Origin of the sequence: Lentibacillus sp. L22, assembly GCF_040812445.1 — a bacterium.
In the GTDB taxonomy this organism is placed as follows: Bacteria; Bacillota; Bacilli; order Bacillales; family Amphibacillaceae; genus Lentibacillus_C; species Lentibacillus_C daqui.
Map to the genome: position 1 here is coordinate 1 of NZ_JBFNXI010000019.1, position 57,671 is coordinate 57,671.

The following is a 57,671-nucleotide window of genomic DNA, read 5'->3' on the forward strand; positions in this document are numbered from 1 at the left end:
AAAAAAATAAAGCCATCACAGGCTTTAAAGGCAATTTCTGATTATGTAGGTGTCAAACTCCCGTGTTATCCTAATTTTATATATAAATAGAAATAAAATCAATATACAGATTTATAATGCAGGAAAAGATGAATGACGATGAAGTGATTCGAATACACAAAGACGTAAACTCCAGACTAAAAAAGAGTACCGACATTGGCCAACCTAATCTCCTTTATATTCCAGCTCCTTTAACTTGAATTAGTATTAAATGTAATTGTATAATGGTAAACAATAACATAGATAAAATGTTTTCTAGGGTTCCGCAACTATAATGTTGGTCAGGTCCGAGAGAAAACTCACAACTCGATTGTGCCACGGAGGGATAAAAGCCCGGGAGAAAACTGTTTAACAGTTTCTCCCGGGCTTTTTATTTTTTGGCAAATAATAAAATTGGAGGAGTCATTTAGATGAATAAGAACTGGATCAAAGTATTTATTGCAGCCTTTTTAGAGGTGTTTTGGGTAATTGGGTTGACTCACGCCTATGATTTTTGGACATGGACCGGGACAGTTATCTTCATTATAGCCAGTAATTATTTAATGATAACAGCTGCACAAGTACTACCTGCGGGAACGGTCTATGCCATTTTTGTGGGATTAGGGACAGCAGGTACTGTCATTGCAGACATTCTTTTCTTTGGAGAACCATTCAAATGGGGAAAAATTCTTTTAATAATGATACTATTAGCTGGCGTCATTGGTTTGAAATTAGTCACAAGTGAAAAGGTTGAGAAAGGGGCTGAATCTTGATGCCTTGGTTTACTTTAATTTTAGCAGGCTTATTGGAGACATTTGGTGTTGCTATGATCAATCGATTATCTGTGAAAAGAAATTGGCAAACAGCCATTTTATTGATTTTGGGGTTTGGCTTAAGTCTTGCATTACTCAGCTATTCATTACGATTTATTCCTATGGGAACAGGTTATGCAATTTGGACAGGAATTGGTGTTGTTGGAGGCGCCTTGGTTGGAATGCTATTTTTTGGGGAGTCAAAGGATTGGAAAAGAATAGTCTTTATAGCTATGGTACTATGTTCAGCAATCGGATTGAAACTTATTTCATAACGTGAAACTTCAATCAATGGGGGTTTTCTTTATCCCCCATTGATTGTTAGTCCCGTTCTACCGTGCTAATCTTGAGCCTTCGCGTAGATAAAGCGACACTACGAACCCGATTGGATCCTGCGAACAGCCTTTATTTACAACGTATGCCGCCATGCTTTGAGCGCCTGGTATTGGTCGTTGTCGATTGTTTGGTTATCCATAAGTAATTGCAACAACTCATCGTAGTTTGTAAGGGTCTCATAAGGCAAATCCGCTTCTTTAAATTGCGTGACCAACTTCTCCAGCCCGTAAGAAAAAATAGCCAGGACTCCTAATACAATTGCCCCGTTGTTTTCGAGTGCCTTTGCTGCTTGTAATGATGAGCCCCCGGTAGATAATAAATCTTCTATGACAATTACTCTTGCCCCTTTTTCAAATGTCCCTTCTATTTGATTTCCCTTGCCATGTGCTTTTGGCTTGGATCGAACATAAACCATCGGCAAATCAAGCTTTTCGGCAACCCAGGCAGCATGTGGAATCCCTGCAGTTGCACAGCCGGCAATCACATCCGGTTTCTCGGGCATTTGTTCGATCAATTGTACAAAGCCCTTAGCAATTCTATTTCTGACTGCCGGGTGGGACATGGTCAGACGATTATCACAATAGATCGGTGCCTTGATGCCTGAAGTCCAGGTGAAATAATGTTCTGGACGAATTTGTACTGCTTTTATTGCCAATAAATCCTGGGCTATTTCATGACTTAACTTCATTGTTCCACTCCTTTAATACGTTGATATAAGCTTGTTTTGGTTGCTGGGCATTGGTTATTGCCCGGCCAACTACAAGTATATCTGCACCATGTTCACGGGCAAATGAAGGTGTGGCGACCCGCTTCTGGTCGTTCGTGTTTGATTCTTGCAAACGGATACCAGGGGTTACGGTAAGAAAATCCAATCCACACACTGTTTTCAGCTGGCTTGCCTCATGAACCGAACAAACCACACCATCCGCTCCATTTTGTTTAGCGATAGCAGCCAAATGTACGACGTTGTCTTGCATGCTTCCGGAAATCCTTAATTCTTCATTCATCACTGTTTCTTCCATGGAAGTCAACATCGTCACCGCTAGCAATTTGGTATGATTATTGGAACTTGCCAACAGCCCTTCTTTTGCGGCTTGAATCATCGCCCCGCCACCAAGGGCATGAACGTTTACCAAATCCACATCCAACTTCGTCAAATTTTGCATCGCTTTTTTCACTGTTGTCGGAATATCATGCAACTTTAAATCAAGAAAGATGGCATGATTGTCCTTTTTCAGTTGTTCAATAATATAGGGTCCTTCCCGATAAAATAACTCCATGCCAACTTTCACCGGTACCCCATTAAGATTATGTCGATCGATGAAAGCTTTTGCCTCCATCCATGTGGGAAAATCCAGTGCCAGATAAATATTATTATTCACGCGCCATGCCCCTTTCCGATCGCATCCGTTACCTTTGTAAATCCATATGTTGTTAATATATCTGGCAGCGCATCAATGATTTCCGCACAAATATATGGATTTTGAAAATTAGCTGTACCAATCGCCACTGCACTGGCACCAGCCAATAAAAATTCCAATACATCCTTAGCATTGCCAATCCCACCCATACCAATAATCGGAATGGAGACATGTTGTTTCACTTCATAAATCATTCGAATCGCAATTGGTTTGATAGCCGGACCAGAAAGCCCGCCTGTTTGGTTGGCTAGTAGTGGTTGCTTGTTTCCCAAATCGATGGTCATCCCTGTTAGTGTATTGATCATGGACAAACCGTCTGCCCCTGCTTGTTCTACCGCTTTAGCCATGGCAACAATATCTGAAACATTAGGGGAAAGCTTTACATATACAGGATGATTGCTAACCTTTTTCACCGCTTTTGTAACCATTGCCGCCAGTTCCGGATCAGTACCAAATTGGATCCCTCCAGCTTTGACATTGGGACAGGAAATATTTAATTCCAGCGCCTGTATCGCAGTTGTTTTGTTAAAGGCTTTGGCGACAGTTACATACTCTTCCAATGAGCTGCCGGCTATATTCGCGATAACAGGAATGTCATAAGAAGCCAGGTTTGGAACCTCGGAGGCAATAATTTGTTCCACACCCGGATTTTGCAGACCAATGGCATTGAGCATACCAGCAGTTGTTTCGGCTACACGTGGTGTTGGATTGCCAAAACGAGCCTCCTGCGTTGCTGCCTTCATGATCACCGCTCCGAGTTGACTTAAATCATAAAATGCACCGTATTCCCGGCCAAAACCAAAACAGCCTGAAGCTGGCATAATCGGGTTTTTCAATGTCAACCCTGGCAAATGAACCGTTAAATTTGTCATAAGATCACCTCACTTGCTGCAAATACGGGACCATCCTGACAAATTTTCTTGTAACCAGATTCCGTTTTTGCTGGAATCACACAGGCGAAGCAGGCACCGACACCACAACCCATTCGTTCTTCCAGCGAAATATATCCGCGCTTTTCACTTAATTCCACTGTTACGGCTTGCAGCATGGGCAATGGTCCACAAGAAAAATAATCGTCAAACGATCCGATCTGATCCAACACATCAGTTACCATTCCCTTATAACCATAGCTGCCATCATTTGTCACAATCCATGCTTCACCAATTTCCCGAAACTTGTCTTCATAAAACACTTGGTCATGTGATTGGAAACCGAGGACCGCTTTGACATCAATACCTTGCTTATTTAGTTCTTTCCCGAGATTGTATAGTGGAGGGATACCTATTCCTCCACCCACCAGTAATGCGGTTCCCATATCCGAATCATAGCTAAATCCGTTACCATTAGGGCCTAATGCATCGATGATTGTCTCTGGTTTGCAGGTAGCCAGTTGCTGTGTACCTGCACCAAGTTTTTTGAATAAAATGGTGACGGTTCCTTGATTAGGATCTGTCGCGGCGATCGAGATTGGCCGACGTAATGTATGTCCGTCAACCAGGATGTGTAAAAACTGTCCCGGTTTCGCTGTTGACGCCGCTAATTGATGTTTTAATACCATTTCAACTATATCCAAGGCAATTTCCTTTACAGATACTACCATCATTTGTAGCCGTTTCATCCCGACACCACCTGTTTTTCCACCAATGGCTGCGCTGAAAATGTGGTTGCATCAATCACATTTACTATGGCGGTTGCTGTATCCAGGCTTGTTAAGCAGGCAATGCCGTGTTCTACCGCTTTCCGGCGAATCCAAAAACCATCTGAACGTGGTTTTGTTCCGGATGTTAACGTATTGACAACCAATTGCACCGTACCTTGTTCGATTATCGATAGAACGTTTGGTTCATCGGTAGCAACTTTTCCTACCTCAACTACTGGAATGTTTCGTTGTCTGATGAAATTAGCGGTTCCGGTTGTTGCATATAGTTGAAAGCCCAACTGATGGAAACGGGTGGCAATCTCAAGTGCCTCTTGTTTATCCTTATCGGCAACAGTTAACAATACAGCACCTTCTTGTGGAACCGTTAAACCGGAAGCGACAAGTCCTTTGTATAAAGCCTTTTCCAATGTTTGATCATGACCAATGGCTTCCCCGGTAGATTTCATCTCAGGTCCAAGCGTCGTATCAACACTACGCAATTTTGCAAAAGAGAAAACCGGTACTTTCACGGATGCCATATCAGATTCCGGTAACAATCCTGTATGGTAACCCATGCCTGCAAGTGTTTCTCCCAATATACATCTGGTTGCCAGATTTGCCATGGTAACGCCGGTGATTTTGCTCAGGAAAGGAATCGTTCTGCTTGCCCTTGGGTTAACCTCAAGGACGTACACATCTTCATTTTGAATAATGAATTGGATATTGATCAGTCCTTTTACCTTTAAAGCACGAGCAATTTTTATCGTCTGTTCCATACATTTCTTTTTCACCACTTGACTTAGTCGTTGTGGCGGATATACGGCGATAGAGTCTCCGGAGTGGACACCGGCGCGTTCGATATGTTCCATCATCCCCGGAACAATAACAGTTTCGCCGTCACATATTGCATCGACTTCCACTTCGATACCCGTAATATATTGATCAATTAAAATTGGGTGCTCATTTGACTTATTCGCTACTTTACCCAGATACGCTCGCAATTCTTCTTCATTATGGACGATTTCCATCCGGCTGCCACCAATCACATAGGACGGTCGTACCAGGACAGGATAGCCAATGGTTTGGGCAGCGATCAATGCTTGTTCTGGTTTTAGTACCGATTTTCCATTCGGCCTTTGGATATGCAGTTCCTCTAGTAATTGTTCAAATTTATCCCGATCTTCCGCCTGGTCAATGGCGTGCCTGCTTGTTCCCAGAATGGTTACCCCTCGCCGTTGTAATCCCGCTGTCAGATTAATTGCTGTCTGGCCACCGAATTGAACGATAACCCCTTCAGGCTGTTCCAATTCGATGACATGCATAACGTCTTCCAATGTCAGTGGTTCGAAATATAGCTTATCAGAAATACTGAAATCGGTTGATACCGTTTCAGGATTATTGTTCATAATAATTGCTTCATAGCCCATTTCCTTGATCGCCAGCACGGAATGAACAGTCGCATAATCAAACTCAATTCCTTGCCCAATGCGAATGGGACCTGATCCAAGGACGAGTATTTTTTTCCGTCCAGATGCTACCGATTCATTCTCGTCATCATAGGTGCTGTAAAAGTATGGTGTTGCAGATGCGAATTCGGCTGCACACGTATCAACCATTTTGTAGGCGGGACGAATTGTGTGCTGCATGCGAAATTGATACACCTCGTCAACCGATGTACCCCATAATCTGGCAATATGCATATCAGAAAATCCTGCCTGCTTTGCTTTCGTTAAGATCATTTGCGAAAACGGCTGTTGTTTTAAATCATCTTCCATATGAATCAAGTTCTTCAGTTTCATTAGGAAATACTTATCAATAGTTGTTAAGCTGAAAATCTCGTCAACCGTCATACCCCGGCGAAATGCTTCGGCAATAACGAACAAGCGCTCATCGTCTGGCTTGGCAAGTTTTTGTTGAAGCTCTTGTGTTGATAAATCTGCCAGGCTCCCCAGCCAAAATTCTTCCGTTCCGATATCCAGTGAGCGGATCCCTTTTAACAAAGATTCGGTAAAACTTCGCCCAATCGACATCACCTCACCTGTTGCCTTCATTTGCGTCCCAAGGAGTCTGTCACCATCGACAAATTTATCAAATGGTAACCTTGGTATCTTGGTAACAACATAATCAAGTGCAGGTTCAAAACAAGCATAGGTGTTACCCGTGATTGGGTTGATGATTTCATCCAATGTTAATCCGACAGCAATTTTTGCAGCTATTTTGGCAATTGGATAACCGGTTGCCTTTGATGCCAAAGCTGACGAACGACTGACACGCGGATTCACTTCAATGATGTAATATTGAAAGCTATCTGGATCAAGGGCAAGCTGGACATTACATCCGCCTTCGATACCGAGTGCGCGGATAATTTTTAACGATGCATTCCGCATGAGCTGACAATCCCGATCACTTAATGTTTGTGACGGAGCAACAACGATTGAGTCTCCCGTATGAATACCAACTGGATCAACGTTTTCCATGTTGCATACCACAATCGCCTGATCTTGTTTGTCCCGCACGACTTCATATTCTATCTCTTTAAACCCGGCGATATTTTTTTCAATCAAACATTGATTAACCGGAGAAAGTGCCAGACCATTTTGGGTAATCTCTTTCAATTCGTCCAAGGTTTTGCATATGCCCCCGCCAGTGCCCCCTAATGTATAGGCTGGGCGTACAATAACCGGAAAGCCAATTTCTTCGCTAAAGCTGCAAGCCTGTTCCACCGTATGCACAATTTGGCTATCTGGAACCGGTTCATTCAGCTCTTGCATCAACGTCCGGAATTTTTCCCGATCCTCAGCCTGTTGAATAGCCTCCAATGACGTACCAAGCAATTGCACATGAAATTCGTCCAGAATCCCGGTCGCCTCCAGCCCAACAGCCAAATTCAAACCAGTTTGCCCGCCCAACGTTGGCAATATTGCATCAGGTCGTTCTTTCCGGATAATTTTACTCAAAAATTCGATGGTTAATGGTTCCATGTACACTTTATCCGCTACGGTGTGATCCGTCATAATGGTTGCTGGATTCGAGTTGGCTAAAATGACTGTGTAGCCTTCCTCTTTTAATGCCTGGCAGCCTTGCGTTCCGGAATAATCAAATTCAGCGGCCTGTCCAATCACAATGGGGCCAGACCCAATGACGAGTATTTTTTCGATTGCTGTATTTTTAGGCATATGTTTGTTCCCCTTTCCCGGCTTCCTTCGTATCGTCGATCATTTGCAAAAATGCATCAAACAACGGATTGGCATCATTCGGACCTGGAGCACCTTCAGGATAATATTGAACAGAAAATGCTGGATACACTGTATGTTTGATTCCTTCCACACTATGATCATTTAGGGCTATTTGCGTTAAAGCAAGATTGGTCCTGCCCAATGACTCATGGGTAACATCATAGCTATGGTGCTGACCGGTCATATACGTCCTCCCTGTTTCCAGATCTTTTACCGGGTGATTGGTGCCATGATGACCAAATTTCATTTTTTCTGTATTGGCGCCACATGCCAGGGCAAATAGTTGATGGCCCAGGCCAATACCAAATAAAGGCAGCTGACCCAACACATCTTGCACCATTTCCATGACTTCCGGAATAGCCTTTGGATCTCCAGGACCGTTTGACAACAGAATGCCATCCGGTTTTAGTTGTAAAATATCCTTTGCCCGATAGTTATACGGCACCACGGTTACATGATTATCCCGCTTGGTAAGTTCCCGTAAAACACCATGTTTCATACCAAAATCTACTAACACAATGCGCCTTCCCCTGCCAGGGACAACATATGGTTTTACTATAGATATTTGACTAACCAGATTTGTTGGCATGGGCGTTTGCCTTAATTGGCTTACCAGTGTTTCAACAGGCTCAGAAACAGGGGCAATGCAACCTTTCACTGTACCATGCTGGCGAATCGTTTTGGTTAACTTTCTTGTATCAATCCCCGCGATTCCCGGAATATTGTATCGTTTTAAAAAATCATTTAAGGTTTCTTCACTGCGAAAATTGGACGGATATTCCTCATATGCTTTTGTGATAACCCCGTGAACACTTGGGGCAGTTGACTCCATATCGTCCCGATTCATACCGTAATTTCCAATGGATGGGTTCGTCATGACAACGATCTGACCAGAAGCAGAAGGATCAGAAATAACTTCCTGATATCCAGTCATTCCGGTATGAAAAACAATCTCACCCATTGTCATCGTTTCACTGCCAAATCCTTCACCGATAAATACCGAACTATCTTCCAGTACCAGTTGACGTTTCAACATGATCATCCTCCTTGTAAGCAATCTTTCCTGCTGCTATCGTCATTACTGGCAGACCTGTAACATGCCAACCATGAAACGGCGTATTTTTTCCTTGTGAATAAAAGTGATTCCTATTAATCTGTCGTTCTGCATCCAAATCTACTAATGTCAGGTCAGCAATTCTGCCTGCTTCCAGTCGTCCATAAGGCAGTCCAAATGTTTGGGCAGGTTTGAAAGTTAGCCAGTCGACTAATTGAGATAAGGTGCATTTTTGCGTCTTCACAAGTTTGGAATATAACAATGAAAAAGCTGTTTCCAGACCAACAATTCCAAACGGTGCTTGCAAAAATCCGTTAGCCTTCTCATCGGCAGCATGCGGCGCGTGGTCTGTGGCGATTAAATCAATTGTGCCATCCAGTAAACCATCGATTAATGCCTGCTGATCCTCCTTTGACCTTAATGGTGGATTCATTTTAAAATTAGCATCATTTGCTGGTATATCTGTTTCATTTAAAAGCAAGTGATGTGGTGTTACTTCCGCTGTAACAGGAATGCTTGCCTTTTTTGCATCCCGGATCACACGCACTGATTCTTTCGTACTGACGTGACAAACATGATAATGACAACCAGTAGTCTCTGCCAATAATACATCGCGGGCAATTTGTACGGACTCACTTAATGATGGGATGCCAGGTAACTGCAGGCGTTCACTGACCTCACCATCGTGAACAACGCCCTGATAGACGAGTGAGTTATCTTCACAATGAGCTACAATCGGCTTTCCACAGGCAGCAGCTTCCCGCATGGCCCGAAGCATTTGATCAGCCGTTTGAATACCAACCCCATCGTCGGTGAAAGCAAAAGTACCCAGTTCGGCTAACTCATTGATCGGTGTTAATATGTCACCCTTTAACCCCTTCGTAATCGCGGCATATGGCAATACGCGGATGACGGCATCTTGTTCGATTTTTTCCTGAAGCTGGTTGAATGTTTCCAGATTATCAGGTACTGGTTTCGTATTCGGCATGGCACAGACCGTTGTAAAACCACCCCTGGCAGCTGCCATTGTTCCGGTTTCGATCGTTTCTTTATGCTCCCCGCCTGGTTCGCGCAAATGGACGTGGACATCGATAAATCCCGGAAGAAGCAAACGCCCCTTACAATCGATGATTTGCTCCGGTTCACTGGTGATTTCCTGTTTAATTTCGGCGATTTTTCCATAATCAATCAGCACTTCGCAATCAACCAATTCATTAGTAGGCAGCAGCCTTTTTGCATGTTTTAGTAAAATCATGAATAAGCCCCCGTTCTGCTGAAATATTTTTAATTATTGCCATGCGGACATACATGCCATTTTCCATTTGTTGAAAGATGCGAGATCGCTGACACTCTACTAAACTTGTATCAATCTCCACCCCTCGATTAACCGGAGCTGGATGCATCACAATGGCATGCTTTTTCATTTGCTGTTCCCGTTCAACTGTCAAGCCATACTTGTCAAGATATATATCTTTATCTTCTGTATACACCGACTGATGTCGTTCATGTTGAATGCGCAGTAGCATCATGACATCACATATATCTACTGCTTCATCCATCGGGATATATGGAATGTCACGTATTATATCCACAAACTCCGGTGCACCGGAAAAATAGACGTTGGCGCCTAAACGTTTCAGTGCCCGAGCATTGGAGTGGGCAACTCGGCTATGTTTAATATCACCGGCAATCACGACATCCAGACCGGTAAACGTGCCATATTCCTGATAGATTGTCATTAGGTCCAGCATACATTGGGTTGGATGTTCGCCTTGTCCTGCCCCGGCATTTACAATGGGAATCTTGATATTTTGCAGGAGGTCATCATACCATGTGTCATCCTGATGTCGAATAAACAGCATATCTGCCCCGATTGCCTCGTAAGTTTTTGCTGTATCATACAATGTTTCCCCTTTACGAACGCTTGCCATATCACTGTGAAAATCCAACACATCCATTCCCAATTTTTTCTGGGCAATGATAAAGCTCATTTTTGTTCTCGTACTTGGTTCAAAAAATAAATTTGCCGCAAACAGTTGGCGATGCAAATGTTGGGATGCTCCCTGCCGTAAATCTTCAGCCATTTCAATAATGGAAAATATCTCCTCCGTCGATAATTGGTTTACCGAAATAAAATGTTGCAATTTGGATCTCCTCCTTTGTTTTGATCATCATTTGAATTGATCGCGCGCCTGGCAACAATTCCCCGCTTTTTGAATATAAAAAAACACCTCTTTGCGTAAGATCGCAAAGAGGTGCGGTAGTAGTGGGCAAGTGGTCAGGAGTTAGAGGTTGGATCTGTCATTTGAAGGACACTCCTTTCTCTAATACCCCTGTAACCTGTCACATACACGTTTCTTTTCGACCTTACAAATCTCTCTGGATTCACTTAAAGGTCCTGCTATTTATTTTTCAAAAATCGATACTTGTTCGATATCATCAGTTTCGCCGAGTTCGACAACAATGATTTCCTTGTCTGATGTTGGGATGTTTTTACCGACGTAATCAGCACGGATTGGCAGTTCTCTGTGACCGCGGTCAACGAGGACAGCCAATTGAATATTGGATGGTCTACCCAAGTCCATCACTGCATCCATTGCAGCTCTTACTGTTCGACCGGTAAACAACACGTCATCAATCAAGATCACATGTTTGCCGGTCAGATCAACTTCAATATTCGTGTTTTTTAGTTCTGGTTCATCATTTTTCACTGCTTTCTCCAAATCATCCCGGTAAAGCGTGATATCCAATTCACCGATTGGAACGGTAATCGATTCGATTTGTTTAATCTTTTCCTGCAACCGGTTGGCCAGAGGGGCTCCTCTCGTTTTAATACCAACCAGTACCAGATTTTCCCCACCTTTATTTTTCTCAAGGATTTCATGGGCTATCCGGGTTAATGCCCGATTGATTGCTGGCTGATCAAGCACCTCGGTTTTTTTCTTCATAACGACTCTCCTAATAAACATATCTGGCTCAAGCGTTACGTAAACTTTCGCCTTTGCTTTTCTTCAAAATTAAATCCCTATTCTCCAAGAGGAAAAAAGGGATTCGTGATGAATGGTTACATCATGACCGCTTCCTTTTTAGCCTCACAGGACTACTTTTTAAAGGTCATATTCAACTATATTTATTATTCCAAACCTGAGCATTTATGTCAACACATTTTTTCAATTTGCTTTAACAGATTTTGAAATACAGCCGGTGCTTCCACCTCAAACCGCAGCCATTCTTTTGTCTTTGGGTGGGTAAAACCCAACACGCGGGCATGAAGAGCCTGACCACCGATATCCAGTGTCTTGCGCGGACCATATTTGGGATCCCCAACAAGCGGGAAACCAATATAACGCATATGTACACGAATTTGATGGGTTCTCCCTGTTTCGAGCTGACATTCCACATGGGTAAAACGGTCGTACCTTCTTAATACCTTAAAATGGGTGACAGCAGGTTTGCCTTGTTCGACAATCCCCATTTTTTGCCGGTCTTTTGGATCACGAGCAATCGGTGCATCAATGACACCATGTTCATGGGCAATTACCCCATGTACGACTGCTTCATATTTTCGTTCCACATCTTTTGCCTGCAACTGCTCAACCAAGGAAGCGTGCGCCTGATCATTTTTGGCCACCACCAATAAACCACTGGTATCTTTATCAATCCGATGGACAATTCCTGGTCGCTCAACTCCATTAATACCGGATAAATCCTGACAATGATACAACAACGCATTAACCAATGTGCCAGTTGTATGTCCTGCCGCCGGGTGAACTACCATTCCTTTTGGCTTATTGACAACCACCACATCACGATCTTCATAGACAATGTCCAATGGTATATCTTCTGGCGTAACTGCTAATGGTTTTGTCTCCGGGATTGACCACATAACAAGATCACCAGTTTGGCATTTATAATTGGCCTTGACAATACGGTCGTTAACGGTAACCAAACCCTGATTAATCCAGGTTTGTACCTGCGACCGAGATTGTTCCGGATTTAATTCCGCTAACAACTTATCAATCCGTGTTTTATTTTGTTCGATCTGTACTTCATACTGTTGTGCGGTCATTTGGCTGTTGTCCCCTTCTTTTTCTCATCTATAAATGTAGCAATCAAAACAAGGATGACTCCAATACAAAGACAGGAGTCGGCTACATTAAAGATCGGAAAGTCATAACGAAAAATGGTAAAATCAAGAAAATCAACCACCTCTTGACGGAAAATCCGGTCAATGAAGTTACCGATTGCCCCGCCAAGAATCAGACTCAGCGACACCGCCAACAGCGGGCTATCTTTGCCAAACTTATGCAGATAGAAAATTACTCCAACAACTACTACCACAGTAATAATATAAAAGAAAATCATTTGGTCTTGTAGAATACCCCAGGCTGCACCTCTATTACGATGCGAGGTTATGTAGAAAAAATCGTTAATAATTGGAATCTGCTCGTACAATTCCATGTTTTTTACAATCAACCACTTTGTCAGCTGATCAACACCAATGACAACCAGTGCAATAAGATAATACCAATACATATCTGTTATCCTCCGCTTCGATTGTTACAAACACTTCTCCTGCATTTTACCATAAAAGATTACGCTTTGCCTGTTGGGGCTTGATTTTTTACAGGGGTTGGACTGTATTTTTCGTGATTCGGACTGTATTTCCGACTCCCGACAGTATCTCTGATTCGTACAGCATTTCCGTTGGCTTTTCGAAAACATCCGCTTAAAATGTGAAAGGCTGTCACAAAACGATAGCTTTTGTGACAGCCTCATCCAAAGCAAATTAGTTTATCTCTGCATAATGTGTCTTCACAACGTCTGCACAACGGGAACATAAATCAGGATGATCGTGGTCTTCACCAACTGTTTCCGATGCAACCCAGCAACGAGCACATTTTTCGCCAGGATGTTTTTCCACTTTTACATCCACATAACGATAATCCTTGCCACCATCCATACTTTCGGCCACATCCGCTTCAGAGACGATTAGTAGCTGATGAAGATATGGAATGTGCTCCAAGACATCTTTTGTTTTCTCGTCCTTGGCCACAATCGTTATTTTTGCTTCCAGCGATTTACCGATAACTTTTTCATTACGTGCCTCTTCCAGTGCCTTTAATACATCATCGCGCACTTTCATGAAATGATCCCATTTTTCCAAATCGGTTTCATTGGCAAATACCGTTTTTGCCTCTGGGATGTCGGTCAATTGGACATAGTCTGCCTCAGTTCCATGGATATACTCCCACACTTCCTCTGTTGTATGCGGGATTAACGGTGTCAACATTTTAACCAGGCTGGTCAAGATGTCGTAATACACCGTTTGGATGCTCCGGCGGCGAGGATGATCCGCTGCTTCGATATATAAAATATCTTTGGCAAAATCAAGATAGAATGAACTTAAGTCGACTGCACAGAAGTTATGAATGTCATGATAAATTGGCGAAAATTCAAATTTATCATAGCTTCTCCGAACACGCTTAATCAAATTCTGCAGGCGGTGCAGCATATAGCGATCGACTTCTTCCAGATCATTCTCCGCTACCCGGTCTTTAGCCGGATCAAAGTCAGCGATATTGGCCAGCATGAAACGGAATGTATTACGGATTTTTCGGTATGTTTCCGATACCTGCTTCAAGATATCATCAGAAATCCGGAAATCTGCCTGGTAGTCAACCGAGGCAACCCATAACCGCAAAATGTCGGCACCAAGCTGTTTTAATACTTTGGATGGAGCAATAGTGTTGCCAAGGGACTTACTCATCTTTCGGCCTTGCCCATCAAGGGTAAATCCATGACTGATAATATTTTCGTACGGTGCCTTGCCTGTTACTGCAACAGCTGTTGACAGTGATGAGTTGAACCAGCCGCGATACTGGTCACTGCCTTCCAAGTAGACATCTGCTGGACGACGGTGATCTTCCCGACCAAGCAAGACCGCCTCATGCGAGGAACCGGAGTCAAACCAAACGTCCATAATGTCCATCTCTTTGGTGAACGTACCATTTGGGCTATGTTCCGAAGTAAATCCTTCGGGTAATAATTCTTTGGCATCCCACTCAAACCAGATATTTGATCCATGTTCAGCAAATAGTTTCGATACATGTTCGATCGTTTCATCAGTAATAATTGGTTCCTTATCTTCACCATAAAATACCGGGATTGGCACACCCCATGTCCGTTGCCGGGAAATACACCAGTCTTCCCGATCCCGAACCATATTGTAAAGACGCGTTTCACCCCATTGCGGATACCAATTAATCCGCTTGATTTCGTCCAAAATATCCTGGCGAAAATCTTTAATCGATGCAAACCACTGTGACGTAGCCCGAAAAATGGTTGGCTTTTTCGTCCGCCAGTCATGTGGATAGGAGTGGGTAATGAAGTTTAACTTCAGTAGTGCACCAACCTCATCCAATTTCTCTGTGATTGGTTTATTGGCGGTATCATAGAACATCCCTTCGTAACCGGGGGCTTCATCTGTAAAGACACCCTTTTCATCGACTGGACATAATGCATCAATGCCATATCGTTTGGATACGTAGAAGTCGTCTTCCCCATGTCCCGGGGCGGTGTGGACGCAACCAGTACCGGCATCAACAGTCACATGATCGCCAAGCATAACGAGCGAGTCGCGATCATAAAATGGATGTTTCGTCACTATTTTATCTGCTTCTTTACCACGGAATGTTTTAACAACTTCCGGATTTCCCCAACCCAGTTCTTCTGCAACAGTAGGTAACAACTCCTCGGCAACGATAAATTTATCATCATCAACTTGTGCCACCACATAGGTGAGGTCCGGATGCAAGCTGATTCCCAGGTTGGCCGGGATGGTCCATGGCGTTGTTGTCCAGATAACGAATTTCTCGCCACCTTCCAGAAGATCCTTTCCATCCGTTACCTCAAATGCAACATAAATGGATGGGGAACGTTTATCATGATATTCGATTTCAGCTTCCGCAAGTGCTGATTCTGATGACGGAGACCAGTAAACAGGCTTCATTCCTTTATAGATATAGCCTTTTTTTGCCATTTCCCCGAACACCCGGATTTGGGCTGCTTCATAGTCCTTTGTTAATGTGATATATGGATGCTCCCAATCGCCACGAACACCTAGTTCTTTAAACTGGGAACGTTGATTATCAATTTGTTTCATCGCGTATTCGGCACATTTTTGACGAAACTCAGCGACGCTCATCTTTTTACGATTGACTTTTTTCTTTTTCGCCAGTGCTGTTTCGATTGGCAGGCCGTGTGTGTCCCATCCCGGAACATATGGGGCTTGGAACCCGGCCATTGATTTGTAGCGCGTAATAAAGTCTTTTAAAATTTTGTTCAAGGCATGACCAATGTGTAAATCACCATTGGCATATGGCGGGCCATCATGCAGTACAAATAATGGTCTTCCTTCTGTACGCTCCAAACTCTTTTCATATAGGTTGTTTTCATCCCATTCTTTCCGACGCAGCGGCTCTTTATTCGGCAAGTTCCCCCGCATCGGGAATTTGGTTTTCGGCATTAATAATGTTTCTTTGTAATCCATATCCTTTCCTCCTACAAATTAATTATATGGCTCCACATTAGGCGGTTTTTTCAAATCCAAATAAAAAAGCCTTCACATCCCAAAAAAGGGACGAGAAGACTCGCGGTACCACCCTTATAAATTTAATTCATTACAATTAAATTCACTCAGAGATTCGTAACGTGAATGAACCGTCCATATCTACTAGGCAACCGTTCGTATGGATACTCCAGAGTGATGTTCTAAAAGGATACTGTATCAGGCTTCCACCATACCCTGACTCGCTTTAACAGCTGACGATCTTTTATACTGTCTCTGTCATCGTATTAGATATATTATATGTGTACAAATTATATGCATAAATTCCTGAAACGTCAAGGATTATGAATTATTTTCTGCTAATTCGGGTTCTTCATCCATTTCCGTATCAAGCAGCCTATCCCAATCATTGGTATCAATCATGTCCAATTGCGCTTCTACCAACATTCTAAATCGTGTCCGGAAAACTTTCGCCTGTTTTTTTAATTGTTCCACATCCGCTGAAATCCGTCGTGACTTTTCCAGCGCTTCATTAATAATTCGATCGGCATTTTTTTCCGCTTCTTTAATAATCAATTTTGCTTCTTTGGATGCACTGCCTTTCACTTCTTCGGCTGTCTCCTGGGCAACGAGGATCGACTTATTCAATGTTGTTTCAATATCTGTGAAATGTCCAAGCTTTCCCTCTAGTTGTTCCACTTTTTCTTGCAAATTCTTCTTTTCCCGGATGGTCATTTCATAGTCTTTAATGACCTGATCGAGAAATTCATTGACTTCATCCTCATTATAGCCTTTCCAGCTTCTGGAGAATTCTTTATTGTGAATATCTAGTGGTGATAATGGCACAAGGCCACCTCCTAACAAAAAATATCGAACACTCATACTGCTATATTTCTACATAAATAGCGTTTTTCCTGCATGTACAGGAAATTATTTTAAAATGGCCGTTGTAATCCGCCGTTTTTCCTTTTTGGTCTGACCGTTAATAGTGACCAGTTTACTTCTTCCTTTTCCCCGCAATGATAACAGGTCCCCTTCCTGTAAAAGCAGGGCTGGATTTTCCACTGTTTTATGATTTACCTTTACCAAGCCTTTTTCAACGTAATTTGCGGCATCTTTGCGGGAAAGCTTGTATATTTCTTTTACAACCGTATCCAGTCGCAATGAAGAAACTGTACATTCTGTTTCCTTCCAATGTTTTTCTTCTCCTAAAAAAGCAGATAACGGCTGTGTTTCGAATTTCAATTTTGCTTGTCTGATACTCGTTAAATTGATTTGAACATATGATGCGATTTCCTTGGCTATCAGGATTTGTACAACGCCGTCTTTTGCATGGATATCACCCAGCTTTTTTCGTTTAACACCCAAGGATAGGAATGCCCCCATAACATCGCGATGTGTTAAAGTAATAAACTTTTTCGAGTAGGTTGTCTGCAGTAATACCAACTCAAAATCAGCCTCATCAATTGGCTCGTACATCGGAGCAATGATCATTCGTTTACGTTCGGTATATGGACCACCGCCATGTTTATGTAATCTAAGTATCTCATGCTTACCGATGAGCGTCTCCATAATATGTTGTTGCCTGGGATCCAGAAAATCAGTTAATTTTGGAATGTAGGAGTTTTCAACCTGTTCCTTCCATGCCAATACCTGGTCAATAAATTCTTGTTCATCTCTGCGAAAGTGCTGAGATATGTCCATTGTCGTTTCACCTTAAAGCAGAAGCATTCTGAACAGCTCAAATAAGCCGCTTCTTGCTAAATATAGTACAAAAATAGCAACGATTGGTGAGAAATCAATCATTCCCAGTGGCGGTATAATTTTACGGAATATTTCCAGATATGGTTCACAAATCTTGGCCATCAACACCCCAAACGATGATTCGCGTGCACCTGGAAACCAGGACATAAAAATATAAATAATTAATGCATAAGAATATATCTCAACGGCTAAATTAATAATATTTAATAATTGATACATGCTTTGCTACCATCCCTTTTCATCAACTTCATTCATAAATGCTTCGGAAATTTTTCCGGAAACATCTACATTATCTGGTGTGCAAAGAAATGTCTCTGCACCGAGCTTTTGCATGTCGCCATTGACAGCGTAAACTGTTCCGCTGAGAAAGTCAACAATGCGTTTGGCCTGATGATGATCAATCCGTTGTAAATTTATCACAACAGCCCGGCGATTGATAAGGTTATCAGCAATTTCCTGTGCCTCATTATAGGATCCGGGCTCGCATAGAACAACCTTGGAAGAAGGCTGCTGCAAGCTTTTTAGATTGACAACATTTCGTCCTTGCTCTTTTGACATACTTTCAGGCACTTCCGGTTCCTCCTGTTCCTCAACGTATTCGTATTCATCATCCATCGTGAAAAATGTTTTTATTTTATTTTTTATGCTCATATTTTCACCTCATTTATGTTATGAACCGACCAATTTGGAACCAATCCGGATATGTGTAGCTCCCTCTTCAATCGCAATTTGATAATCATTGCTCATTCCCATTGACAAGTAATGACATGGAGCATGGGGAAATTTTTGTTGTTCAATGATATCCCGTAATGCTGCCAACTGTCGGAATGTTTCTCTTAATAAATGCTCGTCATCAGTATGCGGCGCCATGGTCATCAAACCGACAATACGTATCTGATCAAAATCTTGCAGTGATCGAATAAATGACTCCACCCGATCTTTGGTTAGTCCATGTTTTGATTCTTCCTCACTGACATTCACCTGTACAAAACAATCAACCGTTTGTTTGGCGCGTTTATGAATTTCCTTTGCCAAAGAGAGCCTGTCAAGTGAATGAATGGCATCCACTTTATCAATAACGTCTTTCACTTTTCTTGATTGTAATGTACCGATAAAGTGCCAGGTTGCCTGATCTTTAAAATAATTATATTTTTCCAAAAAGCCTTCTGAACGATTTTCACCAAGATGCTTAATTCCAGCTTCAATTGTTTCCTTTGTTCGTTCTATTGTAACATATTTCGTTACGCCGATGATGTTTATGTCATCCGGATTGCGATTACTTTTCGCACAAGCTTGTCTGATATTTGCTTGAATCACTCGTAAATTTTCTGCTACGTCCATGATTGTTCTCTCCTCTCTTTGCACACCGGTTAAGGAATATAGCCAATAAACCCTAACATTCTGCCTGTCTTACCATGATCTCGCCGGTGTGAAAAAAATAATGACTCATCACGAAAAGTGCAATAATTTGTTATACCTATATTATGACGGAAAACCCCACATTGTAAAAGGATTTCTTTGTTTAATTGTTTTAGATCCAGCAAATAGCGATGATTAGCAAGTTTTTTAACCGTATGCTTCTGCAATTGTGTTGGTATCGACTGAATCACACGTTGATCGACCTCATAATTTGCTTGTGATATACAAGGTCCAATGATGACATTTAGATGACGTACATCGCTGCCAGTATGTTGCAGTTGTTTAACCATTTTTTCCGCCATTCGATTAACGGTGCCCTTCCAACCAGCATGAGCAATCCCAATGTAACCTGTTGTTTGATCAAAGAAAAATAATGGCACACAATCAGCGAAGAAGGCGGTACACAATATACCAGGTTTATTTGTAATTATACCATCAACCCCAGCCAAAGAATCCTCAAGGGAAACGGAACCTTTTCCTTTGTCATCGTCTGTGACAGTAATGATTTCGGTTGCGTGAACCTGCTCTGCTCCTACCCAATCCTGAAGCGGAAAACCAAGCATTTGTGCCAGTCGTTTTCGATTGTTTAGCACATCCTGTTTATCGTCTTGCACATGTAATCCATGATTAAATGACGAAAAAGGCTGCTTGCTGACACCACCGTTTCTTGTGGTGAATCCAGCGCACAGCTTCGGATTGATTTGTTTCCATGTATCGATAAGTAGAATAGAATCTGTATGCTGATTAAACGGTTCTGCCATAAAAATCCCCTCCAGTTTATACCTATTCTATTCTACCATAGTTTTAGCGCTTTTCCATGTCATCCCGATCCGGATATAAGGATGGTGACTCTACATTCTTCACCAGAATTACATCCGCTCCGATTGTTGCTATTTGGCTCCAATAAATAATCAACTCATCTGCTTTTCCAAAAAATCCACTCTGCTTTTCTTTTATAGGCACAATTAATGCGGTAATTTTACCAGTCGCGCCATCGATCTCCAAATCCGTGAAATGACCCAACTTCGCCCCGTCACTAATACTAATAATTTCCTTTAACTGTAACTGCGATAATGTTACCATATTCCTCACCCACCTTACTACATCTATATGCAGGGATATGTAACTTTCATGTACAAAAATAAGCCGTATCACATTTGTGATACGGCTTATTTACGGGTAACTTTTACCACTACTATTCAAACATCTCTTTATTCATTTGATCAATTGCGGCTTTTTCCAGGCGCGAGACTTGTGCCTGGGAAATCCCAATTTCATCTGCAACTTCCATTTGTGTCTTCCCTTGAAAAAATCGTTTGTTCAAAATCATTTTCTCTCGTGCATTTAATTGAACCATACCCTCTTTCAAGCTTAATTTGTCCACCCATGTATCATCTTTATCCTTGTCATCACTAATCTGATCCATGACAAAAATCGGATCGCCGCCATCATTGTAAATCGGCTCAAATAATGATACTGGATCCTGAATCGCATCCATGGCAAAAACGATATCGGAATGGGGAACTCCCATTTCCTCGGCAATTTCCATTGGTGTTGGTTCTTTAGAGGTCTTATTTATTAGTTTTTCTCTTACTTGCAAGGCTTTATATGCGATATCACGCAATGATCTTGATACGCGAATGGGATTATTGTCCCTTAAATATCGTCTGATTTCACCGATAATCATTGGTACTGCATACGTAGAAAACTTAACATTATGTCCTAAATCAAAATTATCAATTGATTTCATGAGTCCAATACAGCCCACTTGAAATAAGTCATCCACGTACTCACCACGATTATTAAATCGCTGAATCACACTTAAGACCAACCGTAAATTTCCATTGACCAATTCTTCTCTGGCAGAAATGTCTCCTTCTTGCATTTTGATGAATAATTTCTTCATTTCCTCGTTCTTTAATACAGGTAATTTTGATGTATCAACACCACATATCTCTACTTTATGTCTGGCCATGATGGTCCTACCCTCCCGTTGGAGATGCTGTTCATGGACAGTATCTCCGCGGGGAAAGTTTTTTATGCAGTCTGATTCGGGTTACAATCGGATGAAAATCGGTGCTTCCCTACTAAAAATAAGGGCTAAACCATTTTATTAAATTCTTTTTTTAGGCGTCTGATTATTTTCTTCTCCAACCTGGAAATATATGATTGAGATATACCGAGCATATCTGCAACATCTTTTTGCGTTTTTTCTTCTTCGCCAACAAGCCCAAAACGAAGCTCCATAATCTGTTTTTCCCGATCATTTAATTGGGAAAGGGCATTTTTTAATAAATGTTTATCTACATTAGATTCCAGGTTTCTGGTAATAATATCATCATCCGTTCCCAATACATCGGATAACAATAATTCATTTCCATCCCAATCAATGTTTAACGGCTCATCAAATGAAATTTCTGATTTCAATTTATTATTTCTGCGTAAATACATCAAAATTTCGTTTTCAATACAACGCGAGGCATAGGTTGCCAGCTTTATTTTCTTTTCCGGATTAAATGTATTGACTGCTTTAATCAGTCCAATGGTGCCAATACTAATCAAATCCTCAATATTAATACCTGTATTTTCAAATTTACGGGCTATGTACACAACCAGCCGCAAATTTCGCTCAATTAACATGGCACGGGCTGCTTTATCTCCTTTTGGCAAGCGCTGGAGTAATTCCTGTTCTTCCGTTTTGGATAATGGCGGCGGTAAAGCTTCACTCCCCCCAATATAATAAATTTCGTCTGATTTTATTCCCAATTTCATGAGCGTATTGTACCACCACAAACGCATCCTCAATTTCCATTTACGCAAAACAATCTCCCCTTTTTGATGTCTTTATGAAATTTATGGCTATAGAAATCCTCTAACTGGAATGGCCATGTCCGGCTCCAGGTCAAAGTGCCAGTCAACCACCATCACCTCCAAATACTACTGACCAGGTGCTTTACGCCTTTGTTTTTAAGCCGGATGTACTGCAGCCAATTTGATGATTTGTGGATGGAGTAAACAATGATAACTGTCATCATCCGTTAACGAGGCAAATTGAATGCCTATTAATGCTTTGCTTGTGATAATTTTCCCTTTATCATAATAAACTGTAATATTATCAGGCTTAATGGTTAACATGAATAGCCTTTTTCCGTCGACACCCTGGAATGGGACCAATTGAATTCGGTTCTGCCATTGATCCGGTATACAATCAAAATCCAGCTCTTCTTGGGCACTTTTTAGCAGTTCCCATTCATCTTCGGAAAACCAGTTCATTAAAAATTGCTTATCACAGATAATTACCGGTTTTTTTGTCAGTGGATCAACCAATTGGTTCCCGCTGTCAATATACCCCGTTGTCGAATGACTCACTTGATTAAGCTCGATAGTAACAGAATATAGCTGGTCGTAGCGGATTTTTTCGGTAGCGTGCTTGTCCATACGGTTTTTCGTAAACCACCAAATAATCGGAAATCCAATAACTATAAAAATCCAGCTAGTGGGATCACCATAGCCTTTATTGAAAGTAAGCACCCCATTGGCCGAGAACCCAATTGGATTTTGCAGCAAAAAATGTACAGCTATCAGACCACCTCCAATTGAAAATGTAGTAAAGTAGAATAATAGCAGCATTTTTAAAAAGCGACGAATCGAATAAAAACGGAAAGAGCATAAAATAATCACCAAAGAATAACAGATTTTCCCTAAAACGGTAGTAAAAAAAGAGTCCGGGTAATACAATGAGATAGGCACAATGATTGATGCCACAAATGCACCAAACATGATTCTGATTTTTCCCGAGCTATCTTTGGCTAAAATCTGTGTGAGCATTAGCAGCATCATGTCTAATAGAAAGTTCAATAACCAGACAGCATCAAGATAAACAGTCACACCGCTCTTCCTTTCTGCGCATGAGAACGATCTTCCAGCCTCCATCAAAGTCTGAAACAAATGCGTTAAAGGTAGTATAGCGGATGTGTAAGGCAAAGTCTGTCACTTCTTGTCCGCAAAGTTGCGCTAATTTCAACGAGTTATCAGGGAGTTTGTCGGCTAAATATGGATAGGAATGTAATGGGGATGTCAGAAACACAATTATCGGTTCTTGAACAAAAAAACTAAAATAAAAAGCAAGCGGAATGATTTTTAATCCGCTTGCTTTTACTATTATCGTCTTCTATTCCGGTTCCGTAAGAAGGCTGGAATATCCAGTGTATCCTCTTCTGGTTGTTGTTGCTTGGGCGGCTGTTGATTTTCTGTGTAATTTCGGGTGTTTCTTGTTTCCCGATACGGTATATCGTCATTGAATGTTGTAGCCGCATGTTGTTTATTGCTCGGCATTGACCGGCTTTTCGGCTTATGATCAGCATTTTGGTTCTCATCAAATCCAGTAGCAATAACCGTGACAATGATTTCGTCTTTCAGGCTTTCATTAATCACCGAGCCAAAGATCACATTTACTTCCTTATCTGCTGCCGATGTGACAAGGTCAGCCGATTCCTGTACTTCATAAAGGCTGAGATTTGCTCCACCCGTGATATTCATTAAAATGCCATGCGCCCCATCGATTGATGTTTCCAATAAAGGTGAGGAAATGGCTTTTTTGGCTGCTTCTGTTGCCCGATTTTCACCGGTTGCAATACCAATTCCCATTAGTGCAGAACCTTTGTCAAACATAATGGTTTTGACATCGGCAAAGTCGACATTAATAAGTCCAGGCTTGGCAATCAAATCGGATATGCCTTGTACCCCTTGACGCAATACGTTATCTGCTTCACGGAATGCTTCCAACATCGGGGTGTTTTTATCAACAATCTCCAGCAAGCGATCATTTGGAATAACAATTAGTGTATCGACACAGCTTTTTAATGTGTCAATTCCGGAGATAGCCTGGGTCGCCCTTCTTCTGCCTTCAAATGTAAATGGCCGTGTTACAACGCCAACGGTGAGCGCACCCAGATCTTTGGCAATTTGTGCGATGGTAGGTGCAGCACCAGTACCGGTTCCTCCACCCATTCCAGCTGTGACAAAGATCATATCGGCACCTTGTAGTACCTCTTCTATTTGCTCTTTACTTTCTTCCGCAGCTTTTTTACCGACTTCGGGATTGGCACCTGCTCCCAAACCACGGGTCAGCTTTTCGCCAATTTGCAGTTTCACTTCTGCTTTCGATAGATCCAGTGCTTGGGAATCCGTGTTGACAGCAATAAATTCAACACCTTCTACACCATGCTCAATCATGCGGTTAACGGCATTATTTCCGCCACCGCCAACACCGATTACTTTTATGGTTGCCAATTTATCCATATTTGTGTCAAACTCCAACATATACGTTCCTCCTAAAATAAGCAAAATTACTAGAGTACAAGAATTTAATCAAAAAAGTACTTAAACAAATTCGAAATTCCGGATTCTTTCTTCTTTTTCTTTTCTGTTTTTTCTGCTGGTTTTGCTGTTTTCTTGGGTCGCGGTTTTTCCTCATACGAATTGACAACAGAAGGAAAAAGATCTTTTCCTTGTATTTTCGCATTACGATAAGCAAATTGCAAGATTCCTACCCCAGCAGTAAACTGTGGTTCCCTGACGCCAATGTAATCCGGCAGGGACATCCTGACATTTGCCCGAAATAAATCCTGGGCAAGCTCAAGTACCCCAGGCATTTTCATGGTACCACCTGTCAGAACATATCCTCCTGGTAAATCATGACATCCCATCCGTCTGATTTCCCGTTCGACATACGCATAAATTTCTTCGAGTCTAGCTTCAATCATATCAGCAATCTGCAATTGATTGAAGGTTTGCGACTGGTTACTGCCAATGGTGGATACACTGAATGTTTCATCCTCATGTGCATCGTCGAAAAAAGCATGTCCATAATTCAGCTTGACATCCTCCGCTTCTTCGGTTGATGTTCTAAGACCCATGGACAAATCCTTTGTGATATTATCACCACCAAGTGGAATAACGCTTGTTGACACCAAATGATCATGCTGAAAAACCGATACGGTTGTACATCCCCCTCCAACATCAATTAGTGCAACACCGAGGTTCTTCTCATCCCTGGATAATGCAATCGACCCCGCAGCCAATGGTTGCAGGCAAATATCGGATACCTGTAATCCCGACCGTTCCACACACTTTAAAATATTATGTAAAACTGTTTTGGAACAGGTAATAATTGTTCCTTCCATTTCCAGACGAACACCAATCATCCCGCGCGGATCAGTTATTTCATCCAAACCATCAACAATAAACTGCTTCGGAATAACATCGATAATTTCACGTTCTGGAGGAATCGAGACAACCTGTGCCCCGTCAATCACCCGGGTAATATCCTCATCACCGATTTCCCTGTTTGCACTTTGAACAGCCACGACCCCATGACAGGGCTGCAATTCAACGTGGTTGCCGTTAATCCCGACTACAACACTGTCAATCTGCATGCCAACCATTCGTTCCGCCTGCTCTACTGCATTACGGATCGAATGAACGGTCTGATCAATATCGACAATGGCTCCTTTTTTCATGCCATTTGATTTCGCAGATCCTACACCAATAATATTTAATGAATCATTTAAAACTTCTCCAATTATCACCTTAATTTTTGATGTACCTACGTCCAAACTTACTAGTATTTCACTGTTGTCCAATGAAAGGCACCTCCTGATTCAGCATCTGATAAATAGACAATCAGATGTTAACACCTGTAATATGATCTATTCTATCATTATAAAGGATTATTCCTTGAGAATGTACTAAAATAACAGATATAAAAGTAATTCTACAAAAAAGCCGTATATCCCTTTTAATTTCACCTACTTTTTCAGTACAAATCTGGGAAATTAGACGGGTAATGATGTAACGGATCAAAAGCCTATATTAAATACTTCGGAAACCATACGCTGTATATGGCTTTCGAAACGGGTCTCTTGCTAAATTTATCACACCAAATACAACTTTTTAAAGGATGTTCAAAAAGTCCGGTAAAAAATGACGCTTCGAATTTCTTCGTTGGCTTGTTTCTCCGCTGCTCATGTATCTAACTGCATACATTCCGCTGCTCGAAACTGCGCCGCCTAGAACTTCTCGGTCCTTTTTATCCTCCTTTTAAACACACGCTTTTAGCATTTGGATGGATTACAATAACAATGGACTTTCAATAGTAAACATTTTCTTATTCTTCTCCTTCCATTTCATCCTGTTCATCTTGATTTTCCTTCTCTTTCTCCTTCTTATCAAAGGATTCAAAATAAGCCCCTACGCCAATATGAATAATCCCCTTGCTGTCCGGCTCAAGCTGGGAAACGATGGAAGGATAAACCTTCATCTTTTCAGCAAACTCCCGGATCGTCCCATCCACCAGATAACCATCATTCATATACAATAAAATTTTATATTTATTATCGTTTGTTGGCCGCCAGTGAATTTCCGATATCTGATTCAAAATACTTTTCGGTAGTGAATGTAACTGATCCGTCATTTTATGTAAAATAGACTCATTTGAAAAATCCATTAACAATGGGGCATCCCCGTTTATGGTTTTCTGTTTGGATGACTTTAAGACTTGTCCATTGTTCAGAATTGGATAGTAAGCGTCATCTTGTTTGACATAACCAACCCGATCATACTCTGTTACATGAATAGCGACTTTTCTTGGCAGCTGCTTTTTTAATTCGACTGATTTGACGGCTGGATTTTCTGTTAGTGCTTTTTTAACTTTACTTTCATTAATTGTCCAAATATTCGTCTTTCTGGTTATGTTGCTTTTCTTGAGAATCTGCTCATCTGATACAAAGCCGTTTCCTGTAATATCCACCGTTTTTACGCGGCTAAGCGGTGATTGTATATAGACAATCAGCAAAATGAGCAAGAAAAAAATAGAAAAATAGAATATAAATCTTCTATTCGCCTTCTTTTTTCGAGCTTGTTTCAATTTTGGGATTCTATCTTCAATCGAAACAATGTTCTTTTTACCCATTCGATTCTTCCTTTGTACAAAATTAACGGCATGCGTCTATGCCGTTTTCGATGTACAAAAATTATATCATAAATTACCGGTTAACATGTAGTGTTTCTATAATTTACAAAAAAATGCCTCCGTTTGGGAAGCATTTTTAAGAGAAAAGGTATAAAGTGAAACTTCATTTAGTGGGGTTTCCTTTCCTCCCCCACTAAATGTTAGTTGAACAGAATCAGGAATTTACGGGCTGTTTATCCCCCACCTTCTAAGTTTTTAGTTACTCTCACTTATAGAGGTGGGGGTATTACAGCCCGTTAATGCGTGATAAAAATTTGTGCCCTGCTGCTTGTTTGTGAGCTACAGCACCTTTAGACTTTTCCTAAATAGAGGAATACCTGCTTATATTTAACAAGATCCCTACCGAACAAAGGGTTAAGGTTAACGATGATCCGCCATAACTTAAAAATGGCAGTGTAATACCAGTTACAGGAATCAACCCGATAACGACACTAATGTTAATCATCACTTGGATCACTAACATGGACACGATACCCAAGGCCAAAAACCGTCCAAATGGATCAGGCGCTGCCAAAGCAACTTTAATCCCGCGCCAAAACAACAAACCAAACAAGACAATCAACAAAGCACCACCAATAAAGCCCAGCTCCTCACCCAAAATGGCGAAGATAAAGTCGGTTTGCGGTTCAGGCAAATAAAAATACTTTTGAATACTATTGCCCAGCCCCAAACCCATTAATCCCCCCGGTCCAATGGCATATAAAGACTGGATGATCTGAAACCCGTCACCAAGCGGGTCTTCCCATGGGTTTAAAAAAGCTGTAATCCGGCTGATTCGATACGGTGCCGAAATAATTAACAATACAAAGCCAACAATCCCCAAAAAACCTAACCCCACGAAATGCGAGATTTTGGCTCCGGCAGTAAAAATCAAAATCATACAAGTTAATACAAGCACGATTCCTGTGCCCAGATCGGGTTGCAGCATAATCAGGCCAAATGCAGTAAACACCAGCAATAACGATGGGAAAAAGCCTTTTTTAAATGAAGTAATATATTTTTGATTGGTTGTTAAGTAGACGGATAGAAAAATAATCAACCCTAGTTTCATAAACTCTGATGGTTGCACACTGAAGGCCCCGACACCAATCCAGCTTTGGGCACCACCGCGTACCATTCCGACACCGGGAATTAACACAAGCAAAAGTAATCCAAAACACCCGAACAATATTGGCTTTGCATACCGTTGCCACGTCCCATATGGAATGGCCATGATAAAAAACATGGCAACAACGCCAACTCCGGTAAACAATATTTGCCGCTTCAAATAAAAGAAACTGTCCCCATATTTATAATCTGCCCAAATATATGAGGAGCTGTATACCATCACAATACCGACAATTAATAATGCAAAAATTACCCCAAGCAACGTATAATCCGGTGCATTTTGCTGTTTAAATAATTTCCGTAACAAATAAAACACCCCATATCCAGTTTCCGGAATTGGGGCATTATCTCAGGTTCACATGGTATGTATGACAAGCCGGATAGCTCGTCCTTTCGTTTTCCAAGTGACAATCGTTTGAAACAAGCCCCTATACTAGTGTATGCACGGCTTGCACAAACATGTCACCCCTTTCTTCAAACGTTTGGTATTGATCCCAACTGGCACAGGCTGGCGATAGCAAAATCACATCACCTGCATCCGACTTGGCGTATGCAGTCTTTGCTGCCATTGCGACATCCTCTACAAGAACAGCATCAATTCCCGCCTGATCAGCAAGTTTTTTTAATTTTTCTTTTGTCTCACCAAACAATACCATTAATTTCACATTGGCAAGATAAGGGAGTAAATCAGCAAACCCATTACCCCGATCAAGTCCTCCCGCCAATAAGATCGTTGGCTTATCAAAGGAAGACAAAGCTTTTTGGGTTGCCAAAACATTTGTTGCCTTGGAATCATTGTAAAATATCCGGCTGTTAATCGTCTCAACATACTGCAGGCGATGTCTGACACCGGTAAAAGTCATTAAAACTTGACGAATTGCCTCATTGTTTGCTCCACTTAATTTAGCGGCTGCCACTGCTGCCAATATATTCTCCAGATTATGTTCACCAACGAGCACAATCTCCTGTTTATCAATGATCTTCTCATTTTTAAAATAAACACTTGAATCATCTGCCCAAGCACCATTTCTTAATTCCCTATTCACTGAAAATGGAATCTTGGTTGATTTTGCGACCCCGACAGCATCCACAACCGTCTCTTGTTCCGCATTATAAATAAGATAATCGGCGGCTGTCTGGTTTTTAAAAATATTGCATTTTGCCGCTTTATAGTTCGCAAATGTCCCATGATAATCAAGGTGGGCAGCGAAAATATTTAATAGAACGGCAATCTTTGGCTTAAAATTCCTGATACCCATTAATTGAAACGATGATAATTCCAGGACCATTTTTTCCTCCGGTTTCAATGTGCTGGCAACATCGGTCGCTACTGTCCCGATATTGCCGGCGAGTTGTACCGGCTCCTTGCTTGCTTTGAGCATTTGGGCTGTAAGCATCGTTGTTGTCGTCTTCCCGTTTGAACCAGTAATCCCGATAATCGATCCTTCCACCATGTTTCCGGCAAGTTCAATCTCAGTAATAACCGGAATATGTCGCTTTTGTGCCTCCTGGACAATTGGGTTGTTATATGGAATGCCAGGATTTTTGACTACCATCTCCATCCCATCCAACACAGTCAGCGGATGTGAACCAGTAATCACTTCCGCACCGAGTTCCTGTAACATCTGTACATTTGCATCATTTGCCGGTGCTTCCTTATCGTTTACCCGTACAGAGATGTGGTTTTCCAGTAATAATTTTGCTGCTGCAGTTCCACTTTTCGCCAGTCCCAGAACAAGAACACACGAATAGGGAAAGTCTGTTAATTTATTCAAGTTAAGCCCACCTTAATATAGATGCCAAGCGCACCAAAGATAAGTCCAATTAGCCAAAAGGTTGTCACAACGCGCCATTCCGACCAGCCCAGAAGTTCGTAGTGATGGTGTAATGGACTCATTTTGAATACCCTTTTTCCTGTTGTTTTAAACGAAATCACCTGGATAATGACTGACAATGTTTCGATGACAAATACACCGCCAATGATCACTAGAATGATTTCCAGCTTTGTTAAAATGGCTATAGCAGCAATCGCTCCACCCAGCGCCAATGAGCCTGTATCACCCATAAATACTTTGGCAGGGTGGGCATTGACCAGCAGAAAACCAAGCAGTGCTCCAACTACCGCCAATGAAAAGATAATAACCTCGTGCTGGGAAAAATCATACCAGGCAATAACCCCAAATGCACCAAAGGCAATAGCTGCTGTTCCTGACAGCAGTCCGTCCAAACCATCGGTCAAGTTGACAGCATTAGACGATCCGACCAGCATAACAATAATAAGGATTGCATACCCCCATCCAAGCTCAAATTGGATGGTTGTACCTGGAATTTGAATATATGTCGGAAAATCATTTGCCTGTAAAATAAAATAAAAAACAAGTGCAATTACAATTTGACCAAGCATCTTCTGCTTTGAGGTCAATCCCAAATTACGCTTCTTGACAACTTTAATAAAATCATCCAAAAATCCTAATAAACCATATCCTAACATAACAAAGATCAACAGCCAAAGCTGATAACTGATCGGGCTATGCATCTTGCCTGCCATAATCAAGGATGTCACGATCGTACTTATAACAATCATGATTCCTCCCATGGTTGGTGTCCCCGTTTTTTTCTGGTGTGATTGTGGTCCTTCTTCACGAATACTTTGCCCAAACTTCAACCTTCTTAAAAAGGGAATGAAGATAGGAGATAAAAGGAAGGTTATTAGAAATGCTATTGCAATTGTAATAAGTAATATAAAAATATTCACTGCTTTTTCTCCTCTCGCAAAATCACCTGTGTTTATTGGTGGATTATTGCATTTACAAACGATTCAAACTGCATCCCGCGTGAGGCTTTAAACAGAATAAGCGTATCTTTTTTCAGATACGGACTAAGTACCTCCAATAATGCCCCACGTTCGGTAAAATGATGGCAGATTACTTGGTTATGTTGCTCGCTTACCTGTTTGGTAATTTCCTGTGCATGATCACCAAATGTTAAAACCGCGGTAATCGAGTCGTCGATCACATCTGCAACGGACTGATGTAATGTTTTGGCAAAACCGCCCAGTTCAAATATATCGCCAAGCACCAGTACCTTCTCCCTAAAACCGCTCATTTGCCTGACAACTTCAATTGCCGCTTTCATCGATGTTGGTGACGCGTTGTAGGCATCATTGATAACCGATACACCATTTTTCCCTGTTAACATTTCAAAACGCATAGCTGTTAATTCCAGTGTTTGCAATGCCTGTTTTATTACTGGTACTGGAATTCCGGCGTGTTTCCCCAACATGATCGCATATGTTGCATTTTTAGCATGATGTTCACCAAGCAGGGAAATGGCGTATTCATTCCCGTCAGATAAGGTGAATGTTGTTTCATCATGGGACACTGCCACATTTTTAATGATCATCATATTGTTATCCTTAAATCCACATGTGGTCACATGATCATGATGATGCTTAGATGCAAGCAATGGCTCGTCGCCATCAATAATAAGCTCACCATTTGGCTTTAATCCATGAGTAATTTCCATTTTTGCTTTGGCAATTCCTTCCCGTGACCCAAGATATTCGATATGTGATTCACCAATATTGGTAATAACCGCATAATCCGGTTTGGCCAGATTGGAAAGTTGTTCTATTTCCCCAAAATGATTCATACCCATTTCAAGTATAAGCATTTGTGTTTCAGATGGCATGGAAAGAATCGTCAATGGCACGCCAATATGGTTATTCAGGTTTCCCTTTGTGTAATGGGTGCGATAAGTAGATTTCATCACAGCTGCAACCAGATCCTTAGTAGTTGTTTTACCATTGGATCCAGTAATCGCGATAACAGTCGGATCGATTTTTTCCCGGTATGCAGCCGCCAATTGCTGTAATGCGACCAACGTATCTTCAACGAAAAAAACTGGAAAATCAGCTGGCAAAAAATCAGGCAGCGGCCGGTCCTTGCGCCAGAAAACCGCTACGGCCCCATTGTCTAATGCTTGTTTAACATAATCGTGTCCATCAAACTTGTCACCGGTCAGGGGAACAAACAAGGATTTTTTCATTTGCTGGCGACTATCTGTTGTAACATGTTCAATGGCAATTTTTTTGGTTACTTCCCCCTTAAAATCGGAAAATAATCCGCAAAGCCATTCGGTAGTAAATAACATATCTCAATTCTCCTTAGCTAAAATTGCCTGTTTTGCTACTTGGCGATCATCAAAATCATACTTCACCTGGCCGATTTGCTGATATGTTTCATGACCTTTACCGGCAATCAGTACAATATCACCATTCGTTGCCTGTTCGACAGCATATGTGATCGCCTCTTTCCGGTTCTCAATCACCTTGTATTGACCGGAGTTTAGTCCTGTAGTCATATCAGTTAATATCGCATAAGGATCTTCTGTTCTCGGGTTATCAGAAGTAAAGATGGCACAATCGGCATATTTTACGGCTATACCCGCCATTAATGGGCGTTTTTTCTTATCCCGGTCACCACCGCAGCCAACGACTACATATATTTTACCTTTCGCAAATCCTTTGATCGTCTGTAATACATTCTCCAACGAATCCGGTGTGTGGGCGTAATCAACCAGGGTTGCAAATGATTGACCGGCAATAACAGGTTCAAACCGCCCGCTGACCCCGGTAATGGCCTCAAGCGCAGATTTAATAACGGTCAATGGTACGTTTTCAACTATTGCAACCGAACTAGCCGCCAGCATATTATATATGTTAAACATACCAATCAGGTGACTCGTAATCGCAACATCACCAACCGGCGTTTTTAAAGTAAATGTTGTTTGTGTTGCGTCCAAATGAATATCCTCTGCGCGTACTTGTGCTGCATTTTTACAACCATATGTAATAATTGGTTGTGCCGTACTGCGTTTTAATACATCACTTGCTGGATCATCTACATTGATCACGGCAAACTTATTTCCTTTATTATAGCTATTTCCCAATTGGGCAAACAACAGACTTTTTGCCCGTAAATAATCTTCCATGGATTTGTGGTAGTCCAAATGGTCCTGGGATAAGTTTGTAAATATCGCTACATCAAAATCACAGCCATGCACACGTCCCTGATCCAAGGCATGGGAAGAAACCTCCATGATGGCTGTTTCCACCTGCTTCGTTGCCATTTGTCCAAACATCTTCTGTAAAAACAATGCGTCTGGCGTGGTGTTTTTCACCGGATAGACTTCTTCGCCGATCTTCATTTGAATCGTACCGATGACCCCGGTTTTCCTGTTAAACCGATTAAATATCGCCTCCAGCAAATAAGTGACCGTGGTTTTACCATTTGTTCCAGTAACACCGATTAGCGGGAATTTGCTGGTTGGATAATCGTAAAATTTGACTGCCAGCATTGCCAAAGCCTTTGTTGTATTTGCACACGTTATAACTGGTACCGATACTTGTAATTTCTTTTCTGCCAGGATAGCGACCGCCCCGTTTGCAATTGCCTGGTCGGCAAAATCATGACCGTCGACGGTATAACCTTTGATGCAAACAAAGAGATCACCTGGCTTCACTTCACGAGAATCCATTTCTATGCCATTGATTTCAATAGAATCGATTGTTTCGCTTGTTGCGTAAAATGGTAGTACGGCAAGCATTTTGTTTAATTTCATCGTAAACATCCTCACTGATTGAAGTATACCAACTATATGTATTCTGGAAAGTGTACAATTTTAAGAGGGTGAACCCACCCCCTTTTATAATTTACCTAAAAGTTTATTGCGCACTTTCATATGATGATTATCATTTAGCTAAAATCCATGTGCCCCTATACGGGTGCTTCCATCTTTGATAGTCTGGCTGATACCATTATAGCAAAATTTATTCTCCTGCACGATCTTTTTTGTCGGATAGGTATAGTCTGATTTTTGAGCCTTGTTCCAATTTTGTTCCCGGATCTGGTTCCTGATCGATGATATATTCGCCGGATCCGCTTGTTTCAACGGACAAATCGGTCTGATATTCCATTAGTTTGTGTTTGTCCATACCAATTAAATCAGGCACTTCCACTTTCGGCTGTTCTGGCCATACATATTCTTTATCCAATCCGCCCTCTCTTGGTTCGACCCCCATGGCACGTAAGCTATCGCCAATGATCGTTCCTACAATCGGAGCGGCTACTACCCCGCCAAACTGAACGGTACCTTTTGGATTATCAACCGCAACATAGACAACAATTTGCGGATCATCGGCCGGGGCAAATCCGATAAATGAGACAATATAGTTATTCTCCAAATATCCGCCGCCAGGTCCTACTTTTTGTGCTGTTCCAGTCTTGCCGCCGACCCGGTAGCCGTCAATGTATGCCGGTTTACCTGATCCTTTGGCAACAACACTTTCCAAGGCGCGTCGTACTTCTTTTGACGTTTCACCGGAAATGACCCGATCCTTGGTGACCGTTTCTACCTTGTCAACGACTTTTTTCGTTTTCGGATTAACCCATTCACTGGCAATATGCGGCTTGTATAGATAGCCACCATTGATTGCAGCCGAAACAGCCATCACTTGTTGAATTGGTGTCACGGATACACCTTGTCCAAATGCGGTAGTCGCAGCTTCAACCGGACCGATTTTTTCCGGGTTAAACAAAATACCATTTCCTTCCCCTTGCAAATCAATTCCTGTCTTCTTGCCAAACCCGAAATTGTCAATATAAGAGAACAGTTTTTCTTTGCCTAATTTCATGCCTAGACTAACAAACCCGGGGTTACAGGAATTCTGGACAACTTCCAGGTAGGTTTGATGGCCGTGACCACCACTTTTCCAGCAATGTAAGTGTGTTCCTTCAACCGAAATAGAACCATCATCATTAAACGTATCTTTATCCAAATCTACCTTGCCTTCCTCCAGTGCCGAGGCCAAGGTGATAATTTTGAAAGTTGAACCAGGTTCGTACGTCCTCCAAATTGGCAAGTTGCGGTCGAAAATCTCTGAATCTACCTCTTGATAATTTTCCGGGTCAAAATTTGGTCTGGAGCTCATTCCCAAAACACCGCCAGTTTTTGGGTTGACTGCAATCGCCAGTGCCCCATCCGGATTATATTTCTCGACAGCCAAATCAAGTTCCCGTTCCATAATAGTTTGTACTTTGGAATTGATGGTTGTTTTTAAATCCAAGCCATCAACTGGCGAGCGATAAATATCAGCCAGATCAGTTAGTTTTTTTCCTTTGGCATCCGAATAAAAGGATAAACTGCCTTCTTTCCCGCTAAGCATATCATCGTAATAAAGTTCCAGCCCCATTAAGCCCTGATTGTCAATCCCGGTAAAACCAAGTACATGAGATAAAGCATCTCCATTGGGGTAATGACGTTTGGAATCCTTGGCAAGATAAACGCCATCAAGCTGGAGCGTCCGTATTTCCTTTTCCTGTTCTTTGGAGATTTTCCTTCCTTCAGGGTTGATATTTACTTGTGATTTCGCCTGGGTGACATATTCATAAGCTTTATCAACCGACAAGTCCAACACAGCGGCCAATTTCTCCGCTGTTTCTTGTGGGTCTTTCACTTGTCTTGGAACCACAATGACGGAGGGGGCTGAAACATTTTCGGCTAATACATCACCGTTTTGATCAAGTATTTCTCCCCGCTCCGGTTGAAATTTGATATCTCTTGTCCATGAATTATTGGCCTTTGCCATCAACTTGTCGCCAATAATAAATTGTACATAGCCCAGCCGAATGACAATGACAGCTAGTACTAATAATCCACAAAGAAAAACAGTGACTATTCGTTTTCTGACTGTTACAGCAGATACACGTTTCATCTTTCATCCCCTTTTCATAGGCAGGCTTGTATCTACTATATGATTGGAAAAATACGAATAGAACACTGTTTACAGTTTCACACCGGGCACCCGGATATCATAACTTATGAATCATCTTCTTTTTTCTTTTCGCTTTCCTGTTTATTTTTTTCTTTGTTCGGCGTCTCGAAATTGACAGATAGTTTATCGTTTTCTTTTAACGCCTTCCCTTTCTTAATACTCTGATTCACGACATAACCATTGCCAATTGGTTCGACTTTTAAATGAAGCAAATCGGCAAATTGCATAACCTCACGCAATGACCAGCCTGTCATATCGGGCATCGTTGGTTGATCAGTTACCAGTAGAATCCGGTCATCAGGCAGCAATTTATTTCCTTCACTTACGCTTGCCTTAACGATTGTTTTTCCATTACCAATCGTTCTAACATCCAGCCCGGCATCGGTTAATTGTTTTTCAATCACCTTTGTCTTTTTGCCGGCAACATCTGGAACTGTAACCATATTAACCCGTTGATCCACTTCCTTATCTGGGTCAATATTCAAGTAACGTAAACTATTCTTCATGACATTTTTAAAAATAAATGATACTGGTGCTTCACCAGATTCATAGTTTCCATCGATGTTCAGATTTGGTTGTTTTACCGAAACATACATCATCAATTGCGGATCGTCTTTCGGAGCCATTCCTAAAAACGAAAACACATAATTTTCTGCGCCATACATATATCCGCCATTTTTGTTAGGTATTTGCGCCGTACCGGTTTTACCAGCTACAGAATAATCTTTCAACTTATAACTTTTACCTGTGCCATGTTTGTCTGTAACAACGGTCCCAAGTAAATCTCGTACATGATCGGCAGTCTCCTTGGAAATTGGCTGACCAACAACCTCGGGGGATGTTTCTTTCAGTGTATCTCCGGTTTGTGAATCGGTTATTTTGGAAATAACATACGGTTTAACCATTTTTCCATCGTTGGCTATCGCGGATGCTGCCTTCATTTGCTGAATCGGTGTCAATGTTGTCCCTTGTCCAAAGGAAGTAGTGACTTTCTCGATTGGCCAGTCGTATAAAATTTTTCCCGGTACCTCCCCAGGTAAATCAATGTCTGTCTTTTTATCAAGATCAAATGCTTTCAGATAATCCAGATAGCGATCCGGATCCATTTTTTCCCATGCCAATTTTGCCGCACCGACATTGGACGAACGTTGAAATCCTTGGTCGTATGTGATGGTCCCCCACGATTGTTTCCAGTCACGGATGGCCCGGTCCCGTTTACTAACTTTGTACTCACCTGATTCATACGATTCATCCCCGTTATAAACCCCTTCTTCAATCGCTGCTGCCCAGGTAAACATTTTCATTGTTGACCCTGGCTCGAATGGGGTCGAAATGGCATCATTATACCAATTCTTTACATCCGATGGGTTGTTCGGATTATAGCTGGGACGATTACTCATGGCAACAATCTCCCCGGTTTTCGGGTTCATGACAATAGCCGTCATTCGCTTGGGACTATATTTCTTGTCCACTTGGGTCATCACATCTTCCAGCAATGTTTGCACCTTTTGATCAATGGTTAAGTTAACATTATTGCCATCTTCCGGTTCTTTCATTACTTCTTTTGGATCCAGCAATTTGGTATTGTATTTGTCCCGTTGATACGAAATATGCCCTGCTTTTCCACCCAGGATCTTGTTCATTTGTTTTTCGATTCCAGTCATCCCGGTTATTCCGTCATCATTCTTCTTGGCAAGTCCGATAATCTGCGAGGCAAACATACCGTTTGGATAATAGCGCGTTGCTTCTTTATCAAATTTGATTCCAGGCAGATGCAATTTTTCGATTTTGTCCTTTGTCTGTTGTGATAACTGCCTGCCATCTGCACCAAACTCGACTTGGAACAACTTATCATTGTTTAATCCATCCTGCAGACGTTTTAGAAGGGATGTCTCATCTATATCCAATATAGGTGCAAGTTCTTTCGCCGTCTTTTCTGGATCAACCACGTGCATTGGATGGTCAGGATCTTTCGTATACGCCTCATCGACAATAGCATAAACGCGGAATGTTGACCGATCATAGGCAAGCGTCATTCCGTTACTGTCCATTATTTTTCCCCTGTCAGCCGGAATCGTGTATGATGACGTTCGTTTCTGCTCTGCCCATTTTTCCAATGAGACCCCATTAATCTCACCTGATGTCTGAATGTACAAAAATCTTCCGGTTACCACCAGGAAAATCGCAGTAAACAGAAGTATCAGGATTCCAGACATCAAGTGTGTTGTCTTATTCTTTTTCATTCGAAATCCACCTTGTTAGAGGATGTTTTAAAACCCTCATGTCTTCTCAGACACCCTGATAAATGCAAATGGGCTTTAGCGATTTAATTCTAGCATATCCCTTTCATTATGTTAATTGTTTAATGCACTTGCATGCTTAACCTCTGCATCCTGAATTTTTAATCCATGTTTTTTGGCAATCGAAGTAATTCGTTCCGGTCTGGATAATTCTTTCTTTTCAGAGAGCATTCCTTCATTTTTAACCTCTTTCTGCTGCACTTTGTTCTCAAGTGTTTGCAGCTCCCTATTGAGGCTATCTGTTGAGGATGAAAAAGAAACCATGTAGATCCCGGCAGCAAGTAGACATGCGCTCGCTACAGAATATAATAATTTTTCTCCTTTGGTAACCCAGCTTGTTTTACGTACGACTTTAATTTGTTTTTCTTTTGTTGTTTGTGTTTGATAAGATTGTTCCCATTTATGAGCATGATTTACACTCATGATTTCTTCCACCCTTCTCTATAAGTAAATTGATCGTTCCATGCGCTAACTTTTTCTGCGATACGTAATTTAGCTGATCGGGAACGGCGATTGGCTTGCAGTTCCTGTTCACCAGGATTGATTGGCTTTTTTGTAATTAATTTAAATGGTGCTTGATGATCTTCAGGAATTACTGGTAAATTTCTCGGTACTTCTTTAGGTGTGCTCCATTTTTTAAAAGCTTGTTTACATAGTCTATCTTCCAGTGAGTGAAAGGTAATGACGGAAATCCTGCCATGTATAGCGACAACTTGTGCCGCCTGATGCAACCCATCAAGAAATGCAGTCAGCTCATCATTTACAGCGATCCGTAATGCTTGAAATATGCGTTTTGCCGGATGTCCGCCTTTTCTGCGAGCAGCTGCCGGGATTGTGTCTTTGATAATTCCGACTAGTTGATGGGTTGTGTGGATGGGCGTTGTCTCACGATAAGACTCGATCTTTCGGGCAATTTGTTTGGCGAATTTTTCTTCACCGTAAGCAAAAAATATTTTCACTAATTGTGCATACGGCCAGGTATTGACAATGGTATAGGCACTTAACTTCTGGTCCTGGTTCATCCGCATATCCAACTCTGCATTATGCTGGTAGCTAAATCCCCTTTCCCCTCTATCAAGCTGCGGGGATGAAACACCAAGGTCAAACAAGATCCCGTCTACATGATTGATCCCAAGTTCATCAATTTTTCCCTCAAGTTGCCGAAAGTTTGCATGAACAAATTGAATCCGATCAAGGTATGGTGTCAGCCGTTTTTCCGCTGCCCGTAATGCATCTATGTCCTGGTCAAAAGCCACCAGTAACCCGTCTTTTGTCAATCTGGAGGCAATTTGTTCAGCATGTCCGCCACCACCGACTGTACAATCAACATATGTACCTTCTGGCTTGATTGATAATCCCTTTACTGCTTCCTCTTTTAATACGCTGTAATGTTTAAACATGTTGTGTTCACCTGCTTCGACAATGGTCAGAATCAAGGATTGGATTGGGAACCATTGTGTAGATTCCATCATCTGCTCCTATAAATTTGTTATTAAATATCAAAGTCCATTAAATTTTCGGCGATCTCGGCAAATGACTCCTCAGAATCATTGAAATAGTCTTCCCAGCTTTCATTTGCCCAGAATTCAATCCGGTTGGAAACGCCGATTACCACACATTCTTTATCCAATGCTGCGTAATTTCTTAATGGCTGTGGGATATTTATTCTGCCCTGTTTGTCAATTTCACATTCTACCGCCCCTGAAAAGAAGAAACGGGTAAATGCTCTAGCATCTTTTTTTGTTAGTGGGAGTTTTTTTAATTTCTCTTCAAGCAGTTTCCATTCATTCATTGGGTAAGCGAACAGGCACTTATCCAGTCCGCGTGTGATAACAAAGCTGTCCCCAAGTTCTTCACGAAATTTGGCGGGAACAATAATTCTTCCCTTTGTATCAATGTTATGTTGAAACTCACCCATGAACATATGGTTCTCCCCACTTTCATGTTTCTATCTTACCACATCCCCCCACAATTCACCACTCCATTTTTTTAAAAATTTACCTGCAGATAAAAAAAGGGATAATAGTCTCAGAAACAAATATTCTTCATGCACAAAAAAGCTGTTTTCCTTTTGCATGAACATCACACTTTCTATCCGTGATAACAATGGAGTGGGGATACTTTCCATTGTTGGTTTCACAAATAATCGTGTTGTTTCATGCTTTAGAAAACAGCTTTTTTGACTGGTGGAGGAAAGTGGGGGGATCTTTGAATCGCATCCCAACTCTCTTCCACTACAAATATATGAGATAGTGTTCTTCTGTAAATGAACAGGGAGTTTCCGTCATTTTTTCAATAAAACCACTGCCGTACCAATTCAGCCATGGCAATGGATTCCAAACGCGTTCTTGCAATCCATTATTCGGATGTAATGTCGCATGAATCACATCAAATTCATGCAGTTCCTTTGTATATTTAGCTTCCACTTCTTTACACAAGCGACTTTCCAAAAAATCAATATCGCGGAATAAATAATGTAAATTCTTATCAGTCAAATCGCCTAAATCAGCACGAATCCCACGCGATACATCCTGCAATGGTTTGTGGGCTTGTGCAATCGCTTGTTTGAGATGGTCTATCATATGTTTAATTGGTGGATCAGTCTGTGCGGCCAGCCAATTTCCGCGTGCTTCTGTAACTCCATCGTTCACAACATCGTCTGCTTTAAGACCATATTTATGCAGCAGCTTTTCTACATGTCGTTCAATGATTGTAAATGAAAGACGTGGTACAACCGGCGGCATGTTCATTTCAAACGCGCGAAATGCGGGTTTTAAGACAGACCAATAACTGACCTCACCGGGACCGCCGATAAACGCCAGCGTCGGAAAAAGCAACTCCTGCATCAACGGTCGCGTTACCACATTATTACTCAATAACTCTGGTTGCCCTTCAGCGATTTCCAACATCTCATTTGTTGTTAACGACACTTCATTCTGTTTTCCCGCCCATTCACCGGTTTCAGTTCTAGTTAGCAAAATTCGCTCCCCTTGGTAATGATAAAACAAGTGGGCATCTTCCGGCTGGACTCCCAATGAGGTAGTATATCCCAATTGCCGTAAACGCTGCTCATTTGTATATACTCCCCTGCTAATTTCCATTTGCTTGTCTACAATCGTTGTGAAGTGGTCACGCTCCAGTTTCCGTAATAACGGATGGGAGGAATCGACCAGTACCACACCCTCTTTGGAAAACAGTTCAAAAATAACTCGCGCAAAAAAGTCTACATATGTTGTCGATTGGTTTAAACAATTTGTAATGGTATCATACAATGGTTTCGTATGTTCTGTTTCCTGCAATTGGGCGAATATCTGATTTATCCACTGCTTGGCATATTCATCGTCCTTTGCGATTGCCGATACTGGCTTTTTCTGAACAACCTGTTGCATCAATTTATATTTTTTCATTTGGGGGATTTCCGGTAGAAAAATATGATTCATTTCCTCAAAGTCGTGATCCTCACCGGCAATCCAGAATACTGGTACAACGGGAACAGATAATTTTTTTTCTTGTTGACGTGCCAGCTGAATAATCGAGATTACTTTATTTATTGTATACATCGGACCGGTTAGCAACCCTGCCTGTTGACCGCCGATAACGACCACACTATTGTCTTGGCGTAATTTTTTTATATTTTGATAGGTTGATTCAGGAGCATCCCACTGTCTATTGATCGCTGTCAACGTTTCGGTTAACTGTTCTCTGTTAAAGAACCGTTCTCGTAAATCCTGCACCCTTTGTTGGTAGCTTGATTGTTGAAATGGATGATAATCAAAAAAATCCATAATTTTCGTTTCATTATTTCGATAATCGTTCATTAATTTCGATTGATGCTGTATCGGAATAGGGTTGATTCGCATTTGTTTCGTGCTCCTTTAAACATAATTGAATATTAGAGGATGTTCAAAAAGTCCGGTAAAAATGACATGCCCCTGCAAAAGGGGTATGCCGACGCCTGAGCGCAAGCCCGTTTTTAGTTGGCCTTCATTTGAAAAGCTCGTTGGCTTGCTTTTCCGCTCCTCATGTACCTTCTATGTACACTCCGGTGCTCAAAGCTACGCCGCTCAGAACTTCTCGGTCCTTTTTATCCTCCTTTTTGAACACGCACTATTATCCAATATGTATTGTACAGAAACTAACCAATAATTTCATCTCATCTGTTTAAGAAAGGCGGATGTCATAACCATACAATGGCATTTAGTTTTTTGTGTTAACCGGTTTTATTTCATTCATGACCTATTTATATTATAATGTATATATATGAAAAGTTAGTTTTTTGACAAGGGGGAAATATAAATGAGCAGTATAAAAGTGGAGAGGCTGTTAATCAATTATAAAACATTAGAGGAATTTGAAAGATTTTCAGCCTATGGCAACCAGGAACTTTCCATGTTGGAGGATCTTCGAAACAATATCGTCGAAAACAATAGTGAGTCACCATTCTACGGGATTTATTATGGCAAGTCATTAGCTGCCCGTATGAGCTTGTACAAGGTAGACAAGAAACATGACCAATATTTCGAACCTCCCCAAGACTATTTAGTTCTGTGGAAACTGGAAGTTCTGCCAGGCTATCGCGGAAAAGGACTCGGAAAAGCATTGGTCGATTTTGCGAAACAGGAAAATATGCCTATTAAAACCAATCCTCTCATCAACTCTCAAGGTTTTTGGGAAAAAATGAACTTCAAAAAGGCAAAATACGAAATGGAACGTGATTTTGGCGAGAATCCATTAATTTGGATGCCTGAAGGGGTACACGAAAAAGAATCGAGATAAGAAGCATAGAAAAAGACATGAATGATAAAAATCTGTTCATGTCTTTTTGGTTTGCCAACTATTCATTTGGAAAATGCAAGACGGCTTGATTATGACTCATGTTTCTCTTTGATTGTTTACCCAATCCCACAGCTCCCCCATTTCCTTCCATGCTTCATGATAACGCTGGTTCATTGTTTTCAATGCTTCATTTTCCTTTTTTAAATGGGCAATAATTTCTTCCTGTTCCTGGTGTGTTAGCTGATTTTCCATCGAATAATTCCTTTTCATTTTTTCAAGTAATGATATCGCTGTGTCGATCGTATCTTTTTCATTATTTTCTGATGGGTCAACAACATTCTTTTTCCTACCTGCCTGTTTACGCTCCACCTTGGCTTGCTGAATCGCATCCTGATATGATTTCCTGATGGTTGCATTCCAGCGAAATCCACAAGCTGCGGATGTGCGCGATAATTGCTTAGCCACATCCTTGAACGCCTCTAGTTGCGTTTTTCCCTCTCTAATATAACGGATCACGGTCTCGGCCAGGATAATATCTTCGTCTTTTGTCCAAGCATCCTGTCGTGTCGCCTCCATAACACCCCTCCTTCACCATTGCTATAAAAAATGTATGCAATAAATAGGAGTGATAGACTAACTATTTTTTTAACAAAGGCGCAAGCGCCCATTTGAAAGAAGGACAACCTAGACAAAAAAACAGACCACTAATGTTAGTGATCTGCTTGGCCCATTACAGGCTGCTTACAACTTCCTTACCATCATAATGCCCACATGCTTGGCAAACATGGTGTGGTTTTGTCAATTCGCCACAGTTTGAGCATTCTATCAAGCCAGGTACGTGTAATTTTTTATGAGTACGACGCTGATTTTTCACTTTTTTGGAAGTTCTTCTCTTTGGTACTGCCATGACTTACACCTCCTTCAAATAAACGAATCCTATTTTTCCTTCTCATTATCATTCAATAAGGTCTTCAGTTTTTTCAAACGCGGATCAACCGGTTTTTCTTTGTTCTCTTCCGAAATTAAAGTCCATCCTTCACCTTCTGCCGGAGCATGCTCCATGGCATCTGCATCATCGGAAAACACACGAAACGGAACCTCTAATATGATATTTTCCTTTATATACGGAGTTAAGTCAAGTATTTCTCCATCAATTGGATGAATTTCATTTTCCTCTTCTTCCTTCCCATAATATCTGGAAAGTGTAAATACTTCATCCGTTTTTATGGTAAACGGATAAGGTACATCTACCAAGGTACGTGCACAAGGAAGAATCATTGTACCCTTGATGGTAAACGTGAAAATAAGCTGTTCTCCTTGTAATGTACATTCTCCAAAGACATGTACCGAACCAATTTCGCGAATGTCGTTGTTCATTGTTTCCAATTCAGAAACATCAACCATATTGTCGAATTCAAATGGTTCATTATAAGTACCTTGTTTGATCCGACTAACTGAGAATTTCATCTTCATCACCTCGAAAGAGCAACAAAAGTAATTTTAAAAGCAAACTGGACTTTTGTCAACATATTTTCTTTACAGATCACTTATACTATCCACTAGCTTACCCATGATGCGCTTATTCATAATTTCTGCTAAACTTAATGGTAACATACTAACCATAGGAGTGGAATAGATGAAAGCATGTGGGCTGATTGTTGAATATAATCCGTTTCATAACGGGCATCAGTATCATCTGAAAGAAGGACAAAAGATCACGAATGCCGAATGTATGATCGCGGTAATGAGTGGTAATTTCTTACAACGTGGGGAACCAGCCATTATCGACAAGTTTCATCGAACAATAGCTGCAATTAATAGTGGGATTGATATTGTTGCCGAACTTCCCTATGCATTTGCCGTACAAAGCAGTGATTTATTCGCCAAGGGTTCAGTCCTGACGTTGCATGCTTTAGGAGTTGATTCCATTTGCTTTGGTAGTGAATCCGGGAATGCGGATGACTTTGTTCAAGCATATCATACACTTACCGGCAAACAAGAACGATTTGATGAAAGCCTGAAACAGCAGTTGGCAGCGGGGCTTTCTTATCCGGAAGCAAGCCGTGTAGCCTATCAAAGTATTGGTTTACAACAAACGCGGATTGATTTAACGAAGCCAAATAATATTTTAGGGTTTAGCTATGTAAAAGAAATTATGAAAAACAATTTAGCGATTCAGCCAGTAACCATCAAGCGCCGTAAAAGTGGTTACCACGATAAAGCGATTACAAGTTCAATTGCCAGTGCAACGAGTATTCGCAGACAGCTTTTTGCCAGTAACTTTACCAAAGATGTCACTAAAGCAATCCCTGAGATAACCAGAGAACAACTGATTGATTATAAAAATATAGCGACTAGCTGGCATCATTGGGAGGCTTATTTTCCATTATTGCATTATCGTGTCCTAACCATGACAGAAGAAGAATTGGCTACGATCCAAGGCGTTGATGAAGGACTGGAATACCGGCTCAAAAAAACGGCAAAAGCTGCTGTTTCTTTTGAATCATGGGTGGAGGCAATCAAAACGAAACGGTACACCTGGACAAGACTGCAGCGAATGTTCGTTCACCTGCTGACCAACACTAAAAAACACGATATGTCTGGACTTAAAAATGGTTCTTCTATTCCTTATGTTCGCCTGCTGGGTCTTACACAAACCGGCAGAAAATATTTAAACCGTATCAAAAAACAAATGGATATACCGATCTTCACCAATCTGAGTCGCCAAATGCATCCATTGCTTCATATGGAGGAAAAGGCAAGTGCCGCCTATTACAGTATACTCCCGGCAATGGTCCAGGAATCCATGCGTAATCAAGAATTGCAGCCACCAATAATGGGATAGGAAAGGGAGCTGGGAGCAACGTTGATCAAGCCTCTCCAGCTCCCTTTTCATACATCTATTTCATATTCTCTAAATACTTCAGAGCATCATCGAATGTATCCACAGGGACAATTTTCATACTGGTACCAATTTCATCCGCAGTCTTTTTCGCTACCTTATAGTTGGAATTCTTGGCTCCATGTTCATTTGGTGCAAAAAACACCTTACATCCTTCTTTATCTGCGGCAATGACTTTTTTATCAATCCCCCCGATTCTTCCAACATTTCCATCGTAATCAATTTCCCCAGTTCCAGCAATTTGGTAACCATGGGTCAAATCTTCTTTGGTTAACTGGTCATATATCTCCAGTGAGAACATAAGCCCTGCACTTGGTCCACCAATACTTCCGCTGGAAAACTTGACTTTCGGTTTAACCGTGACATTGCGGTCTGTCACCAATTGGATCCCGACACCTGGCTTATCGTCCAATTCTTTAAGGTTTTTAAGCGTAATCTCTTTCGTTAATGTTTTATCATCCCGTACCAATGTCAGTGAAATCGTATCTCCTCCATGTTTACTGGTCACATAGGAAGTCAGTTCTTCCGCTTTTTTGATACCTTTTCCGTCTATTTTGGTAATACGATCGCCCATTTTCAATTTACCATCGGCAGGTAACCCTTTCATCACCCCGGCAACATAAACGCCATTGTATGTAATATGAATTTCCTTATTCGCGGCTTTATATGCAACCACAGTGGACGCTTCCTGTGAGCTCTCCATCATTTGCAGCTGTGCGTGATAATATTCTTCTTCATCAATTCCTTTCGGTAGCACTTCTTCCAACGGTACAACCTGATTATGTGGTAATAGCTTGGCAAAAACATATTGGATTGGTGTGGCCTGCCCTCCCCTCACCGTTACCAAATGCATATCACCAGCACTTTTGTAGCCGCCTTCAACCGAAACAATTGGATTCAGGGGATCTGCCCCACCTGGTTTATAAATATAATATGGCAGCTTATACGCTGATAAAAAAAAGGCAACAGCAATTACAATAAGTAAATATAGTAAGTGGCGTTTGGTAAATTTCAAAGTATAGCTCCTTTCATAGAGGATGTTCAAAAAGCCGGGCAAAAATGACACTTTAAACACGCGCTTCATAGGATATTTCTTTTATATATATAAAAAGTGTATGGCATAAATGCCGGGGGTATACGCGTATATTGATATAGACTCGTACAAAAATGATTAAATTTTTCCCATCCTTGGACAGAAGAACTAAAAAATATTTTACTACTAATAAAAAGAGAAGTACAGAGCCAGGACTTCACTAGGGGGCTTAACATTGAAACAAATCATAAAAACACTTGTTTTGGCCGGAATTACAGGTTTTATTGCATTTGCCATATTAACGGTGCCCGATCAAGCCTCCGAGGCGAGTATTCGTGGACTAAACATATGGTGGGAAAGTGTTTTTCCAACATTATTACCATTTTTCATTATTGCTGAATTATTAATTAGTTTCGGTGTAGTTAATTTTATTGGCGTACTTTGCGAACCAATCATGCGTCCGATTTTTAATGTACCCGGAGTCGGCAGTTTTGCCTGGATCATGGGAATGGTCAGTGGTTATCCGACCGGAGCGAAAATATCAACACATTTACGGGAAGAACAACAAATTTCCCAAATTGAGGCGGAGCGGCTTGTCACCTTCACCAACGCATCCAGCCCCTTATTCATTATTGGTGTTATCGCTGGCGGACTGTTTCATGACCTGAAACTTGGTGTTCTCCTGATTACGTGTCATTATATTGGCAATGCATTAGTCGGGTTTTGCATGCGTTTTTACGGCAGGAAACGTGAAAAAGGGAAAAAAACAAACAGAAAAAATAAGGTATCCTTAAAACGCGCGCTAAAGGAAATGCATCGTACCCGTTTAAATGATCCACGTCCATTTGGACAGGTTATCGGCGATGCTGTACTCAATTCTGTGAAAACACTGGTGATGGTTGGCGGATTTATAATCTTGTTTTCTGTATTCACGAAGCTATTATTCATCCTGGGCATCTCCCCGGTTATTGCCAGCGGATTCGATTTACTTTTCAAGGCTCTCATGCTCCCGGTAGAATTAACACTGCCATTCTTATCCGGGTTATTCGAAATTACTTTAGGATCACAAATGATATCACAAATCTCGATTAATAACCTGCTCGCCCAGATGATCATTGTCAGTTTTATTCTTGGCTTTCATGGACTATCTGTACAAGCACAGGTATCCAGTATTATTGCAAAAACAGATATTCGTTTTGCCCCATATTTTTTCGCTCGTTTTCTGCACGCTATTTTCGCCAGTATCTTAACCATTATTTTATATAAACCATTGTACGTAAACCGACAAGCGTTTGAACTGGAAAGCACACCGGTTTCAGCCGATGCAACCCAAAATTTCTGGATAATGGCAAGGAATATATTAACCCATACCGGCCCAATTACCACGATCATTTTTTTAGCAATATCTGCCTTGCTTCTATACCGACGAAATATGACTAGCAAATAAGGTTAAGTAAAATAGATGCTACAGCACCAGGCTGCAGCATCTATTATTTTATACGTCGAATTTGGCTTTTAAGGCATTTTCCACGACTTTTGGCACAATGTCAGAAACATCCGCTTGATATTTCGCAACCTCCTTGACAATACTCGAACTGAGGAAAGAGTATTGATTATTGGTCATCATAAAGAATGTCTCAATGTTTTTATCCAACTTTCGGTTCATGGATGTGATTTGCAGTTCATATTCAAAATCACTGACAGCACGTAATCCACGTAAGATAACCTGGGCTTGCTGCTCTCTGGCATAATCAATTAATAATTCAGCACTTGAGTCAACAGAAACATTTGACAAATCCCTCGTGGTCTCCTGTAATAACTGGATCCGTTCGTCAACGGTAAACAATGGTGCCTTAGATTGATTATTAAATACAACGACAATCACGTGATCAAAAATTTTCGCCCCACGCTGAATGATATCCAAATGTCCATATGTAACCGGGTCAAAACTCCCCGGACAAATTGCTAACCTGCTCATTTTATCTACATCTCTCCTATTTTTTAAATGGACGCTATATGAAGAAGTAACCTCAATCTGAATGTACAACATATTAAACTTAACGTTAGCCTGCAGATTTTTTAAGTATGTTGATAAATAGTAACGCCGGTGGTTCCTCCATAGTTTTCCTGTTTCAAAATGGAGAAGTGCCGCAGATCATCTGGCATAGAAGCCACTGTATCATGCTCACAATAAATAATACCATGACCGTTTATTAACTCCAAAGATTCAATCGTATGTAGAATTTGAAAGTAGTCCGCCTTTTTGTATGGCGGGTCAATTAAAATCAAAGCAAATTGCAGCTCTCTTTTTTTGACAGCCTGTAGTGACCGATACGCATCGGCACGAAACACCTCCGCCTTTTGCTCCAATTCCATTGTCCTTAAATTTTGCCTAATGGTTTGAATCGCCTTAGGATCTTTATCAACAAAAACGGTTCTTTCCATTCCTCTGCTGAGTGCTTCAATCCCTAATGATCCGCTGCCGGCAAATAAGTCGAGACACAAACCTCCAGAAAAAAACGGGCCAATCATATGAAACACCGCTTCTTTCACCTTATCAGTAGTAGGCCTGGTAGATGTTCCCGGGACCGCTTTCAGTTGGCGACCTTTCTTCGCGCCTGCTATCACTCTCATTATTACCACCTCAAAAGCTTGTCCCCGACATTTTACCACAAAATAATCGATCAAGCGACTGTTGTTTTTTGCTAGCCTTTACTAGTCTGACCCGTATTCATTTATTCGAGAAAAAATTCCCGTAACATGTATATATTTTTTCTTATCGTCCATAATAACATAACGAGACAGCTAATACTTAGCTTGGTTGTTTCAAAACACGGAGAAGACTTACATTTCCCCATAAGTTCTTCCTCCGGTTTCTCCTCTCCCTTTGCCTTTTTGTTTTCGAACAGAAAGCAAAAAGACCTGCAGAGTTTTTCTGCAGGTTTTCTTTTTGTCCGATAACCCTATGTAGGGGTCCTATATTCCCATTTTATAATCATATTCCTTTGCTTTATCAGGTTTGGCGTTTTCAAAGTTTGTCCGGATAAAGGGCTTATGCGATCGATCAATCTTTGACACAAAATTTAATTTGAGCAGTTTTTTTTCGGTATCTTCCACGTCCTCCTGGTTCACATATAAAACCGCATATTTTAATTTCTTGGAAGCATAAATAATATGTCCATACCGTTTAATCTGTCTCAAGTTTTTCATATGCTGAAACCAGACTATTATTCCTTGACGTTTTGTTTGCAAATGATAGCCCTCCCTTGCAACCTGGCTGGGCAAGTGATATTAGCTTTTGATCCAATGATCACGAAGCACGGCAACCGCATTTTCCGCCGCTACCACAGCCGCCATCACTTAATGCTGCACCATCTTTTGGCGCCTTAATATCTTTACTTACGCTTTCTGCAATATACTGACTAATCTCATCGAGCAGTTTTTGCAGGTTTCGTTCAGCAACCTTATATGCAGCAACTTTTTCATGCATATCCATTGCCCGTTTTGTTTGGCGTACCTGCTTCATTATCTGATTATAGTCAGGATGGTATCTTCCAAACCGTTGTACATCCTCATAATGGGATTTTATATTGGTAAAAGCTTGAATTAACTGCTGTGCTTCTTTATTATTTTCCATCTCATATCGGGATCGCATGTAAGCTTCCATCACATCCGATTTTAGAACTATCTGGCCAAGAGATTCAGCACGGTCAAGGATGTCTACATACTCCATCGTTCCAATCATATGAGTCACCTCCACCGCTATCATAACATGGATCGGTGGATTATTAAAGCTGGTCAATCCCTCATCGAATCGGCAAATTGCATCAGCATCCTCGCCATTTGTACGGAATCACCAACTTTTTCAAGTCGCTGCGAAAATGTTTTTCCATAAAATTGTTTAGCGGCTGTCTCCAGTTCGGACAAGTTTTTTGGATCCCTTGCAAGATACCTGTACCATATCGGATTCAGTCGGACAAAACGCAATAACTCGGGACGTGAACATAAATATTGATAACATACAGCCTGCATCTATTTCACCTCTTAATCCCGAAACCAATTATTAAATGGGCTGGATTGATTTTTAGGTTCAGGAGTTGACTTTTTATTTTCTTGAAATTGACCAATTAATTCCTGGACGGTCGCAATCGTCGAACTCAGCTGTGTCACCTGTTGTTGGACCTTATCCATATCGACCTTTTCCGCCATTTTCATTAATTGGCCAAATAGTTCAGATTGCTTTGATTTTCCTTGTTCCTCGGTACTTTTGCTATCACTTTCTTCATCCATTTCCTTGTATTGGGACCAATATGGATCGTCTTCACCAAGCAACACCCATTTTTCGTATGGTTCTTGCCAGGACTTTCCGCTTTTCCTGATGTCTTTTACTAATCCAGGATGTCTTGACAAAAAATCCTTAAATTCCCGAACCGTCGGATGTAATTTATCTTCCATTTGTTCTCACCTCATCGACAGTATCTGTTACTTATTAATTTATGACACCGCCCCAGTTTCTGTGAGAAAAAACAAAGGAGAGACCTGACGAATTTGTTCTAAGAAACAGAGTCAGATTTACGGAATCTCAATGAAATTTTGTGTGTAATACAAATGATACACGCCAACACCTAAATGCGTATAATCATCATTTAATAATGCTTTACGGTGACCTTCACTATTCAGCCAGCCTTCCATCGCGGCTGGTGCATCCGGATATTGGGCAGCGATATTTTCACCTGCAGTTGCATAATGAACTTTCTTCTCTGCCAAACGTTCCTTAAGGCCGTTGCCATTTTTACTATAATGGGAGAAATAATCATTTTTTGACATGTCCTCACTGTGAAGAAAGGCAACTTCACTGACAGTTTTATTCCACGCTACTTTTGATTTATCAAACTGACTGCGCATGACATTTGTAATATCAAAAATTTGCTGTTCCATGCCTGATTCAACCTCTTGCCATTCTTTGTCCGATAATTCCGGCACATCTGGCAATCCACCACGATATTCGATTTGGTATGCTCGTTGCTTTAATAGACTATCGGCTGTTAAAATACGAATCGAGGACAACTTATCGGTAAAGGTATCAAAATAGCACTGAACAAACAGATTATCCGCTATTTTCGCCAACGGCCGCATTTTCATATCCTCATCGTTTAAATGAAAGGTATAGCTTTTAACACCGTCTTTATATGTCATATCTTTTTTGAAGGAAAACTGCTCATTGACCGCATCATACGATTGACCAACGTAAATGGGATCGATTGATAGATCGTCTCCTGTGGCATAGACGGTAGTAACCTTATCGTCCTCAACGCCAAATTGAATATATTGATCCTGTTTATCTGTATACACCCACCAGTCGTATCCATATGCACTTTTGTCGATTCTGACGGGTTTCCCAAAGTTTTCAGTTAATTGATCCTTTGTTTTTCCGACCCATTGAAATAGATCGCCCTTTACCGTTATTTTAGACAATTTACTTTCCGGAACCGATTTTGATTTCGTCATACTCTTTTTCTGATCTAACATATTGCCCATGTCATGAACTGCTTCATCCGGGGTCAGGTCGTTTTTCGCTAACAGATAAAACCCACCCAGTGCCAGCACAAAAAGAATGATAAAAGCGATAAATGCCCGAATAAGACGCATAGCTTTGCTCCCTTCAATAATTAATATCCATTCATTATATTCCTTCGTCGACCTATTCTGCCTTGATTGCATTTTATTGCAAAGCCCACGTAAAAATGATACTTTAAATTTTAAAAACAGACTTATTATATTTAGTCCCTACAATTATAACAAACAAAATAAAAACACCGAAAAAAACCGCTTTAATTTGCAACTGACGGGATTTCGTACTATTATTGTTTTAGTGAGTGATAATTGAGTGAGGTGTAAAACATGAGATTTGAAAATACTGGAATAGAAGATGCAGTTGTTGATTTAAAACCATTGGATCACTTAATGGGAAAACATGCTTTCATTCGCGCTGGTCAATGGGATTATGAGCGTGTCACGTACGATTACAAGATTAATTCCAAGGAGAAAAATATTACATATTACATACGTATTCAAGGATACGCTCTTGAAGGGGACGTGGATCGCGGGAATGCTGTCATTAAACTAATGACCCCACTGCTTGGCAAACATTACTATCCACATGGGGTTGAGTACGGCGAAGAAGAAAATTTCCCGCAAAATCTGATTGAGCGTGCGAAGGGACTTGTTGAAAAAGTAGGACAAGAAATAGAACAATATAAAAAATAAACTGCACAAAAACATTTAAAAGGTGTGAAAGCGACCGTTGCTCTCACACCTTTTTATGTCCAGCTTTTACTAAATACCTAGTATAGCCTTAAGCATACTTGTTGTTTCTCCACCTTTATAAAATACATACAAAAGCAGGTAAACAACAACCCCGGTGATTGCTGAAAAAAACCAAATGATACTCGTAACCGGACCTATCTTTCTGTGGATACGTATTCTCCGTTTTAAGGCAAGTGTTATGGTTACAATTCCAAAAATGGCACCGACCGTTGCTAAAAATATGTGGAATATCAAAAAAATAGTATAATATATTTTAATATTTTCCGGTCCGCCAAAACTGGTATTGCCAATAAACACTGTTCTGGAAGCGTAAATAATAAAGAAAAGCAATGCGCTAATGGCCGCGGAAATCATCGTCCATTTGTGTGCCTTTCGTTTATCTTTTGCAATTAGCACCCAGCCAATCGCTACTAAAATGGCGCTTAAAACAATAAAAAACGTACTTAGTGTTGGCAAAAATGGCATTTATCTATTTCCTTTCCTACAATAAAATAAAGTGAAACTTAATCAGCAGGGGTTTCTTTATTCCCCACTTTTGTTCGTCTCCAGTAACACTTCGATAAAGTAAAAGCTGTAATCCAGTTGTTTAGATTACAGCTTTCAGCAGCATAATCGCTTACGATCTGGCACCATCCGGATGCGGGTCTGGTAATGGATCCACCTTAAGGCTTTCCCTTGTGAACCAAGAAAAGAACACCCGACCCAGAATGATTCCATAGGTGATTTCCTGCATAAGCTTCATGATAATACCACCAAGTTGCTGATCCTCCATCGTACTCATTGGCGAGAACATTTCCGGTCCCGTAATGGTAGATGTTGTTAAACCTTGCATTACATCCCCCGGAACACATAATGCCAATGCCTGCATCCATGCCCCGCTCTCTGAATAAGCAGCATACAACGGAGCATCCGCAAAAATAATAAGGACACAAGCTGGTGTAATGAGCACACCATTGGCGAAAATATAACCGATCTTGAGTATTGGAGAAAGCTTATTAAATTCTTTTAACGGTGTCAAAACCGGGAACCACACGATAAACGCTGCGACCAAAATAATCAAACCGAACACTGTATGTGCAACAGGCGATTCTTTGGAAAAATCAAAGACTGCCGGTATATGATAAAGCGAAAATAATGTATTAAACAGTAATAATGAGATGATCGGTTTGGTCAACAATTTAAGAACTGGGTGTATTACCGGTAAATGGACAAACCAATTCCAAATCCAAACTGGAATTCCCTTGATCATGAGAATCGGAAACACGAGAAAATAAATAGCCAGCTGAGCCATATGTGCCGTCAACATGATATGGGATAATAGATCAATCGGACTGCCTTTTACCACATATAAAAGCAACATGCCCACATAAAACATGATCTGCTGTTTTCCGGTTGGTTTTTCTTCCACACCAAAACGATGTCTAAAACGAATGGTTATTAAATAATAGGCCAAACAAAGTCCGACTATAAAGATCATATAATAAGGACTCCACAAGGCCCGAAAACCAAATATTTGTAGTTCCAACCACATCTTAACTCACTCCATACTAAATGGCATCTATCATTATTATAACGTATTTTAGCAAAATGAAACATATTTTGATGTGACAAAAATAGAACAAAAATGATGAAGATCAGTTCTGAGAAATCTTTTGGAAAAACAAAAGACCAGGAAATAATCCCAGTCTTTTGTTTAGCGCTCACCACCAGGTGGTTAACGCCAGGCCAGCAATTGCCAATAATGCAGCCCAAACGCCACCATAAATCATCACGGATTGCATTGTATGACCTTCTTGCTTCAGGTGCATAAAATAATAAAATTGAAAACCAACCTGAACGACCGCAAGTGTTATAAGGATGGGAATTGCAATTATCTTATCCATTCCCGTCAGAACAACAACAAAAGCAAGAATGGTAAATGCAATCATGAGCGCAAAACTGATTAATTGCTGCTGCATCTCCTCTTTATTCTTTTGTCTGCGAAACGATTCTAGTTTGGAACCAGTGTTATCTGTCATGGATTAACCCACCTTTCCCATTAGATATACTACGGTAAAAATGAAAACCCAAACAACATCAATAAAGTGCCAATACAGGCTCCAGATATAGAATTTTGGCGCATTGTACAAGTTCAATTTACGCTTGGCGTTACGTACCAACAAGGAAATGGCCCAAAACAGACCGAATATCACGTGCCCGCCATGAAAGCCCAACAGTGCATAAAACGATGAACCAAATGCTGATGAGCGGAATGAAAAGCCATAATGCGTAATATAATGGGTAAACTCGTAAAGTTCACAGCCCACAAATCCAAACCCGAGAATAATGGTAATGACAAGCCAAAGAACCATTTTTCCATAGGCATTATTTTTCATATGGTAAATCGCATAAACACTTGTAAGTGAACTTGTCAGCAACAGAACGGTCATAAGAAATACCAGCCCTAAACCAAATATGTCTTTACCGGAAGGGCCATCCGCTGTTGAATTGTGCAATGCCAAGTATGTTCCAAATAAGCAAGCAAATAGAACTGTTTCACCACCAAGGAAGAACCAAAATCCTACAGATTTATTTTTACCTTCAAGGGTGGCTTTTTCCGGCTCATGTGGCATGGTTTCCGGATTTAACGTATGATCGTGACTCATATTAATCAGCCTCCCTTTCAAGTTCTTCTTTCGTGATATGGTAACCGAGATCATCTTTCATGGATCGAACGAACATCATTGCTGCTGAAAAGGCCAAGCCTCCGATCATCACGATAAGCCATGCTTTATTGTCCGTTTGATAAATGAAACCAAAGCCGGAAATAAATAACCCCAACGAGAACAGGAATGGCAAGAATGAACCGTTCGGCATATGAATATCACCCAATGGTTCAGCTGGTGTTATTTTTCCATTGCCGTCCATTTTTTCAATCCATAACGGATCGAGTCCACGCACAAGCGGTGTTTGTTTGAAATTATAATGTGCCGGTGGTGATGCAGTTGCCCACTCCAGCGTACGTCCATCCCATGGATCGTCCGGCGCTTTTGGGCCACGGGCTGTGACAATCACATTAATGACAAACACAATAACCGCAAACGCCATAAATAAGGCACCAATGGTACTGATTAAGTTACCTGTTTCCAAATGGTCACCGGCGTGGAACACCCAATATCGGCGTGGCATACCCATTAAACCAAGGAAATGCTGGATAAAGAAAGTCAAATGGAATCCGATAAAGAATGTCCAGAATGTTAGTTTACCCAATCCTTCATGTAAAATTCGGCCAAACATTTTCGGCCACCAATAATGTAAACCAGCAAAAATACCAAAGATTGTACCTCCAACAATAACATAGTGGAAGTGTGCAACAACAAAATACGTATCATGGTATTGGTAGTCGGCGGCAACAGTTGCAACCATTACCCCGGTCATTCCACCTATAGTAAATGATGGAATAAAACCCAGTGCCCATAGCATCGCGGAATTAATCGTGATATTTCCGCCCCACAATGTGGCAAGCCAGCCAAAGATCTTGATACCGGTTGGAACAGCAATTGCCATTGTAGCCAAAGAGAAAATGGTGTTTGCTACAGGCCCTAAACCAACGGTAAACATGTGGTGAGCCCAAACCATAAAACCAAGGAACGCGATCAGTATTGTTGCAAATACCATTGCAGTATATCCGAACAAACGCTTTTTCGCAAAGGTTGAAAATACATCACTAAACACGCCGAATAACGGTAAGATCAGAATGTAAACTTCCGGATGTCCGAATACCCAGAATAAGTGTTGCCAAACAATGGTATTACCACCTAACGATACATCGAAAAACGCTGTATCGAACATACGGTCAAACATAAGCAGAAACAAGCCGACCGTTAAAGCTGGAAATGCAAACAAGATTAACACACTTGCAATAAATGCTGCCCAGGTAAACAAAGGCATCCGCATATATGTCATCCCAGGTGCCCGCATATTAACAACAGTAACAAGAAAGTTAATACCGCCGATTAATGTACCCGCACCAGCAATCTGTAACCCAATAACATAGTAATCGACACCGTGTCCGGGCGAAGTAGTTGATAACGGGGCATATCCAGTCCATC

58 protein-coding genes, 1 riboswitch and 1 other annotated feature (1 of these 60 running past the window's edge) are annotated in these 57,671 nt (G+C 41.2%); of the genes, 6 read left to right on the top strand and 52 right to left on the bottom strand.

All coding sequences use genetic code 11. The features are described 5' to 3' along the window. Window positions 1–283: 283 nt before the first annotated feature. Window positions 284–381, top strand: a riboswitch (guanidine-I (ykkC/yxkD leader). Window positions 382–449: 68 nt separating this feature from the next. Beyond that, window positions 450–791, top strand: coding sequence for a DMT family transporter (locus ABRT01_RS10160; RefSeq protein WP_269409325.1), 342 nt, complete (start codon window positions 450–452; stop codon window positions 789–791). Further along, window positions 791–1,105, top strand: a complete 315-nt coding sequence (locus tag ABRT01_RS10165) for a DMT family transporter (protein ID WP_269409326.1) — start codon at window positions 791–793, stop codon at window positions 1,103–1,105. The genes ABRT01_RS10160 and ABRT01_RS10165 overlap by 1 nt, the downstream gene beginning before the upstream one ends. A gap of 134 nt (window positions 1,106–1,239) precedes the next feature. Here the strand turns inward: ABRT01_RS10165 and pyrE are convergent, their stop codons facing one another. The 36 genes from pyrE to bshC form a co-directional block, all read right to left on the bottom strand. Further along, window positions 1,240–1,854, bottom strand: a complete 615-nt coding sequence (gene pyrE / locus ABRT01_RS10170) for an orotate phosphoribosyltransferase (RefSeq protein WP_269409327.1) — start codon at window positions 1,852–1,854, stop codon at window positions 1,240–1,242. Continuing rightward, entirely contained in the window at window positions 1,838–2,548 is a 711-nt protein-coding gene (gene pyrF / locus ABRT01_RS10175) for an orotidine-5'-phosphate decarboxylase (protein ID WP_269409328.1), read from the bottom strand. The genes pyrE and pyrF overlap by 17 nt, the downstream gene beginning before the upstream one ends. Next, window positions 2,545–3,459: a dihydroorotate dehydrogenase gene (locus tag ABRT01_RS10180; protein ID WP_269409329.1), complete on the bottom strand. Its 915-nt coding sequence runs from the start codon at window positions 3,457–3,459 to the stop codon at window positions 2,545–2,547. The genes pyrF and ABRT01_RS10180 overlap by 4 nt, the downstream gene beginning before the upstream one ends. Next, the gene (locus ABRT01_RS10185; RefSeq protein ID WP_269409330.1) at window positions 3,456–4,205 is read right to left on the bottom strand and encodes a dihydroorotate dehydrogenase electron transfer subunit; all 750 of its coding nucleotides are present in this window, start codon (window positions 4,203–4,205) and stop codon (window positions 3,456–3,458) included. Before ABRT01_RS10185 ends, ABRT01_RS10180 begins: the two co-directional genes overlap by 4 nt. Continuing rightward, window positions 4,202–7,402, bottom strand: a complete 3,201-nt coding sequence (gene carB, locus ABRT01_RS10190; RefSeq protein WP_367747004.1) for a carbamoyl-phosphate synthase large subunit — start codon at window positions 7,400–7,402, stop codon at window positions 4,202–4,204. The genes ABRT01_RS10185 and carB overlap by 4 nt, the downstream gene beginning before the upstream one ends. After that, window positions 7,395–8,498: a carbamoyl phosphate synthase small subunit gene (locus ABRT01_RS10195; protein ID WP_269409332.1), complete on the bottom strand. Its 1,104-nt coding sequence runs from the start codon at window positions 8,496–8,498 to the stop codon at window positions 7,395–7,397. Before ABRT01_RS10195 ends, carB begins: the two co-directional genes overlap by 8 nt. Further along, entirely contained in the window at window positions 8,467–9,771 is a 1,305-nt protein-coding gene (locus tag ABRT01_RS10200; protein WP_269409333.1) for a dihydroorotase, read from the bottom strand. Before ABRT01_RS10200 ends, ABRT01_RS10195 begins: the two co-directional genes overlap by 32 nt. Beyond that, window positions 9,731–10,660: an aspartate carbamoyltransferase catalytic subunit gene (locus ABRT01_RS10205; RefSeq protein WP_269409334.1), complete on the bottom strand. Its 930-nt coding sequence runs from the start codon at window positions 10,658–10,660 to the stop codon at window positions 9,731–9,733. The genes ABRT01_RS10200 and ABRT01_RS10205 overlap by 41 nt, the downstream gene beginning before the upstream one ends. Window positions 10,661–10,921: 261 nt before the next feature. Beyond that, window positions 10,922–11,464, bottom strand: a complete 543-nt coding sequence (gene pyrR / locus ABRT01_RS10210) for a bifunctional pyr operon transcriptional regulator/uracil phosphoribosyltransferase PyrR (RefSeq protein WP_269409335.1) — start codon at window positions 11,462–11,464, stop codon at window positions 10,922–10,924. Window positions 11,465–11,673: 209 nt separating this feature from the next. After that, entirely contained in the window at window positions 11,674–12,585 is a 912-nt protein-coding gene (locus ABRT01_RS10215; RefSeq protein ID WP_367747007.1) for an RluA family pseudouridine synthase, read from the bottom strand. Beyond that, the gene (gene lspA / locus ABRT01_RS10220; RefSeq protein WP_269409337.1) at window positions 12,582–13,052 is read right to left on the bottom strand and encodes a signal peptidase II; all 471 of its coding nucleotides are present in this window, start codon (window positions 13,050–13,052) and stop codon (window positions 12,582–12,584) included. The genes ABRT01_RS10215 and lspA overlap by 4 nt, the downstream gene beginning before the upstream one ends. 253 nt (window positions 13,053–13,305) lie before the next feature. Then, entirely contained in the window at window positions 13,306–16,068 is a 2,763-nt protein-coding gene (ileS, locus tag ABRT01_RS10225) for an isoleucine--tRNA ligase (protein ID WP_269409338.1), read from the bottom strand. Window positions 16,069–16,151: 83 nt separating this feature from the next. After that, window positions 16,152–16,378: a binding site (T-box leader), on the bottom strand. A 50-nt stretch (window positions 16,379–16,428) separates the two neighbouring features. Further along, window positions 16,429–16,932 carry a DivIVA domain-containing protein gene (locus ABRT01_RS10230; RefSeq protein WP_269409339.1) on the bottom strand — a complete coding sequence of 168 codons (504 nt, stop codon included), beginning with the start codon at window positions 16,930–16,932 and terminating at the stop codon, window positions 16,429–16,431. Between the two features lie 84 nt (window positions 16,933–17,016). Continuing rightward, window positions 17,017–17,790, bottom strand: coding sequence for a YlmH family RNA-binding protein (locus ABRT01_RS10235; protein ID WP_367747010.1), 774 nt, complete (start codon window positions 17,788–17,790; stop codon window positions 17,017–17,019). A 12-nt stretch (window positions 17,791–17,802) separates the two neighbouring features. After that, window positions 17,803–18,069, bottom strand: coding sequence for a YggT family protein (locus ABRT01_RS10240; RefSeq protein ID WP_269409341.1), 267 nt, complete (start codon window positions 18,067–18,069; stop codon window positions 17,803–17,805). 6 nt (window positions 18,070–18,075) lie between these two features. After that, the gene (locus ABRT01_RS10245) at window positions 18,076–18,501 is read right to left on the bottom strand and encodes a cell division protein SepF (protein ID WP_269409342.1); all 426 of its coding nucleotides are present in this window, start codon (window positions 18,499–18,501) and stop codon (window positions 18,076–18,078) included. 18 nt (window positions 18,502–18,519) lie between these two features. Then, a complete protein-coding gene (locus ABRT01_RS10250; protein WP_269409343.1) occupies window positions 18,520–19,191 on the bottom strand; it encodes a YggS family pyridoxal phosphate-dependent enzyme in 672 nt (223 codons plus the stop codon). Between the two features lie 29 nt (window positions 19,192–19,220). After that, window positions 19,221–20,030 carry a peptidoglycan editing factor PgeF gene (gene pgeF / locus ABRT01_RS10255; RefSeq protein WP_269409344.1) on the bottom strand — a complete coding sequence of 270 codons (810 nt, stop codon included), beginning with the start codon at window positions 20,028–20,030 and terminating at the stop codon, window positions 19,221–19,223. A gap of 43 nt (window positions 20,031–20,073) precedes the next feature. Beyond that, window positions 20,074–20,352 carry a YlmC/YmxH family sporulation protein gene (locus ABRT01_RS10260; RefSeq protein ID WP_269409345.1) on the bottom strand — a complete coding sequence of 93 codons (279 nt, stop codon included), beginning with the start codon at window positions 20,350–20,352 and terminating at the stop codon, window positions 20,074–20,076. Window positions 20,353–20,464: 112 nt separating this feature from the next. Beyond that, entirely contained in the window at window positions 20,465–21,244 is a 780-nt protein-coding gene (gene sigG / locus ABRT01_RS10265) for an RNA polymerase sporulation sigma factor SigG (RefSeq protein ID WP_269409346.1), read from the bottom strand. Window positions 21,245–21,369: 125 nt separating this feature from the next. Beyond that, window positions 21,370–22,089 (bottom strand): RNA polymerase sporulation sigma factor SigE, encoded by a 720-nt coding sequence (gene sigE / locus ABRT01_RS10270; RefSeq protein ID WP_269409347.1) that lies wholly within the window; start codon window positions 22,087–22,089, stop codon window positions 21,370–21,372. 147 nt (window positions 22,090–22,236) lie between these two features. Continuing rightward, window positions 22,237–23,157, bottom strand: coding sequence for a sigma-E processing peptidase SpoIIGA (spoIIGA, locus tag ABRT01_RS10275; protein ID WP_269409348.1), 921 nt, complete (start codon window positions 23,155–23,157; stop codon window positions 22,237–22,239). 273 nt (window positions 23,158–23,430) lie between these two features. Further along, the gene (gene ftsZ, locus ABRT01_RS10280; protein WP_269409349.1) at window positions 23,431–24,591 is read right to left on the bottom strand and encodes a cell division protein FtsZ; all 1,161 of its coding nucleotides are present in this window, start codon (window positions 24,589–24,591) and stop codon (window positions 23,431–23,433) included. Window positions 24,592–24,635: 44 nt separating this feature from the next. Next, complete coding sequence (ftsA, locus tag ABRT01_RS10285) at window positions 24,636–25,913, bottom strand: cell division protein FtsA (RefSeq protein WP_269409350.1); 1,278 nt, start codon at window positions 25,911–25,913, stop codon at window positions 24,636–24,638. Between the two features lie 524 nt (window positions 25,914–26,437). Continuing rightward, a complete protein-coding gene (locus ABRT01_RS10290; protein ID WP_269409351.1) occupies window positions 26,438–27,241 on the bottom strand; it encodes a cell division protein FtsQ/DivIB in 804 nt (267 codons plus the stop codon). 361 nt (window positions 27,242–27,602) lie between these two features. After that, on the bottom strand, window positions 27,603–28,715 hold the full coding sequence (gene spoVE, locus ABRT01_RS10295; RefSeq protein ID WP_269409352.1) for a stage V sporulation protein E: 1,113 nt from the start codon (window positions 28,713–28,715) through the stop codon (window positions 27,603–27,605). A 121-nt stretch (window positions 28,716–28,836) separates the two neighbouring features. Beyond that, on the bottom strand, window positions 28,837–30,183 hold the full coding sequence (gene murD / locus ABRT01_RS10300; protein WP_367747016.1) for a UDP-N-acetylmuramoyl-L-alanine--D-glutamate ligase: 1,347 nt from the start codon (window positions 30,181–30,183) through the stop codon (window positions 28,837–28,839). Further along, window positions 30,180–31,163 (bottom strand): phospho-N-acetylmuramoyl-pentapeptide-transferase, encoded by a 984-nt coding sequence (mraY, locus tag ABRT01_RS10305; RefSeq protein ID WP_269409354.1) that lies wholly within the window; start codon window positions 31,161–31,163, stop codon window positions 30,180–30,182. Before mraY ends, murD begins: the two co-directional genes overlap by 4 nt. A 32-nt stretch (window positions 31,164–31,195) precedes the next feature. Then, entirely contained in the window at window positions 31,196–32,560 is a 1,365-nt protein-coding gene (locus tag ABRT01_RS10310; protein WP_269409355.1) for a UDP-N-acetylmuramoyl-tripeptide--D-alanyl-D-alanine ligase, read from the bottom strand. 3 nt (window positions 32,561–32,563) lie between these two features. Continuing rightward, window positions 32,564–34,030, bottom strand: a complete 1,467-nt coding sequence (locus ABRT01_RS10315; RefSeq protein ID WP_269409356.1) for a UDP-N-acetylmuramoyl-L-alanyl-D-glutamate--2,6-diaminopimelate ligase — start codon at window positions 34,028–34,030, stop codon at window positions 32,564–32,566. A 208-nt stretch (window positions 34,031–34,238) separates the two neighbouring features. Beyond that, a complete protein-coding gene (locus ABRT01_RS10320) occupies window positions 34,239–36,182 on the bottom strand; it encodes a stage V sporulation protein D (RefSeq protein ID WP_269409357.1) in 1,944 nt (647 codons plus the stop codon). Between the two features lie 104 nt (window positions 36,183–36,286). Then, complete coding sequence (locus ABRT01_RS10325; RefSeq protein ID WP_269409358.1) at window positions 36,287–38,485, bottom strand: penicillin-binding protein; 2,199 nt, start codon at window positions 38,483–38,485, stop codon at window positions 36,287–36,289. Between the two features lie 111 nt (window positions 38,486–38,596). Beyond that, a complete protein-coding gene (gene ftsL, locus ABRT01_RS10330; RefSeq protein WP_269409359.1) occupies window positions 38,597–38,965 on the bottom strand; it encodes a cell division protein FtsL in 369 nt (122 codons plus the stop codon). Continuing rightward, window positions 38,962–39,942 (bottom strand): 16S rRNA (cytosine(1402)-N(4))-methyltransferase RsmH, encoded by a 981-nt coding sequence (gene rsmH, locus ABRT01_RS10335; protein WP_269412555.1) that lies wholly within the window; start codon window positions 39,940–39,942, stop codon window positions 38,962–38,964. The genes ftsL and rsmH overlap by 4 nt, the downstream gene beginning before the upstream one ends. 92 nt (window positions 39,943–40,034) lie before the next feature. Beyond that, window positions 40,035–40,466, bottom strand: a complete 432-nt coding sequence (gene mraZ / locus ABRT01_RS10340) for a division/cell wall cluster transcriptional repressor MraZ (RefSeq protein WP_269409360.1) — start codon at window positions 40,464–40,466, stop codon at window positions 40,035–40,037. A gap of 310 nt (window positions 40,467–40,776) precedes the next feature. Beyond that, a complete protein-coding gene (gene bshC / locus ABRT01_RS10345; RefSeq protein ID WP_269409361.1) occupies window positions 40,777–42,402 on the bottom strand; it encodes a bacillithiol biosynthesis cysteine-adding enzyme BshC in 1,626 nt (541 codons plus the stop codon). A 436-nt stretch (window positions 42,403–42,838) separates the two neighbouring features. Between bshC and ABRT01_RS10350 the strand changes: the two genes are divergently transcribed. Then, entirely contained in the window at window positions 42,839–43,318 is a 480-nt protein-coding gene (locus ABRT01_RS10350) for an N-acetyltransferase (RefSeq protein ID WP_269409362.1), read from the top strand. A 96-nt stretch (window positions 43,319–43,414) separates the two neighbouring features. Here ABRT01_RS10350 and ABRT01_RS10355 read toward each other — a convergent pair whose 3' ends face one another. From ABRT01_RS10355 to ABRT01_RS10365, 3 genes are all read right to left on the bottom strand, one after another. Next, window positions 43,415–43,894 (bottom strand): RsfA family transcriptional regulator, encoded by a 480-nt coding sequence (locus tag ABRT01_RS10355; protein ID WP_269409363.1) that lies wholly within the window; start codon window positions 43,892–43,894, stop codon window positions 43,415–43,417. A 154-nt stretch (window positions 43,895–44,048) separates the two neighbouring features. Continuing rightward, window positions 44,049–44,225: a 50S ribosomal protein L32 gene (rpmF, locus tag ABRT01_RS10360; protein ID WP_269409364.1), complete on the bottom strand. Its 177-nt coding sequence runs from the start codon at window positions 44,223–44,225 to the stop codon at window positions 44,049–44,051. A 29-nt stretch (window positions 44,226–44,254) separates the two neighbouring features. Continuing rightward, window positions 44,255–44,785: a YceD family protein gene (locus ABRT01_RS10365; protein WP_269412556.1), complete on the bottom strand. Its 531-nt coding sequence runs from the start codon at window positions 44,783–44,785 to the stop codon at window positions 44,255–44,257. A 169-nt stretch (window positions 44,786–44,954) separates the two neighbouring features. Here ABRT01_RS10365 and ABRT01_RS10370 point away from each other — a divergent pair, with 169 nt between their 5' ends. Beyond that, complete coding sequence (locus ABRT01_RS10370; protein WP_269409365.1) at window positions 44,955–46,163, top strand: nucleotidyltransferase; 1,209 nt, start codon at window positions 44,955–44,957, stop codon at window positions 46,161–46,163. Window positions 46,164–46,218: 55 nt separating this feature from the next. On the opposite strand, the gene ABRT01_RS10375 is transcribed toward ABRT01_RS10370, so the two are convergent. Next, window positions 46,219–47,235: a SepM family pheromone-processing serine protease gene (locus ABRT01_RS10375; protein WP_269409366.1), complete on the bottom strand. Its 1,017-nt coding sequence runs from the start codon at window positions 47,233–47,235 to the stop codon at window positions 46,219–46,221. A gap of 253 nt (window positions 47,236–47,488) precedes the next feature. Between ABRT01_RS10375 and ylbJ the strand changes: the two genes are divergently transcribed. Continuing rightward, window positions 47,489–48,700: a sporulation integral membrane protein YlbJ gene (gene ylbJ / locus ABRT01_RS10380; protein ID WP_269409367.1), complete on the top strand. Its 1,212-nt coding sequence runs from the start codon at window positions 47,489–47,491 to the stop codon at window positions 48,698–48,700. 48 nt (window positions 48,701–48,748) lie between these two features. Here ylbJ and coaD read toward each other — a convergent pair whose 3' ends face one another. From coaD to ABRT01_RS10415, 7 genes are all read right to left on the bottom strand, one after another. Next, window positions 48,749–49,231 carry a pantetheine-phosphate adenylyltransferase gene (gene coaD, locus ABRT01_RS10385; RefSeq protein ID WP_269409368.1) on the bottom strand — a complete coding sequence of 161 codons (483 nt, stop codon included), beginning with the start codon at window positions 49,229–49,231 and terminating at the stop codon, window positions 48,749–48,751. 101 nt (window positions 49,232–49,332) lie between these two features. Beyond that, entirely contained in the window at window positions 49,333–49,887 is a 555-nt protein-coding gene (rsmD, locus tag ABRT01_RS10390) for a 16S rRNA (guanine(966)-N(2))-methyltransferase RsmD (RefSeq protein WP_367747024.1), read from the bottom strand. A 342-nt stretch (window positions 49,888–50,229) separates the two neighbouring features. Beyond that, complete coding sequence (locus ABRT01_RS10395; RefSeq protein WP_269409370.1) at window positions 50,230–50,505, bottom strand: YlbG family protein; 276 nt, start codon at window positions 50,503–50,505, stop codon at window positions 50,230–50,232. Between the two features lie 58 nt (window positions 50,506–50,563). Next, window positions 50,564–50,998 carry a YlbF/YmcA family competence regulator gene (locus ABRT01_RS10400; RefSeq protein WP_269409371.1) on the bottom strand — a complete coding sequence of 145 codons (435 nt, stop codon included), beginning with the start codon at window positions 50,996–50,998 and terminating at the stop codon, window positions 50,564–50,566. 53 nt (window positions 50,999–51,051) lie between these two features. Next, window positions 51,052–51,285, bottom strand: a complete 234-nt coding sequence (locus tag ABRT01_RS10405; RefSeq protein ID WP_269409372.1) for a YlbE-like family protein — start codon at window positions 51,283–51,285, stop codon at window positions 51,052–51,054. 12 nt (window positions 51,286–51,297) lie between these two features. Next, window positions 51,298–51,708: a YlbD family protein gene (gene ylbD / locus ABRT01_RS10410; RefSeq protein WP_269409373.1), complete on the bottom strand. Its 411-nt coding sequence runs from the start codon at window positions 51,706–51,708 to the stop codon at window positions 51,298–51,300. 117 nt (window positions 51,709–51,825) lie between these two features. Continuing rightward, a complete protein-coding gene (locus ABRT01_RS10415; RefSeq protein ID WP_367747028.1) occupies window positions 51,826–52,902 on the bottom strand; it encodes a CAP domain-containing protein in 1,077 nt (358 codons plus the stop codon). A 252-nt stretch (window positions 52,903–53,154) separates the two neighbouring features. Here ABRT01_RS10415 and ABRT01_RS10420 point away from each other — a divergent pair, with 252 nt between their 5' ends. Beyond that, entirely contained in the window at window positions 53,155–53,520 is a 366-nt protein-coding gene (locus ABRT01_RS10420) for a YugN family protein (protein WP_269409375.1), read from the top strand. Between the two features lie 69 nt (window positions 53,521–53,589). Here the strand turns inward: ABRT01_RS10420 and ABRT01_RS10425 are convergent, their stop codons facing one another. The 5 genes from ABRT01_RS10425 to ctaD form a co-directional block, all read right to left on the bottom strand. Continuing rightward, window positions 53,590–54,045 carry a DUF420 domain-containing protein gene (locus ABRT01_RS10425; RefSeq protein ID WP_269409376.1) on the bottom strand — a complete coding sequence of 152 codons (456 nt, stop codon included), beginning with the start codon at window positions 54,043–54,045 and terminating at the stop codon, window positions 53,590–53,592. A gap of 151 nt (window positions 54,046–54,196) precedes the next feature. Continuing rightward, window positions 54,197–55,111, bottom strand: coding sequence for a cytochrome c oxidase assembly factor CtaG (gene ctaG / locus ABRT01_RS10430; RefSeq protein ID WP_269409377.1), 915 nt, complete (start codon window positions 55,109–55,111; stop codon window positions 54,197–54,199). A 169-nt stretch (window positions 55,112–55,280) separates the two neighbouring features. Next, complete coding sequence (gene ctaF / locus ABRT01_RS10435) at window positions 55,281–55,598, bottom strand: cytochrome c oxidase subunit IVB (RefSeq protein WP_269409378.1); 318 nt, start codon at window positions 55,596–55,598, stop codon at window positions 55,281–55,283. A gap of 3 nt (window positions 55,599–55,601) precedes the next feature. Beyond that, window positions 55,602–56,225 carry a cytochrome (ubi)quinol oxidase subunit III gene (locus tag ABRT01_RS10440; RefSeq protein WP_269409379.1) on the bottom strand — a complete coding sequence of 208 codons (624 nt, stop codon included), beginning with the start codon at window positions 56,223–56,225 and terminating at the stop codon, window positions 55,602–55,604. Between the two features lies 1 nt (window position 56,226). Further along, window positions 56,227–57,671 carry the 3' portion of a cytochrome c oxidase subunit I gene (ctaD, locus tag ABRT01_RS10445; RefSeq protein ID WP_269409380.1) on the bottom strand. 406 nt of this gene lie beyond the right edge of the window, so only the last 1,445 of its 1,851 coding nucleotides appear in the window; its start codon lies off the right edge, out of view — the gene reads right to left on this strand; it ends in the stop codon at window positions 56,227–56,229.

Excerpts from the sequence above, each read along its gene's own strand:
- ABRT01_RS10160 (WP_269409325.1), top strand. The coding sequence starts at position 450 with ATGAATAAGAACTGGATCAAAGTATTTATTGCAGCCTTTTTAGAGGTG.
- ABRT01_RS10165 (WP_269409326.1), top strand. The coding sequence starts at position 791 with ATGCCTTGGTTTACTTTAATTTTAGCAGGCTTATTGGAGACATTTGGT.
- pyrE (WP_269409327.1), bottom strand. The coding sequence starts at position 1,854 with ATGAAGTTAAGTCATGAAATAGCCCAGGATTTATTGGCAATAAAAGCA.
- ABRT01_RS10180 (WP_269409329.1), bottom strand. The coding sequence starts at position 3,459 with ATGACAAATTTAACGGTTCATTTGCCAGGGTTGACATTGAAAAACCCG.
- ABRT01_RS10185 (WP_269409330.1), bottom strand. The coding sequence starts at position 4,205 with ATGAAACGGCTACAAATGATGGTAGTATCTGTAAAGGAAATTGCCTTG.
- carB (WP_367747004.1), bottom strand. The coding sequence starts at position 7,402 with ATGCCTAAAAATACAGCAATCGAAAAAATACTCGTCATTGGGTCTGGC.
- ABRT01_RS10195 (WP_269409332.1), bottom strand. The coding sequence starts at position 8,498 with ATGTTGAAACGTCAACTGGTACTGGAAGATAGTTCGGTATTTATCGGT.
- ABRT01_RS10200 (WP_269409333.1), bottom strand. The coding sequence starts at position 9,771 with ATGATTTTACTAAAACATGCAAAAAGGCTGCTGCCTACTAATGAATTG.
- pyrR (WP_269409335.1), bottom strand. The coding sequence starts at position 11,464 with ATGAAGAAAAAAACCGAGGTGCTTGATCAGCCAGCAATCAATCGGGCA.
- ABRT01_RS10215 (WP_367747007.1), bottom strand. The coding sequence starts at position 12,585 with ATGACCGCACAACAGTATGAAGTACAGATCGAACAAAATAAAACACGG.
- lspA (WP_269409337.1), bottom strand. The coding sequence starts at position 13,052 with ATGTATTGGTATTATCTTATTGCACTGGTTGTCATTGGTGTTGATCAG.
- ileS (WP_269409338.1), bottom strand. The coding sequence starts at position 16,068 with ATGGATTACAAAGAAACATTATTAATGCCGAAAACCAAATTCCCGATG.
- ABRT01_RS10235 (WP_367747010.1), bottom strand. The coding sequence starts at position 17,790 with ATGGACATATCTCAGCACTTTCGCAGAGATGAACAAGAATTTATTGAC.
- ABRT01_RS10240 (WP_269409341.1), bottom strand. The coding sequence starts at position 18,069 with ATGTATCAATTATTAAATATTATTAATTTAGCCGTTGAGATATATTCT.
- ABRT01_RS10245 (WP_269409342.1), bottom strand. The coding sequence starts at position 18,501 with ATGAGCATAAAAAATAAAATAAAAACATTTTTCACGATGGATGATGAA.
- ABRT01_RS10250 (WP_269409343.1), bottom strand. The coding sequence starts at position 19,191 with ATGGACGTAGCAGAAAATTTACGAGTGATTCAAGCAAATATCAGACAA.
- pgeF (WP_269409344.1), bottom strand. The coding sequence starts at position 20,030 with ATGGCAGAACCGTTTAATCAGCATACAGATTCTATTCTACTTATCGAT.
- ABRT01_RS10260 (WP_269409345.1), bottom strand. The coding sequence starts at position 20,352 with ATGGTAACATTATCGCAGTTACAGTTAAAGGAAATTATTAGTATTAGT.
- sigG (WP_269409346.1), bottom strand. The coding sequence starts at position 21,244 with ATGGCCAGACATAAAGTAGAGATATGTGGTGTTGATACATCAAAATTA.
- ftsZ (WP_269409349.1), bottom strand. The coding sequence starts at position 24,591 with ATGTTGGAGTTTGACACAAATATGGATAAATTGGCAACCATAAAAGTA.
- ABRT01_RS10290 (WP_269409351.1), bottom strand. The coding sequence starts at position 27,241 with ATGGGTAAAAAGAACATTGTTTCGATTGAAGATAGAATCCCAAAATTG.
- ABRT01_RS10310 (WP_269409355.1), bottom strand. The coding sequence starts at position 32,560 with ATGTTATTTACTACCGAATGGCTTTGCGGATTATTTTCCGATTTTAAG.
- ABRT01_RS10315 (WP_269409356.1), bottom strand. The coding sequence starts at position 34,030 with ATGAAATTAAACAAAATGCTTGCCGTACTACCATTTTACGCAACAAGC.
- ABRT01_RS10320 (WP_269409357.1), bottom strand. The coding sequence starts at position 36,182 with ATGAAACGTGTATCTGCTGTAACAGTCAGAAAACGAATAGTCACTGTT.
- ABRT01_RS10325 (WP_269409358.1), bottom strand. The coding sequence starts at position 38,485 with ATGAAAAAGAATAAGACAACACACTTGATGTCTGGAATCCTGATACTT.
- ftsL (WP_269409359.1), bottom strand. The coding sequence starts at position 38,965 with ATGAGTGTAAATCATGCTCATAAATGGGAACAATCTTATCAAACACAA.
- rsmH (WP_269412555.1), bottom strand. The coding sequence starts at position 39,942 with ATGTTTAAACATTACAGCGTATTAAAAGAGGAAGCAGTAAAGGGATTA.
- mraZ (WP_269409360.1), bottom strand. The coding sequence starts at position 40,466 with ATGTTCATGGGTGAGTTTCAACATAACATTGATACAAAGGGAAGAATT.
- bshC (WP_269409361.1), bottom strand. The coding sequence starts at position 42,402 with ATGCGAATCAACCCTATTCCGATACAGCATCAATCGAAATTAATGAAC.
- ABRT01_RS10350 (WP_269409362.1), top strand. The coding sequence starts at position 42,839 with ATGAGCAGTATAAAAGTGGAGAGGCTGTTAATCAATTATAAAACATTA.
- ABRT01_RS10355 (WP_269409363.1), bottom strand. The coding sequence starts at position 43,894 with ATGGAGGCGACACGACAGGATGCTTGGACAAAAGACGAAGATATTATC.
- rpmF (WP_269409364.1), bottom strand. The coding sequence starts at position 44,225 with ATGGCAGTACCAAAGAGAAGAACTTCCAAAAAAGTGAAAAATCAGCGT.
- ABRT01_RS10365 (WP_269412556.1), bottom strand. The coding sequence starts at position 44,785 with ATGAAATTCTCAGTTAGTCGGATCAAACAAGGTACTTATAATGAACCA.
- ABRT01_RS10370 (WP_269409365.1), top strand. The coding sequence starts at position 44,955 with ATGAAAGCATGTGGGCTGATTGTTGAATATAATCCGTTTCATAACGGG.
- coaD (WP_269409368.1), bottom strand. The coding sequence starts at position 49,231 with ATGAGCAGGTTAGCAATTTGTCCGGGGAGTTTTGACCCGGTTACATAT.
- rsmD (WP_367747024.1), bottom strand. The coding sequence starts at position 49,887 with ATGAGAGTGATAGCAGGCGCGAAGAAAGGTCGCCAACTGAAAGCGGTC.
- ABRT01_RS10400 (WP_269409371.1), bottom strand. The coding sequence starts at position 50,998 with ATGATTGGAACGATGGAGTATGTAGACATCCTTGACCGTGCTGAATCT.
- ABRT01_RS10405 (WP_269409372.1), bottom strand. The coding sequence starts at position 51,285 with ATGCAGGCTGTATGTTATCAATATTTATGTTCACGTCCCGAGTTATTG.
- ylbD (WP_269409373.1), bottom strand. The coding sequence starts at position 51,708 with ATGGAAGATAAATTACATCCGACGGTTCGGGAATTTAAGGATTTTTTG.
- ABRT01_RS10415 (WP_367747028.1), bottom strand. The coding sequence starts at position 52,902 with ATGCGTCTTATTCGGGCATTTATCGCTTTTATCATTCTTTTTGTGCTG.
- ABRT01_RS10420 (WP_269409375.1), top strand. The coding sequence starts at position 53,155 with ATGAGATTTGAAAATACTGGAATAGAAGATGCAGTTGTTGATTTAAAA.
- ABRT01_RS10425 (WP_269409376.1), bottom strand. The coding sequence starts at position 54,045 with ATGCCATTTTTGCCAACACTAAGTACGTTTTTTATTGTTTTAAGCGCC.
- ctaG (WP_269409377.1), bottom strand. The coding sequence starts at position 55,111 with ATGTGGTTGGAACTACAAATATTTGGTTTTCGGGCCTTGTGGAGTCCT.
- ctaF (WP_269409378.1), bottom strand. The coding sequence starts at position 55,598 with ATGACAGATAACACTGGTTCCAAACTAGAATCGTTTCGCAGACAAAAG.
- ABRT01_RS10440 (WP_269409379.1), bottom strand. The coding sequence starts at position 56,225 with ATGAGTCACGATCATACGTTAAATCCGGAAACCATGCCACATGAGCCG.